The following is a 56,341-nucleotide window of genomic DNA, read 5'->3' as shown; positions in this document are numbered from 1 at the left end:
AGACAGTCCCCCTCCTCGCGGGTCACCACCCGCAGCGTGTCCTGGAGTTCCGCGTACGCGAGGTACGGCTCGTCGCGGCGCAGGTCGAAGTCGACGCCGGAGGCGCGGGCGATCGGCCCGGAGACGCCGTAACCGTGCACGGCCTCGCGGCTCAGTACGCCGATGCCGCGCGTCCGGCCGAGGAAGATCTCGTTGCCGAGGACCAGGCGGTCGAAGACGTCCATCCGGGAGCGGACCTCGGAGACGGCGTGCCGGGCGCGGCCGAGCCAGCCGGCCGGCAGGTCCTCCTTGAGGCCGCCGACGCGGTTGAACATGTAGTGCATCCGCCCGCCGGAGATCTCCTCCATCACGTTCTGCAGCTCTTCGCGCTCGCGGAAGGCGTGGAAGACGGGGGTGATGCCGCCCAGCTCCAGGGGGTAGGAACCGAGGAACATCAGGTGGTTGAGGACCCGGTTCAGCTCGGCGAGCAGCGTACGGGTCCACACGGCGCGCTCGGGGACCTCCATGCCGAGCATCCGCTCCACGCCCAGGACCACACCCAGCTCGTTGGAGAAGGCCGACAGCCAGTCGTGCCGGTTGGCGAGCATGATGATCTGGCGGTAGTCGCGCGCCTCGAAGAGCTTCTCGGCGCCGCGGTGCATGTAGCCGATCACGGGTTCGGCGTGCTGGATGCGCTCGCCGTCCAGGACGAGGCGCAGCCGCAGCACGCCGTGCGTGGAGGGATGCTGCGGGCCGATGTTCAGCACCATGTCGGTGCTCTCCGCCGCGCCGCCGATGCCGACCGTGGTCTCCGTCATGGGGACAGTCTCGCAGTTCGGTCCGGCGGGGTCCGGCGGGGCCGGGGGACTGCGGGGCGGTGGTCGGCGGACCAGCGGGCGGGGCCGGGCGGTGATCGGGCGGGGCCGGGCGGCGGACGGGCGGTGCAGGGGTGGCGGACGGGCTCTTGGCGGGCGGCGGGCGGGCTCCTCAGGAGGTGAGCAGTCCCGTACAGACGCCGCCGACCGGTTGCAGGAGCCAGCCGAAGGAGCCCAGGCCCGCCGGGTCGGTCAGCTCCGCCGCCGCGCCCGCCGAGCCCAGGGCCCGCACGTAGGCGGCCGGGTCGCTGGACGCGAGGGAGAGGGGCGGGCGGCTGCCGTCGACACCGAGGGCGTGCAGTGCCTGGCGCTGGGTGACGCGCTCGGCGCCGGGGCCCGCGCAGGCGTCCAGGGCGACGTGGGCGGTGATGTCGCAGGTGCCGTCGGGTACGGGGTGCACCTCGCGGCCCTCGCGGAAGCCGGTGAGGGTGCCGAAAGGCGGGCGGGTGGCGCGGGTGTGCGCGTAGTCGGCGGTGGCGGCGAGGCCGGCGCGCAGGGTGCCGACCGCGCGGGACCAGGCCGCGTCACGCGGGTGGCCGATCTCGGCACGCAGCCCGGGGTCCGCGGTCGGCAGGGGCCACCACCGGGCGAGCCACGCGGCGTCCTCGCCGGTGACCGGGCCGCCGAGCCGTTCGGTGCCGTCCGGGCGGACCAGTACGTACCGGGGCACGCCGTCCCCGTCGGTCTCGGCGACGTCGACCGGGACGTTGTCGAGCCACTCGTTGGCGAAGAGCAGGCCGGTCAGGGAGCCGGGTGCGGGCAGTTCCGGGAGCCAGGTGACGCGGTCGTCCAGCCCGACGGGCCGGGGGGCGCGTTCGACGGCGTAGGGGCGCACACGGGCGCACACCGGTTCCGGGAGCGCCGCCAGTACTCCGGTCAGCAGCTCGCCACGCCCGGCGCCCACATCGAGCAGCGCCAGTTCCGCCGGACGGCCCAAGGACCCGTCGACGCGGCACAGCAGGGTGGCGAGGGCTTCGGCGTACCGGAGCGAGACGTGTACGGAGGTACGGAAGTGGCCGGCGGGACCCGGCCCGTCGCCGCTGGTGTAGAAGCCGCCTGGGCCGTAGAGAGCCCGTTCCGTGGCGTCCCGCCAACCGCACCAGTCGTGTGTCACCGCACCACGGTACGCGGGGGCGGGGGAGAGCGCGGACGGGGGCGCGGACGGCGGCGGACCCCGGTGCCAGGCCCGTCTCCACCTTGCGGAGTACTCCCGTCCTCCAGGATCGCCCGTCCGGTTGACCCGTACACCTATACGGCCTGCCTACGCTGGGTGACGTGCAGCGTCTCTACGACTTCTTCCGCAGGCACCCGACAGGGGTGGACACCTTCTGGGCCGTCCTCCTGTTCGGTTTCAACTGTCTGATGCTGGTGGCGTCGGCGGATGTGCAGAGCGACACCCGGACGCTTCTGGAAGCTCTCGTCGTCGCCGCGATGTGCCTGACGGTCGCGCTGCGGCGCAAGGCGCCCGAGAAGATGCTGCTGCTGTCCATTCTGGTCGGTCTCTGCCAGATCGTGTTCGACGTAGATCCCAATCCGTCCAACTTCGCCATGCTGGCGACCATTTACACGGTCGCCTCGGGCACCACGCGCTGGGCCTCGCGCACTGCTCTGGGCGGGGCGCTGATCGGCCCGACGCTCTACGCCGTCCGCTCCGGCAACGGTGAGAGGCCGCCCGGCAGCCTGTGGCAAGGGCTGTTCGTCATGGGCCTGCTCACCGTCCCGTTCGTGCTGGCCTGGGTGCTCGGCGACTCGGTCCGTACCCGCCGCGCGTACTGGGCCCAGCTGGAGGAGAAGGCCGCCCGCCTGGAGAAGGAACGCGAGACGCAGTCGCGGATCGCGGTGGCCGCCGAGCGCGCCCGTATCGCCCGCGAGCTGCACGACGTCGTCGCGCACAACGTGTCCGTGATGGTGGTCCAGGCCGATGGCGCCGCCTACGTCCTGGACGCCGCGCCCGAGCAGGCCAAGCAGGCCCTGGAGACGATCTCCGGTACCGGCCGGCAGGCGCTCGCCGAGATGCGGCGGCTGCTCGGTGTGCTGCGCACCGGTGAGCAGCCCGAGAGCGGCGAGTACGTACCGCAGCCAGGCGTCGAGCAGCTCGCCGACCTGATCGACCAGGTGCGGGGTGCCGGACTGCCGGTCGACTTCCAGGTGGCGGGTGAACCGCGCCCGCTGCCCAGCAGCGTCGAGCTGACCGCGTACCGCATCGTGCAGGAAGCGCTGACGAACACCCGCAAACACGGCGGTCCGGACGTGGGCGCCACGGTCCGTCTCGCCTACCGGGACGCCGAGCTGGACCTGCTGGTCGAGGACGACGGGCGCGGCGCCCAGCACGAGCTGTACTCGGGGGGCGGGGCGGACGGCCTCGGCCACGGGCTCATCGGCATGCGCGAACGCGTCGGCATGGTCGGCGGCAGCCTCGACGCGGGGCCGCGGCCGGGAGGAGGCTTCCGGATCAGCGCGGTCCTGCCGCTCAAGCCGGGGCAGTGAGCCGGGGGCGATGCCCGCTCCCCCGCCCGTACGTACCCTGTTGCCGCGCCGACGCCGGCCGGCCCTCCCGGCGCCGGGACCACCGGCTCCGCCACCCGCACCGCCGTTGAAAGGGACCTCCTGCCATGACTGTCCGCGTGATGCTCGTCGACGACCAGATGCTGCTGCGCACCGGTTTCCGCATGGTGCTGGCCGCCCAGCCCGACATGGAGGTCGTCGCCGAGGCCGGTGACGGGGTGGAGGCCCTGGAGGTGCTCCGGTCCACCAAGGTCGACGTCATCCTGATGGACGTGCGGATGCCGCACCTGGACGGGGTGGAGACCACCCGCCGGATCTGCGCGGGCGGGCAGCAGGCGGACGCGCCGAAGGTGCTCATCCTGACCACCTTCGACCTGGACGAGTACGCCTTCTCCGCGCTCAAGGCCGGGGCCAGCGGCTTCATGCTGAAGGACGTGCCGCCGAGCGAACTGCTGGCCGCGATCCGCGCGGTGCGGAGCGGCGACGCGGTGGTCGCGCCCTCGACCACCCGCCGGCTGCTGGACCGGTTCACGCCGATGCTGCCGGCGTCCGCCGCCGAGCCGGTCCGCCCGGAGATCGGACGGCTCACCGAGCGCGAGCGGGAGGTGCTGCTGCTGGTGGCGCAGGGGCTCTCGAACGGTGAGATCGCGGCGCGGCTGGTGCTGTCGGAGGCCACGGTCAAGACGCATGTGGGCCGCATCCTCACGAAGTTGGAGCTGCGGGACCGGGTGCAGGCGGTGGTGCTCGCCTACGAGACGGGACTCGTACGGGCCGGGGGCGGCGCGGGGGCGTAACGGCGCCCGGGGGCGTAACAGTCGTCGGTGCTGGTGCTGGTGCTGGTGCTGGTGCTGGTGCACTGGTGCTGGTGCTGGTGCTGGTGCTGGTGCTGGTGCTGGTGCCGGTGTCTGTGGCGGTTGTGGCGGTCGAGTGGGGTGGGGTCCGGGCCGAACAGGGCTGGAGGGGAGGCGAGTTGCGGGTGGGGCGGGGTTGACGGGGGTGGGGGAGCGGAGGAGATTGGGCGCGCTCGGTAAGGAAACTTTCCTAACAGAGAGGCCCTCCTGTGCGCAGACGAACCTTCGCCCTGGCCACCGCCGCCGGAACCGCGCTGCTCGCCGCCGCCGCGCTGCCCGCCACCGCCCAGCCGGCCGCGACCTCCGCCCCCGCGGACGCCGTGAGCCGGCCGGGTGTGACCGAGGGCTCGGTCAGCGCCGCCGACCTGCTCGCCAAGGTCACCGACTGTTCGCAGATCTCCCACGGCAAGTACCGCACCGACGAGGAGACATCGGCGACCGTCCCGGTCTGCGGCAAGAAGAACGCCGTGTTCTGGAAGGCCGACATGGACATCGACTGCGACGGCCAGGTCACGGCCAAGTGCAACAAGGACACCGACCCCTGGTTCCAGCCGGACACCCGCTTCCACCAGTCGAACGGCAAGCCGCTGAACGCCGAGAAGCTGCCGTACGTCGTCGTCCCCTCGGTCAGCGGCATCTGGAACTACGAGTCGGCGGGCATCAAGGGCGGCGGCATCGTCGCCGTCGTTTACAAGAACAAGGTCGAGTACGCGGTCGTCGGCGACACCGGACCGGACAAGATCATCGGTGAGGCGTCGTACGCGGCCGCCAAGGGCCTCGGCATCGACCCCGACCCGGCCACCGGCGGCGCCGAGTCCGGCGTCACCTACATCCTGTTCAAGAACTCCCAGGCGTCCCCCATCGAGAGCCACAGCGACGCCGTCTCCCGCGGCGACGCCCTCGCCAAGAAGTTCCTCCAGGAGAACTGAGCGCCCGCGGCACCACCCCGCCGCCCGCCGGCTCAGCGCAGTACCCCCTCCAGGAAGTCGCTGCCCAGGCGCGCCACCACCCGGACGTCCAACTGGTTCAGGACGTACCGGCCGCGGCGGCGGGTCTGGAGCAGGCCGGCCTTCTTGAGGACGGCGAGGTGCCGGGAGACCTCCGGCGCGGATATGCCGAGCGCGGCGGCCAGTTCGCCGGTGGTGTAGGCGGTACGGGCGAGGTAGCGGCACATCCGTATCCGCATCGGGTGGGCGAGCGCTTCGAGCCGGGACTCGACCAGGGCGACCGACGTGGGGCCGGCCGGTTCCGGTGCGGCGACCGGGTAGTGGATCACCGGGCGCCAGCCCGCCGCGTGCAGCACGCTCAGGTGCGGCCAGCCGAACGAGGTCGGGAGGAGGGTGATCCCGACACCGACGGCCGGGTCCACGGCCGTGCCGTGACCGTGGAGCAGCTTGTCGACGACGATGCGGGACCGCGGCTCGTCCAGGGTCACCGCGGGCGACACCTCGGCCAGCGCCTCGGCCAGACCCTTGTGGCGCAGCACCTCGGCCTTGTGCCGTGCGTCCGCGGCGAGGTGGACGCGCACCCGCTGCCAGACGTCCGCGAAGAACGCCTGCTCGCAGTCCTCCAGCAGACGGCGGATCCAGGCCCGTACGGCGGACGGGTCGGCGAGCAGCCGCTGCGCGAAGTCGGCCTGCCGGGGGCCGCGCGCGGTGGCCCGCTCCAGCGCCAGCCGGCGAGCTTCGGCGTCCACCAGCGGTGACGGGCCGCCGCGGCAGTACGCGCTGGTGCAGTTGATCTCCAACGCGGCGTTCACGAACAGCTCGTCGTCGAGCCGGTCGAGCAGGTCCAGGTCCTCGGTGAGCGTGGCGCCGGGCTGCCCGCCGGTGTCCGCGAGCGCGGCGAACGGCATCGTCACGTCGGAGAACGTCGGCCCCCAGAGGAAGTCCGCGTCGCACAGCCGGTCGGCCAGGTCGGGTTCGAGCGCACCGGCCGTCGCGGTGGTCCAGCCGTGCAGACCGGGGTGGTGGCCGGGCTCGGCGAGCGCGTGCAGGGCGGCACCCAGCTCGGCGAGCGGCGACAGGCTGAACACCGTCCGCTCGGCGGGCAGCCCCGTGACATCGATCCACACACTCATGTGCCTCTCCCCGTTCCCCGTGCGCCGTTCCCCGCGCCCCGTCCATGCGCCGCAGCCGTACCGGCTCCGGTGCGCGTCCGGCCGCCCGGCCGTCCGGCATCCGGCCGTCCGGCATCCGGCCGCCCGGCGTCCGTTCCATCATGCGTGAGCCTGTGACCTGCGCCCGGCTCGTTTGACGGCTCCCGTCAATCGACGGGCCACCCGCCGCGGGGCGGCCCCAGTGTGGTGTCCATGAACGCATCCCAGCAGCACATGCTCGACGCCTACCGTGCCGCCCAGCGCGGTGAGAGCGCACCCGTCCTCCCCGGTGCCGGTGACGTCCAGGCCGTACGCGAGATACGCCGGTGGCTGCGCTTCCAGGCCGTGGTCACCGCACCCGCCGACCGCCCCCTGGCCCGCTTCCGCCGCGCCGTACGCCGCGCCCTCACCCGGCGGCCGGTACGCCCCGTACACCTCCGTCGGACCGCGCGCTCCGCCCAGGCCGGGCCGCTGCCGCACCCCCCTCTCGATCCGTCCTCCGCTTCCGTCTCCACCCCCACCATGACGGGTCACGCCCGCCTCTGCGACCCCTGTGGATAACCTGCGCGAACGCCTCCGTCGCCCCTGTGGAAAACAGCCCGGGGCACGGCGGACGAGGCAGCCGGGAACGCGGCCGCGACCGCGTCCGGAAGCCCTGCCGGAAACGCGCCCGGCGACGCGGTACGAGACACCCGTCTCAGCCTGCGTACGGCTCTGAGGAGCGCCGTAAACACTCGCGTAGCATGGCGAACGAATCGTCCGGTACCCCCCGCGGACTGGAACGGAAGGCCGTCGCCGCGTGAACACAATCCCACCCACCGAGGCCCAGGACCGCCCCGCCCGACTGACTGTCGGAGTCGTCGGCGCAGGTCGCGTCGGGCCCGCCCTCGCCGCGTCGTTGCAGCTCGCCGGACATCGGCCGGTCGCCGTGTCCGGTGTCTCCGACGCCTCCGTACGGCGCGCGGCGGCGCTCCTCCCCGACGTGCCGGTCGTCTCCCCGGCCGAGGTGCTGCAACGCGCCGAACTGGTGCTGCTCACGGTGCCCGACGACGCCCTTCCCGGACTCGTCGCGGGCCTCGCCGAGACCGGTTCCGTACGGCCGGGCCAACTGCTCGTCCACACGTCGGGGCGGTTCGGTACGGCCGTCCTCGACCCGGCCACCCGCGCCGGTGCCCTGCCGCTCGCCCTGCACCCCGCCATGACCTTCACCGGTACGCGCGTCGACGTGCAGCGGCTGGCCGGCTGCTCCTTCGGGGTCACGGCGCCCGAACCGCTGCGGATGGCCGCCGAGGCGCTGGTCATCGAGATGGGCGGGGAGCCGGAGTGGATCGAGGAGGAGGCCCGCCCGCTCTACCACGCGGCGCTCGCCATCGGGGCGAACCACCTGGTCACCCTGGTGGCACAAGCCATGGAGCTGCTGCGGGAGGCCGGTGTCGGCGCGCCCGACCGGATGCTCGGCCCGCTGCTGGGCGCCGCCCTGGACAACGCGCTGCGCTCCGGTGACGCCGCCCTGACCGGTCCGGTCGCCCGCGGGGACGCGGGCACCGTCGCCGCGCACGTCTCGGAGCTGCGCAAGCACGCGCCGCAGAGCGTCGCGGGGTACCTCGCCATGGCCCGTACGACGGCCGACCGCGCCCTGGCGCACGGTCTGCTGAAGCCGGAGCTGGCCGAGGACCTGCTGGACGTCCTGGCGAACGTCGGCAACGGCACCGGGGGCGCGCCGCCGTCGCCCGGCCGTGAAAGCCGTCCTGGCGGCAAGGGAGACCCGTCCGACGGGCACCGCGAAGATCCGCCCGGCGACCGTCCCGGAGAAGGCGACCGTCCCGGAGAAGGCGACCGTCCCGAAGAAGGCGACCGATGAACGCCTCGCGCACGCGTCTGGTGCACACCGCGGCCGAGCTGCGTGCCCTGCCGCGCTCCTCCGGCCAGCGGGCCGTCGTCATGACCATGGGGGCCCTGCACGAGGGGCACGCGACGCTGGTCCGCGCCGCCCGCGACCGGGTCGGCCCGGCGGGGCAGGTCGTCGTCACCGTCTTCGTCAACCCGCTCCAGTTCGGTGCCGGGGAGGACCTCGACCGCTACCCGCGCACCCTGGAGGCGGACGTCGCGCTCGCCGGCGCGGCCGGAGCGGACGCCGTCTTCGCGCCCGCCGCCGCTGAGGTCTACCCGGGCGGCGCGCCGCAGGTACGCATAGCCGCCGGTCCCATGGGGGACCTCTTGGAGGGGGCCAGCAGGCCCGGCCACTTCGACGGTGTGCTGACCGTCGTCGGCAAGCTGCTGCACCTCACCCGTCCCGACGTGGCCCTCTTCGGCCAGAAGGACGCGCAGCAACTGGCCGTGATCGAGCGCATGGTGGCCGACCTGAACTTCGACGTACGGATCGTCGGCGTCCCCACCGTCCGTGAGGACGACGGGCTGGCCCTGTCCAGCCGCAACCGCTATCTCTCCGAGGCGGACCGCCGGACCGCCCTGGCGCTGTCCCGGGCCCTGTTCGCGGCCCGTGACCGGCTCGCCGCCGAGGAGGCCCTGCGGGACCGCGCCTCGTACGGGGCGCACACGGCCCACCGGGCGCACGACCGTTCCGCGGCGCTCGCCGCCCTGGGGGAGGACCGCGCGGCGGCCGACGCGCACGCCCTCGCGCACGCCGCCGCGACCCCGCCGCGGGGCCCTTCGGTGGCGCGCGCGGCGGCCCGTATCGTCCTGGAGGACGCGGCCCGCCTGGACCCGCCGCTGACGCTCGACTACGTGGCGCTCGTCGACCCGTCCGACTTCACCGAGGTTCCGGACGCGTACGAGGGGGAGGCCGTGCTCGCGGTCGCCGCGAAGGTCGGCACCACCCGCCTCATCGACAACATCCGCCTCACGTTCGGAGCGCCCCGATGAACGGCACCACCCGCACCACTGACCCCGCCCCCACCCTCCGCCTCCAGGCCCCCGCCCCCGGCTGGTCCATCGAGGCCGACGTCGTCGTGGTCGGGTCCGGGGTCGCGGGCCTGACCGCCGCGCTGCGCTGCGCCGCCGCGGGCCGCCGTACCGTCGTGGTGACCAAGGCCCGCCTGGACGACGGCTCCACGCGCTGGGCCCAGGGCGGCGTCGCCGCGGCGCTCGGCGAGGGCGACACCCCCGAGCAGCACCTGGAGGACACCCTCGTCGCGGGCGCCGGGCTGTGCGACGAGGCCGCCGTACGGGCCCTGGTCACCGAAGGCCCGGGCGCCGTCCGCCGCCTCATCGCCACCGGCGCGCGCTTCGACACCGCGCCCGGCACCGACGAAATAGCCCTCGGCCGTGAGGGCGGGCACCACCGCCGCCGCATAGCGCACGCGGGCGGCGACGCGACCGGCGCCGAGATCTCCCGCGCCCTGGTCGACGCCGTCCGCTCCCAGGGCCTGCGCACCATCGAGAACGCCCTCGTCCTGGACCTGCTCACGGACGCCGAGGGCCGTACGGCAGGTGTCACCCTGCACGTGATGGGGCAGGGCCAGCACGACGGCGTGGGCGCCGTGCACGCCCCCGCGGTGGTCCTGGCCACCGGCGGCATGGGCCAGGTCTTCGCCGCGACCACCAACCCCGCGGTCTCCACCGGCGACGGCGTCGCCCTCGCGCTGCGCGCCGGCGCCGAGGTCTCCGACCTCGAATTCGTCCAGTTCCACCCGACGGTGCTCTACCTCGGCCCGGACGCGGAGGGCCAGCAGCCGCTGATCTCGGAGGCGGTACGGGGCGAGGGCGCCCACCTGGTGGACGCCGACGGCGTCCGCTTCATGATCGGGCAGCACGAACTCGCCGAACTGGCCCCGCGCGACATCGTCGCCAAGGCCATCCTGCGCCGCGCCCAGGAACAGGGCGCCGAACACATGTACCTGGACGCCCGGCACTTCGGCGCCACCCTGTGGGAGCAGCGTTTCCCGACCATCCTCGCCGCCTGCCGCGCGCACGGCATCGACCCGGTCACCGAGCCGGTCCCGGTCGCGCCCGCCGCGCACTACGCCTCCGGCGGCGTACGGACCGACCTGTCCGGCCGGACGACCGTGCCGGGCCTGTACGCGTGCGGCGAGGTCGCGTGCACCGGTGTGCACGGTGCCAACCGGCTGGCCTCCAACTCCCTCCTGGAGGGCCTGGTCTTCGCCGAGCGCATCGCGGACGACATCACGGCCGCGCCCGTCCGGCGGCCCGGACCTGTCGTCGAGCCCACCGCCGCCCCCGTACCGCTGCTCGCCCCCGAGGCGCGGCCCGTGATCCAGCGGATCATGACCGCGGGTGCCGGGGTGCTGCGCTCCGCCGCCAGTCTCTCCGAGGCCGCCACCGCGCTGGCCCGGCTGCTGCGCGACGCCGCCGACCCGTCCCCGTCCCACGGGCCCGAAGCCGCCCCGGCCCCGTCCGACGGCCCCAAGCCCGCCGAGCCCGGCGTCGAGGCGTGGGAGGCCACCAACCTGCTCCTGGTGTCCAGGGTGCTGGTCAGCAGCGCGCTGCGCCGCGAGGAGACCCGCGGCTGCCACTGGCGCGAGGACCACGCCGACCGGGACGACACCGCCTGGCAGCGGCACTTCCTGGTCACCCACCGCCCGCCGCACACCCTGCACAGCCGTACGACCGACACCGCCGCCTTCCCCGCGGCGACCGCCGCACCCGCGCCCGAAACGGAGCCGAACCAGTGAGCACCCCCGACGACCTCTCCCTGCACCAGATCGGCCGTCCGGGCCAGGACGCCGAGGCTCCGCAAGGCGGCTGCGGCGACTCCTGCGGCTGCGGCGCCGGTGACGGCGCGTACGAACTCGACCCGCTCGCCTGCGGGCTGGACCCCGACCTCGCGGCCCTCCTGGCCGAAGCCGGGCTGGACCCCGTCCAGGTCGAGGACATCGCCCACCTGGCCGTCGAGGAGGACCTCGACCAGGGGGTGGACGTCACCACCGTCGCGACCGTCCCCGAAGACGCCGTCGCCACCGGCGACTTCACGGCCCGTCAGGCGGGGACCGTGGCCGGGCTGCGGGTCGCCGAGGCGGTGCTGTCCATCGTGTGCACCGCGGAGTTCGAGGTCGAGCGGCACGTCGAGGACGGCGACCGCGTCGAGGCCGGACAGAAGCTGCTCAGCGTCACCACCCGCACCCGCGACCTGCTGACCGGCGAGCGCAGCGCCCTGAACCTGCTCTGCCGCCTGTCCGGCATCGCCACCGCCACCCGCGCCTGGGCCGACGCCCTGGAGGGCACCGGCGCCAAGGTCCGCGACACCCGCAAGACGACGCCCGGTCTACGCGCCCTGGAGAAGTTCGCGGTGCGCTGCGGCGGCGGCGTCAACCACCGGATGTCGCTGTCGGACGCGGCCCTGATCAAGGACAACCACGTCGTCGCGGCGGGCGGCGTGGCCGAGGCGTTCAAGGCCGTACGCGACGGCTTCCCCGGTGTGCCGATCGAGGTGGAGGTCGACCGGCTGGACCAGATCCCGCTGATCCTCACCGAAGGCGCCGACCTGATCCTTTTGGACAACTTCACCCCCGAGCAGACCCGCGAGGCGGTGGCGCTGGTGGCCGGCAAGGCGGTCCTGGAGTCCTCCGGGCGGCTCACCCTCGACAACGCCCGCGGCTACGCCGAGACCGGTGTGGACTACCTGGCCGTGGGCGCGCTCACCCACTCCTCCCCGATCCTCGACATCGGTCTCGACCTGCGCGAGGAGCGCTGACGCAGATGCTGCTCACCATCGACGTAGGCAACACCCACACCGTCCTCGGCCTGTTCGACGGCGAGGAGATCGTCGAGCACTGGCGCATCTCCACCGACGCCCGCCGCACCGCCGACGAACTCGCGGTCCTCCTCCAGGGGCTGATGGGCATGCACCCGCTGCTGGGCGAGGAACTGGGCGACGGCATCGAGGGCATCGCCATCTGCTCCACCGTCCCCTCGGTCCTGCACGAGCTGCGCGAGGTCACCCGGCGCTACTACGGGGACGTTCCGGCCATCCTGGTCGAGCCCGGCGTCAAGACCGGTGTGCCGATCCTGATGGACAACCCCAAGGAGGTCGGCGCCGACCGGATCATCAACGCGCTGGCTGCCGTGGAGCTGTACGGCGGGCCTGCCGTGGTGGTCGACTTCGGTACGGCCACGACGTTCGACGCGGTCAGCGCGCGCGGCGAGTACGTCGGCGGGGTGATCGCGCCGGGCATCGAGATCTCGGTGGACGCCCTCGGCGTGAAGGGTGCCCAGCTCCGCAAGATCGAACTGGCCCGGCCGCGCAGCGTGATCGGCAAGAACACCGTCGAGGCCATGCAGTCCGGCATCCTGTACGGCTTCGCCGGCCAGGTCGACGGCGTCGTCCAGCGCATGGCGCGGGAACTGGCGGACGATCCGGACGACGTGACGGTGATCGCCACCGGCGGGCTGGCGCCCATGGTGCTGGGCGAGTCCTCGGTCATCGACGAGCACGAGCCGTGGCTCACGCTGATCGGTCTGCGGCTGGTGTACGAGCGCAACGTGACCCGGGGCTGAGGGCCGTACGGGACGGCCGGACCGGCCGCCGGGCCCGGCGGGCGACCGGCGGTCCGGAGCCCTGGCCCGACCGGCCCGACCGGCCTCCACGGCGAATTGCCCACTTAGGCCCTATACATACCTGCTTCTAACTGAAGAGGCTTTTGTTGCCTGTCGTGCTTTCCGCGACACTTGCGTCGTTCTAATGGTGTTAAGCGGATTTTGTCCGGCGACGGCGTAAGGTCGGCCCATGCCTATGCCATACGGATCCCGCGGCGGTATGGCCTTCAGCGCCGACGAGTTGCGCGTCCTGCGGCGCGCGCTCGCCGCCGCCCTCCAGCCGACGCGCCGCACGACCGCCGCCGAGCCGGGCTACGACGCCGACGGCGCCCAGGAGGTCCAGGAGTACCTGCGGCTCGCCGAGGCGGTGGACGAGGCCGCGCGCGAGGGCGGGCGGCTGCGCGCCTTTCTCCTCGCCGACCTCGCCCGCTACCGGGACGCCCTCCCCGGCTCCGCCCGCGGCTACCTGGGGCAGCTCCAGGAGGCCCTGGCGGCCGGCTACGACCCCGTCCCCGCCGACCTCGCCGCCCTGCGCCTCCTGTGCGCGCGACAGCGGGGGACGGATGAACACGCGCGCCGTACCGCCCTGCTGCGCCACTGCGAGCGCCTGGCCGAGCGCTCCGTACGGGCCAGGCTGCGGGCCCTGCCCGGCGGTCGGGTGGCGGACGAGCCCGCGCCCGTTCCCGCTCCGGAACCGCGCCCGAAGGCGCCGCGCACCGGCCGCCCCGTCCCCACACCGGGCGAGGTCTTCCCGCCGCGCCGCAAGCCCGTGCGGCCCCCCGCGGCCCGGACCGCGTGAGCGCTGCGTACCCTGGAATCCTCACTCCCGAAGGAGGCCCCTGGTCATGGATTACGTCGCAGCGCTGGTACCGCCCGTGGTGATGGCCGTGGCGTTCGTCGCGCTCATCGTGACGATCGTGAAGAGCCAGGGTGGCGAGAACAAGTCCAAGGAGGACGCGGCGGTCGACGCCGCGCTGGCCCGCGCCGAGGGCACCCGCCAGGAGCCCAAGGCCCACGGCGCCTGACCGGCACCGGCCGGGCCACCCCCGGCCGGGCCCCCGGCCACCCGCACCCCGTACCCCGCCCCGGGCGCCGACGGAGTTCGTCCATCCGTTCGGCCCCTGGTCGGCCTTGCGCACCGCACACGTCCGTACGGCCCGAGATCGTGCATCTCGGGCCGTACTGCCTTTTTCCGGGGTAAATCAACCGGGTAAGAACCGGCATTCGCGACATCTCCCACTATTGTGCTGGTGTGCCACGACGCTTGGGTGATCTGGAAGACGCGGTCATGACGCGGGTGTGGGAGTGGAACCGCCCGGTCACCGTTCGGGAAGTCCTGGAAGATCTGCAGAAGGAACGGTCGATCGCCTACACAACGGTGATGACCGTATTGGACAACCTCCATCAGAAGGGCTGGGTGCGCCGCGAAGCCGAAGGACGCGCCTATCGATATGAGGCGGTCTCCACTCGTGCCGCCTACTCGGCCGCACTGATGAACGAAGCGTGGTCCGCGAGTGACAACCCCGCGGCGGCCCTGGTGGCCTTCTTCGGGATGATGTCGCCGGAACAGCGGCACGCTCTCAGGGATGCCGTACGCATGGTGCAGGGCGACGAACCGGCGGAACCCGCACCGGCCCCGCCGGGCCCCGGCCGCGCCGAACGCGAACCGCCCGTACCGGCGGAACGGCCGGACCATGAGGAACGCGCCGGTGAACCGGCCGCGGAACGTGCGCAGGAACCTTCCGCACCCCCCGAACAGACCGAAGAGGGGCGAGCGGATGCGGGAGAAGTACCCGCGGCGGGAACCGGCGACCCGGGGCGATAGCGTCGCGCCATGTCGCCCCTGACTAATGGACTCACCGTCCGCCGTGCCCGGACCAGCGATGTACCGGCCGTACGCCGGCTCATCGACGCCTACTCCCCGGACGGCATCCTCCTCGACAAAGCCACCGTGACGCTTTACGAGTCCATCCAGGAGTTCTGGGTCGCCGAGCGGGACCAGGACGCCGAGGTCGTCGGCTGCGGAGCGCTGCACGTCATGTGGGAAGATCTGGCCGAGGTGCGCACATTGGCGGTGGACCCGCGGCACAAGGGCACCGGGGTCGGCCACCAAGTCCTCGACAAGCTGCTGCGCACCGCGGGCTGGCTCGGAGTGCGGCGCATTTTCTGCCTCACCTTCGAAGTGGACTTCTTCGCCAAGCACGGCTTCGTGGAGATCGGTGAGACGCCCGTCGACGGCGATGTCTACAGCGAGCTGCTGCGTTCCTATGACGAGGGCGTTGCCGAGTTCCTCGGTCTCGAACGAGTGAAGCCCAACACCCTGGGCAACAGCCGGATGCTTCTGCACCTGTGATCAGCGTTCTATGTCCGAATCGCGCCCCTATCTCATAGCTGTGGAAGCAAGCGTTCCCCGGCCGTGGTGCAACTGAACCCTACCCAGGGGTTTGTGTTTTTCCCGGAAAAGCGGTTTGCTTTCCGTCGTAATCCGCATTCGATGAAAGGGAAACCGGTGGCACAGAAGGTTCAGGTTCTTCTTGTCGACGACCTCAACGGCGGCGAGGCCCATGAGACCGTGACGTTCGCCCTCGACGGCAAGTCCTACGAGATCGACCTGTCCGACGACAACGCGCACAAGCTGCGCGAGTCGCTGGCCGAGTTCGTGAAGGCGGGCCGCAAGACCGGTGGCCGTTCCGGTGGCCGCGGCAAGGCCCGCGCGTCTTCCGGTGGGAGCCCGGACACCGCGAAGATCCGCGCGTGGGCGAAGGAGAACGGCTACAACGTCAATGACCGCGGTCGTGTGCCCGCGGAGATCCGTGAGGCGTTCGAGAAGGCGAACGGCTGACCGCCGTACCCGCAATCCGTTTGTCTTCGAGCTTGACGGCCGCGCAGCAAACGGGCCCGGTGGCATTCCGTTGCCGCCGCGCTCACGAGTCGTACGAGGTCGGGGGCGCGCCCCTGGCGATCCGCGAGGGGAACACCGTGGCCCCCGCGCCCTGCCCCTGTCCCCGTGGTGGGCAGAGCCGCCTCGATCTCGCGTCCCGGCTCGGGAGGCCGCACCCACCCGGCGGCCTCCCGTGGGCCCGATCCGTACGGCCACCACGCCTGCGGTGACGGCGGCGGCGGGGACGGCGCGGGCATCCGGTCCCCGGTGCCGCGTGCGGTCAGATCCAGCCCCAGCGAGCCCCATTCCAGCCATTCCAGAAGCTCCGGCAACTCCTCCGCGGCACCCGCGGTCACGAGGACGAGCATCCTGGGACCGGCGGAGCCGCTGCGGTCGATCAGTACGGGCCCCGTGGGGCCCACCCGCCCCAGTACGGCCCGGCCCGCGTCGGCCGGCAGGTCGAGGGCGTCGAAGCGCACCCCGGTCAGCAGCTCCACCGGCTCCGTGCCGGTGGTCGGCCAGCGCAGCTCGTCCTCGTACCACTGCCGTACGGCGGCGAGGGCGGAGCGGGAGCGCGGGAGCGCGACGGGCATACCGGGAGCAACTCGCGAAACCCCGAGAAGTTACGCTGGGTTGACATGCGGGTACGTACTGTCGTCGCGGAAGGGGGTGCGCGGGGGCGTGACGGCGCAACGGACGGCGCTCGGGTGTTCGCCCATAGCGGATGGAACAGGCCCGCGCCGCATGGAGTGTCCGGGGCGGCGGGTAAGACAACCCCAGTGGGGAGAGACGGTGCAGCGGCGTGCGCAGCGCTTTTTCCGGAGTTGCGGCGGACTCCGGGCGGGCGTGTCGGTGAGGGGCGCGTTCGCCACGGGCGTACTGGCCCGGGGCGTATATGCCTGGCCTGCGGGAACATCGTCTCGCACCATCGGGTTGGAGCAGATGTCGGCTGTTCGGCAGCAGATTTCCCCGCCGTCGCGGGGGTGATCCGGACGGATGTCGGCAGTTGGAATGAGCTGTCCCGTCCCACGGGACTAGCATGCGGAAGGACAGGGAGGGGACCGACCCCTAACTGCCTGACCGCTCTGAGGAGCGATTAACGATGTTCGAGAGGTTCACCGACCGTGCGCGGCGGGTTGTCGTCCTGGCTCAGGAAGAAGCCCGGATGCTCAACCACAACTACATCGGCACCGAGCACATCCTCCTGGGCCTGATCCACGAGGGTGAGGGTGTCGCCGCTAAGGCCCTGGAGAGCCTCGGGATTTCGCTCGAGGCGGTCCGCCAGCAGGTGGAGGAGATCATCGGCCAGGGGCAGCAGGCCCCGTCCGGTCACATCCCCTTCACCCCCCGTGCGAAGAAGGTCCTGGAGCTGTCGCTCCGCGAGGCCCTTCAGCTCGGCCACAATTACATCGGTACGGAGCACATCCTGCTCGGCCTGATCCGCGAGGGCGAGGGCGTCGCCGCCCAGGTCCTGGTGAAGCTGGGCGCCGATCTGAACCGGGTGCGGCAGCAGGTCATCCAGCTGCTCTCCGGCTACCAGGGCAAGGAGGCCGCCACCGCCGGCGGCCCGGCCGAGGGCACCCCCTCGACCTCGCTCGTCCTGGACCAGTTCGGCCGCAACCTGACGCAGGCCGCCCGCGAGACCAAGCTCGACCCGGTGATCGGGCGCGAGAAGGAGATCGAGCGGGTCATGCAGGTGCTGTCCCGCCGTACCAAGAACAACCCGGTCCTCATCGGCGAGCCCGGCGTCGGCAAGACGGCGGTCGTCGAGGGCCTGGCCCAGGCCATCGTCAAGGGCGAGGTGCCCGAGACCCTCAAGGACAAGCACCTCTACACCCTGGACCTGGGCGCCCTGGTCGCCGGCTCCCGCTACCGCGGTGACTTCGAGGAGCGCCTGAAGAAGGTGCTCAAGGAGATCCGCACCCGCGGCGACATCATCCTGTTCATCGACGAGCTCCACACCCTGGTGGGTGCGGGCGCCGCCGAGGGCGCGATCGACGCCGCGAGCATCCTCAAGCCCATGCTGGCGCGAGGCGAGCTGCAGACCATCGGTGCGACCACGCTCGACGAGTACCGCAAGTACCTGGAGAAGGACGCGGCCCTGGAGCGCCGCTTCCAGCCCATCCAGGTCGCGGAGCCGTCGCTGCCGCACACCATCGAGATCCTCAAGGGCCTGCGCGACCGTTACGAGGCGCACCACCGCGTCTCGATCACGGACGAGGCCCTGGTCCAGGCCGCCCAGCTGGCCGACCGCTACATCTCCGACCGCTTCCTGCCGGACAAGGCGATCGACCTGATCGACGAGGCCGGCTCCCGGATGCGCATCCGCCGGATGACCGCGCCGCCGGACCTCCGCGAGTTCGACGAGAAGATCGCCGACGTGCGCCGGGAGAAGGAGTCCGCGATCGACTCGCAGGACTTCGAGATGGCCGCGGGCCTGCGCGACAAGGAGAAGCAGCTCCTGGCCGCGAAGGCGAAGCGGGAGAAGGAGTGGAAGGCCGGCGACATGGACGTCGTCGCCGAGGTCGACGGCGAGCTGATCGCCGAGGTCCTGGCCACGGCCACCGGCATCCCGGTCTTCAAGCTCACCGAGGAGGAGTCCTCGCGGCTGCTGCGGATGGAGGACGAGCTCCACAAGCGCGTCATCGGCCAGAAGGACGCCATCAAGGCGCTCTCGCAGGCCATCCGCCGTACCCGGGCCGGTCTGAAGGACCCCAAGCGCCCCGGTGGCTCGTTCATCTTCGCCGGTCCGTCCGGTGTCGGTAAGACCGAGCTGTCCAAGACGCTCGCCGAATTCCTGTTCGGCGACGAGGACGCGATGATCTCCCTCGACATGTCGGAGTTCAGCGAGAAGCACACGGTCTCCCGGCTCTTCGGCTCGCCTCCCGGCTACGTCGGCTACGAAGAGGGCGGCCAGCTCACCGAGAAGGTGCGCCGCAAGCCGTTCTCGGTCGTGCTGTTCGACGAGGTGGAGAAGGCCCACCCCGACATCTTCAACTCCCTGCTGCAGATCCTGGAGGACGGTCGCCTGACCGACTCCCAGGGCCGGGTGGTGGACTTCAAGAACACGGTCATCATCATGACGACCAACCTCGGGACCCGGGACATCTCCAAGGGCTTCAACCTGGGCTTCGCCGCCCAGGGCGACACCAAAAGCAGCTACGAGCGGATGAAGAACAAGGTCAACGAAGAGCTCAAGCAGCACTTCCGGCCCGAGTTCCTCAACCGTGTCGACGACACGGTGGTCTTCCACCAGCTCACCGAGGAAGACATCATCCAGATCGTCGACCTCATGATCGCCAAGGTGGACGAGCGCCTGAAGGACCGCGACATGGGCATCGAGCTCAGCGGTGAGGCCAAGAAGCTGCTCGCCAAGCGCGGCTACGACCCGGTGCTGGGCGCCCGCCCGCTGCGCCGGACCATCCAGCGCGAGATCGAGGACGCTCTCTCGGAGAAGATCCTCTTCAGCGAGCTGCGCTCCGGTCACATCGTGGTCGTCGACATCGAGGGCGAGGGGGAGAACGCCAAGTTCACCTTCCGCGGCGAGGAGAAGGCGGCCCTGCCGGACGCTCCGCCCGTCGAGTCCGCGGCCGGTGGCCCGGACCTGTCGAAGGACGCGTGACGGCCGGCGGTACGGACCGGGCGCCCAGCGCCTGACCGGCACGGCCTGTGACGCCGCGGCCCGGGACCTGTTCCAGGTTCCGGGCCGCGGCGTTGTCGTAGGAGTCGTGAGCGGGGGAGCCGTACGGGCGCTGCTGTGCGGGGTGTGGAGTGCGGAGTACGGGCGCGAGGCGTCCGGGCCGTGCGCGGAAGTGTTTTTCCGTACTCGGGTACGGGCGGATATCCGTAACCGCCGGGATGCGGTGCCTTCCGCTCCGGTACGGCAGCGGCGCCGGCTATTGCCCGGCCCACCCGGACGTAAAGGGAAAACGTCATTCCGGATTGCTCCGGCGACATTGCGCGGGCGGCCCCGGCCCGAATAGGCGCCGGGTTATTCCGGAGAACCGGGTACTCGAAGGCCGAACGCCGCGCCCGGCCCCGGTAAGGCAGGCCCATAGCCCCGCAAGACCGTGATGTCACAGCTCGACGACGCGGATTCCCTCCGGAACACCGGTGACCCGCGGCAGCCGGCGGCTGACCCGCAGCTCCTCCAGCCGGGGGAACGCGGCCAGCCACTCCATCGAGGCCCCGAGGTCGTACGCCAGCCAGAGGCGGCGCAGACCGTCCGCCGGGACGATGCCGTCGATCAGCTCGGCCACCGTGAACTCCCCGGCGACCTGGAGGTACGGCCGACCGCCGAGCCCGCGCAGCGCGGACAGCTCCTCCACGTCCGCCGCGGGGAAGAACAACTGGTCCGGGTCCAGGTGGGCGATGATCTCCCGGGCGTAGCGGGCGGTGTCGTACCGCCGCCAGGCTCCGGCGAGCTGCGCCCGTACCGCGTGGTACCTCCGCTTGCGCAGCCCGGTCAGGTAGTCGATCGCCATGTCGTCGGTGATGGAGGTGGCCGTGACGGCGAGCAGATATGCCTCGCCGTCCGAGACCTCGGCCGGCTCCGGCAGCATCTCCAGGACGATCGGGCCGATCCAGCCCAGCGCGCGGGCTCCGGCCACGGTGCTGGGGCGGACCATGTCCCGGGTGAAGCGCCGCACCCGGTGGCGGACCTCCGGGTCGAGTTCGGCGGCGTGCTCCACGCAGGCCGCGGCGAGCAGCTTGCGGTGCCGGGCCTCCGCGGCCCGGATGCCCGGACGCGGGGTCAGCAGGCCGTTCAGCAGCGCCGCGCACTCGTCGGGGCGGGCCAGGGCCACGGCCATCCTGATGACGTCCTCCCACTCGGAGAGGTGGGCGTGGTTGAGCAGCAGTCCGAAGTCGTGGCGCTGGACGGTGGCGCGGGCGGCCAGGAAGTCCTGGAAGGTGCGGTGCACGAAGTCGACCGTGCCCGGGGCCGGTTCGCGCAGCAGCCCGGTGCGGTTGAGCAGGTGGCGGTAGATCTCCTCGGCGCCGCCCTGGCGTGCGGCGTCGGGGATGGCCGCCAGGTGCTGCGCGAGCGTGTCGACGGCGATCTCGCGGTCCATCTCCGAGCGCCCGTTGACCAGCATCCAGTGCGCCAGCTTCTGCAGTAGCTGGATCTTGGGCTGGCGGGGCAGGTCGATGCCGTCCGTGGTGCCCATCGCCCGTTCCCGGTCCCGCCGTTCCAGCAGCATCGACAGGGCGGCCTCGTACAGCTCCTTGCGGCCGTTGGGGAGGTAGCCGCGGCGGTCGCGGTGCAGGGCGCAGAGCATTCCGCACATCAGCGGGTTGGTGGCGAGCCGCCCGAGGTCGCGGGTGATGCGTACGGCGTTGAGCAGGGTGCGTTCGTAGTGGTCGAGGCGGTCCAGGTCGTCCGGCTCCTGCTGGGCGGCGGCGCGGTGCCAGCGCTGGATGAACGCGGCGATGTCCTCGCGGCTCATCGGGGCCAGCGACAGTTCGGCGAAGCCGTCGGCCGTCAGCCAGTCGGCGCGCACCGCGGAGGGGCGGGAGGTGACGATCCAGATGTTGCCCGGGTACAGGGCGGTCCAGTCCCGGAGTTTGCGCCGCAGCCGCTCGCGCTCGTCCTCGGGGGCCTCGTCCACGCCGTCGATCAGCAGCAGTCCCCGGCCGGCCCGCAGCACGCGGTCGGCCCAGCCCGGCGGCTGGGCCTCGGCGCCCGGATAGCCGACCGCCGCGAGGAAGCCGCCGGGGGACGGCAGGCCGTGCCGGGCGAAGCGGCGCACCGGAAGGAGGAAGGGCACCCGGCCGTACAGGGCGCGGTGCAGCGGGGTGGGCAGCTCGCCGCGGGCGGTGGCGACGGCCAGCCACTGGAGCAGGGTGGTCTTGCCGGATCCGGCCACGCCCCGTACGAGAATCCGGCACCGGCCGGACAGGGCGTGCTCGGCGGGGACGGCGGGCTCCGGAGGGCCGTCGCTGTCCACGGCGGCCGGTTCGGCCTCGCAGCGCAGGCCCAGGTAGGCGGCGTCCAGCGGCCAGCTGTCCGGGGAGTGCGCGAGGTCGATGCCGAAGATGGTCAGGTGGTTGTGGAGGACGGCGGTGTCGTGGGCGTACCGCGTCTCGAAGTCGGCGTCCTCGGCGGAGCGGGACGGCAGCCGGGCGGCCAGCGCGCCGACGGCGTCGTCGAGCCTGCCGAGGGCGCGCCGGTTCTCGACGAGGGTGCGGGCACCGAAGCCGGACAGCCGGGTGAAGAACTCCAGCATGTGCAGGGCCGCGGTGTGCAGCACGATGCCGTGCAGCTGGGCGCCGTCGCCGGTCAGGTGGCGGGTGGCGTCGGGGGCGGCGCGGTGCAGTTGCCGGGTGAGCGTGTCGGCTTCCAGCCGGGCGTCCTGCACGATCTCCAGGTCGATGTCGCCGAGGGCGCAGAGCGTACGGGCGAGGGCGTCCGCCACGGCCCGGTCCTCGTCGGGGGCGACGGGCCGCTCCAGTGCCGCGCCGGTGGCGCCGGGCAGCGGGGTCACGGCCCGGTCGACGAGCTTGGCGGCGATGCGCCGTACATCGCGCTCCCCGAGGGTGCGCTTCTCGCCGCGGAAGGAGACCAGGCCGCTGATCCGTAACGGGCGGTCCACCAGGAAGGCGCCGGGGCCGGGGCGGACGAGGAGCTTTCTGACGAGCGGGGCGACGACTTTCGGAAGGAGCCGGGCCATGATGATCATCGGGTCCATGCGGTGATCCCCCATCACCTGGTCGACGCCGGCCGGGCCGGGCGCCGTGGACTTCAAGCCTAGAGGAGACGGGGTCTCCGGGAGGTTGCTCAGCCGGGTGACGCCGTACGGGGGGCGAGCTTTCCTCGTACGGGGGCTTTGGTCCCGATACGGACAGGCAAAAGACCCGGCGGAAGGCGGGGGAAAGCCGGGGCCCGGTGACATGACGCACAGGCCCTCGGGCGCCTACTACGCGGAATAGCGGGCGCTTTCCGAGGTGCGGCGGGCGGGTACGGGCGCGGGGGCCGCCACGGCGCGGCGAGGGGGTTCACGGGGTGTTCGGCAACGTCGTACGCCGGGGTGAAGCCGCAGCTCAGAGGCTTGGCGCCGGGTGTGGCCGGCGTCCGTGAGAGGGCGGTGGCCGCAGGGTTTGATGTCGGGTGGTGCGGGTAGTGGCGGGGGTTCATTCCCCCGGCTTTTGCTACGGGATGGGATAGTAGAAGGGGGTATTGGCAGCATGTCGGATTCGGGTTACCAAGGTGGGGCGTTCCCGGTCGACGGCCGGGGCGCGGCCTTTTCCCTTTCCCGGAGGTAGTCCCCGCATGTCGAAGCACCACCCCCTGCACCGCCTGACGAAGAAGTCCACTCTCCGTACCCGCGCCTCCGTGCTCGCGGCGGGCCTGGGCGTCTCCGCGGCCATGGGCGCCGGGGTGGCCGTGGCGGCCGGGAGCGACGCGCACGCGATCGCGCTGGACGGCCTGGCGTCCGACGTCCGCTCCTCGGTGGCCGCGCAGGCCGACGCCCAGAAGAAGGCGGCCGAGGCGGAGAAGCAGGAGGCCGAGAAGGCCAAGAAGGCCGCCGAGGAGAAGGCCCGCTCCTGGGTGAAGCCGGTGGACGACTACAAGCTGGGCATGACCTTCGGGCTGGCGGGCAAGCACTGGTCCCACAACCACAGCGGTCAGGACTTCGTGGTGCCCAGCGGCACGGCCGTGCACGCCGTGCACGGCGGCACCGTCGTCAAGGCCGGCCCGAACGGCGGCGGCGACGGTCCCGCGTACGGCAACGCGATCGTGATCAAGCACGACAGCGGCACGTACACCCAGTACGCGCACCTGACCAGCACCGAGGTCAAGCCGGGCCAGAAGGTGGAGACCGGCCAGGAGATCGCCAAGTCCGGCAGCACCGGCAACTCGACCGGCCCGCACCTGCACTTCGAGGTCCGTACCGGCCCGAACTACGGCTCCGGCGTCGAGCCGACCGCCTTCCTGAAGGCGCGCGGCGACGGCGTGTGATCCCGCCCGCGGCACCCCCCGGTGCCGCGGTGCCGTCAGCCGAGACTCGGCGGCTGGGCGGCGGTGACCAGTTCGGTGGCGACCTCCAGGACGGCCTTGCGCTTGTCCTCGGGGTCGCCTTCGAAGTTCTGCATGGCGAACAGGCCCGCGTGCATCGAGAAGATCGCGGTGATGCACCGCACCTGGTCCGTCAGCTGCGCCTCGGGTTCCCTGAGCAGTCCGGTGAGCCGGAGCATCCGCTGCTTGAAGGTCTCGCCGATGCTCAGGTCCCGTACGGCCGCCTGATTCTCCTGCATGAAGCGGAACAGCGGCTCGGCGGAGCGCAGCGCCTCGCTGTAGCGGCGCAGGATCTCCTGCTTGGTCTCCAGGGTGCGCGGCTGCGCGCCGGCCCACTCGATCAGGTCGTCGATCGGCCGCGTCAGGTCCTGGAAGAGGCTGATGACGATGTCTTCCTTGGTCTTGAAGTGGTAGTACAGCGCCGCCTTCGTGACGTCGAGCCGCTCGGCGATCTCGCGCAGCGAGGTCTTCTCGTACCCCTGCTCGGCGAACAGCTCCAAGGCGACGTCCTGGATGCGCTGGCGGGTGTTGCCCCTGCGCGCGTGCGGTGTGCCCATGCTGCTGTTCTCCTGCGTCGGTCGTCCGGGCCGGGGCCACGGGGGCCCACGCACAAACTTACTTGACGCCCGGCTAGTTGGTAGCTACCTTACTGCACTGTACTGAACTAGCCGGGCGGCAAGTAAGTGGGAGAAGCGAAAATGGGGATGTCGCAGACGAAAGCGACCCCGACGGGGGAGATACCGAAACCGGCGGAATCCGGGGGGAAGCAGCCGGCCAGCGTCCGCGTGGTGCTGTTCGCGCTGATGATCGCGATGCTGCTCGCGATGCTGGACAACATGATCGTGGGCACCGCGATGCCCACGATCGTCGGCGAACTGGGCGGGCTGAGCCACCTGTCCTGGGTGGTGACCGCGTACACACTCGCGACCGCCGCCTCCACCCCGATCTGGGGCAAGCTGGGTGACCTGTACGGCCGTAAGGGCGTCTTCCTGACGTCCATCGTGATCTTCCTGATCGGCTCCGCGCTCTCCGGCATGGCCCAGGACATGGGTCAGCTGATCGGCTTCCGGGCCGTGCAGGGCCTGGGCGCGGGCGGTCTGATGGTCGGCGTCATGGCGATCATCGGCGACCTGATCCCGCCGCGCGAGCGCGGCAAGTACCAGGGCATGATGGCCGGCGTCATGGCCGTCGCGATGATCGGCGGACCGCTGGTCGGCGGCACCATCACCGACCACCTCGGCTGGCGCTGGAGCTTCTACATCAACTTGCCGCTGGGTGCGATCGCCCTGGTCATGGTGACCGCGGTGCTGCACCTGCCGAAGAAGCGGTCGCAGGCGCGCATCGACTACGTGGGCGCCGTACTGCTCACCGTCGGCATCACCTCGCTGGTCCTGATCACCACCTGGGGCGGTACGGAGTACGCCTGGCTGTCGGCCCAGATCATCGGGCTCGGCGCGGTCGGCGTGGCGGCCCTGCTCGCCTTCGTCTTCACCGAGACCAAGGTCCGCGAGCCGGTGCTGCCGCTGCACATCTTCCGCAACAGCAACTTCAGCCTGGTCACGCTCATCGGCTTCCTGGTCGGCTTCGTGATGTTCGGGTCGATGACCTTCCTGCCGCTGTTCCAGCAGACCGTGCAGGGCGCCTCGGCCACCAACTCCGGGCTGCTGCTCCTGCCGATGCTGCTCGCGATGATGGCGGTCTCGCTGGTCGCGGGCCGGGTCACCACCAACACCGGCAAGTACAAGATCTTCGTGGTGGGCGGCGGCGCGCTGATCACCGCGGGGCTGGCGCTGCTGTCCCTGATGGACACCGGGACCACCCGCTTCACCTCGGGTGTGTACATGGCGGTGCTCGGCGCCGGTATGGGCTTCCTGATGCAGACCACGATGCTGATCGCGCAGAACAGCGTCGAGATGAAGGACATGGGCGTCGGCTCCTCGTCCGCCACCCTGTTCCGTACGATCGGCGGCTCCTTCGGTGTCGCGATCTTCGGAGCGATCTTCAACAACCGGGTGACGGACGTGATGACCGAGCGGCTCGGCGCCGCGGGGGCGGGCGCGTCCGCGGGCGGCGCGCAGATGGACCCGAAGGCCCTGGCCAAGCTGCCGGCGGCGGTCAAGGACGCGTACATGCACGCGGTCTCCGGCGGCACCCACCAGGTCTTCGTGTGGGGCGCGCTGATCAGCGTCATCGGCTTCGCCGCGGCCTGGTTCCTCAAGGAGGTGCCGCTGCGCGGCGGCCCCGCCAAGCCGGCCGAGGGCCCGCAGGACGGCGGCGACGCTCCGGCGGCCAAGGCTCCCCTGGTGGACGCCGTCTGATCCGGCACTGAGAACTCCTGGCCAGCGGCCCCCGGCGAACATGCCGGGGGCCGTCGGCGTATCCGCGCGCCGGTCGGCGAAGGGCCGTTGTCAGTGGTGCGTGTCAGCATCGGAACATGAACGGCGACGGGGTGCGGGACGAGCGGGCGGACGGGCGCGCGGGCGGCGATGGCGCGGCGCCGGCGCCGCCGGTGGCCCCGGTGCCGTCCGCGCGGCTGCGGCAGCTTCGGCTGGCCAAGGACGCCATGGACCGGGACTGGGCCTCGCCGCTGGACCTGGGCGCGGTGGCGGCCCACGCCGGGTATTCACGCTTCCACTTCATCCGGGCCTTCAAGCAGGTGTACGGCCTGACCCCCGGCCAGTACCTGAGCCGGCGCCGGATCGAGCGGGCTGAGGAACTGCTGCGTACGGCCGATCTCTCCGTCACGGAGATCTGCTGGCTGGTCGGCTTCGGCAGCCTGGGCACCTTCTCCGCCCGTTTCAAGGAGCAGACGGGGCTGACGCCGAGCGCGTACCGCCGGCGGCATGTGGGACAGGGCGCCGGGCTGATACCGGGCTGCTACGCCCTGCTGTGGTCCGGTGGCTTCAAGTCGTTCGAGAGCCGGGACGGGACGGCCCCGGCGGACCGCAATTTCCGAGAAGGCGGGTAGCGGACGCGCTGCCTACGGTGAAGAGGACCGCGCAAGGCAACGGAAGGCACATCATGATCAAGGGACTCGCCATCACCACCGTCTGGGTCCTCGACCAGGACCGGGCGAAGGAGTTCTACACGCGAAAGCTCGGACTGGAGGTCCGCACGGACCTGCGGATGGGCGGCGAGGACGGTATGCGGTGGCTGACCGTCGGCGCCAAGGACCAGCCCGAGGTGGAGCTGACGCTGATGGTCCCCGGCCCGCCCGGTATGGACCCGGAGTCCGGCGAGCAGCTCAGGCAACTGGTGAGCAAGGGGCTGATGGGCGCCGGGGTGCTGGCCACGGACGACGTGAAGGCCGACTACGCGGCGCTGAAGGCCAGAGGCGTGGAGTTCCTCCAGGAGCCGCAGGAGCGCCCGTACGGCATCGAGGCGATATTCCGCGACGACTCCGGCAACTGGTTCTCGCTGACCCAGCGCAGCGAACAGCTCGACCTGGGCAAGGACTGGGGGGAGTGCGTGGAGTAGCCATCAGGCTGCGGACGGGCGGGCCGGGCAGCGCGCGCGGCGGACCGCGCGCGGCGGACTCGGCCGGAAGGGCGGGCGCCGCCCCTCACCGGTCCGGCGGTCGTCCCTACCGGTCCGGCGGTCGCCCGCACCGGTCCGGCGGTCGTCCCGACCGGTCCGGCAGTTGCCCGCACCGCTCCGGCGGTTGCCCCTACCGGTCCGGTAGCTGGATGACCGGGAAGCTGCCCGTGTTCGTCGGGGCGTTCTCCGGCAGCCACAGGACGGAGACCGCGCCGGTGGAGCCGTCCGTCAGCGCGTCCGCGTTGCGGAAGGTCAGCCGGGCGCCCAGGACGCGGGCCTGGCCCGCCGCGATGGTCAGGCCGAGGCCGTGGCCGCGCCCGGCCCGGTCGCTGCTGCCGGTACGGAAGCGGCTCGGGCCCTCGCGCAGCAGGGCCTCGGGGAACCCCGTGCCGTGGTCGCGTACGCGCACGACCCGGCCCTCGACGGTCACCTCGATCGGCGGCTTGCCGTGCCGGGCCGCGTTCGCGATGAGGTTGCCCAGGATGCGCTCCAGGCGCCGCGGGTCGGTGGAGACCTCGGCGTCCCGCAGGATCTCGATCTTGATGTCGCCGTTCAGGGCCCGCACCCGCCGGGTGACGAACTCGCCGAGCGCCACGTCCTGGAGTTCGGCCCGCTCCGCGTAGCCGTCCAGCCGGGCCACCTCCAGCACGTCCTCGACGAGGGTGCGCATCGCCTGCGCCCGGTCCCGTACCAGCTCCGAGGGGCGGCCGGGCGGCAGCAGCTCGGCCGCGGTGAGCAGCCCGGTGACCGGGGTGCGCAACTCGTGGGCGATGTCGGCGGTCACCCGGCGCTCCGCCTCGATGCGCTTCTGGAGCGCGTCGGACATCGCGTCCACCGCCCAGGCCAGATCGTCCGTCTCGTCCCGGATGCGGCCGCCGACCTCGTCGCGGATGCGGACGGAGGTGTCGCCGTCGGCCAGCTTGCCGGCCGCCGCCGCGGCCTTGCGCAGCCGCTGGGACAGCCGTCCGCCGATCAGCACGCCGAGCGCGCAGCCGCCGACCACGACCGCGGTCGAGCCGATCAGCAGCGCCTGGTCGAGGTCGTCGAGGACGGCGAACCGGTCGGGGAAGTAGCCTTGGACGGACAGCACCCGGCCGCCCGCGGCCGGCGCCGCGGCCCACACCTTGGGCGTGGTCTGGCCGGTGTCCTCCAGGTAGGTCGCCCGCTTGCCCTTGGTGACCTCGTCCCGCAGCTCCTTCGGCAGCGCCGGGTCGTCCAGCTTGGCGCCGAAGCGGAGCTGGTGCGTGGATTCGTAGATCTTCTGCGTGAAGTTGAGGCGTTCGGTCTGCACGTCGCGGCTGTTGTCCAGCATCGAGCCGCGGGCCGCGTTGTGCACGACCAGGCTCAGCGCGATCGCGACCAGCGCTCCGACGAGCGCGATCGCGGCGCTGAGCTTCCACCTCAGTCCGGTACGCAGGGCGAGCCTGACCACCGCAGGAGTCAGCCTCTCAGCTTGTAACCGAAGCCGCGGACCGTCTCGATGCGGTCCTGGCCGATCTTGCCGCGCAGTCGCTGCACGTGGACGTCCACGACCCGGGTGTCACCGCCCCAGCCGTAGTCCCAGACCCGCTCCAGCAGCCGGTCGCGGGAGAGGACCGTGCCGGGCGAGTCGGAGAACTCCAGCAGCAGGCGCATCTCGGTGGGCGTCAGCGCGACCGGCTGACCGCCTTTGCGCACCTCCATGCCCTCCGTGTCGACCTCCAGGTCACCGAAGCGCAGGACGGCCTCGGCGGGCGCGGCCGTGTCCGAGCCGGCGGCGCCCGAGCCGTCCGGCCCAGAAGCGTGCCCGAAGCGGCGCAGCACCGCGCGGATCCGGGCGACCAGCACGGCGCCGTCGAACGGCTTGGTCACATAGTCGTCGGCGCCGGCTTCCAGGCCCAGCACCACGTCGATGGAGTCGGCCCGCGCGGACAGCATGATCACCGGCACGGTGGACTCGTCCCGGATGCGCCGGCACAGGCTGACGCCGTCCAGGCCCGGCACCATCACGTCCAGCAGGGCGATGTCCGGCCGGTCGGCGCGGAACGCCTCCAGCCCCGCCAGGCCGTCGGGCATGGCGGTGACCACGAAGCCGTCCCGCTCCAGCGCGAGCTGGGTCGCCTCGCGGATGACGTCGTCGTCCTCGACGAAGAGCACATGGGTATCGGCCATGCGGTGTTCTCAATCCTCCGGTGCCGGTTCCGGGGTCGCGGTCTTCGTGCCCCCGTTGTTGCTGTAGTCGGTGTGGTACCGGGCGTACTCGACGAAGCGGCTGCCCGTCCAGCGGTAGGTCATCACATCCTCGCCGGAAGCGCAGCAGACCTTGTCGCCGGTGTCGTAGGTCTGCTTGGAGACCTCCAGTTCACCCTTGTTGACGCCCGCGTACACCGAAGGCTGCTCGTCGGCGAAGACATTCTCGTACGTCCCGCCCTTCTTACGGTAGACGTACGAGCCGATGCCGACCGAGTCCGCACAGGTCAGCACGTTCACCACGACATCGGGGTCCTTGCCGTGGGTGAGCGCGGCGTAGGTGACCTCGACCGGGTACTCCTCGGCGGCGCACGGCTTCCCGAGCGACTTCTTGACGTCCTCGCCGACCTTCGGGTCGTTCTTCACCAGCTCCACGGCGTCGACCTTCTCGTACGGGGACGGCACCGAGGGGGACGGGGACGGCACGTGGGCCGACCGGCCCGTGCTCGCCGGCGGGCTGCTGGCCGTGCCTTCGGTCCGCACCCCCTCGCCGCCGGGATTGCACCCGGCCAGCAACAGCGAAAGGGCGGCCACTCCCGCGAGGGCCGCTCCACCGCTGGTCCGCCGGACGGCGCTCCGTCCTCCGGCCGGCCTGTTCCTGGTCAAACCGCTCCCGCTCACAGTCCCTCTGGCTAAGCCACCGGTACCGCAGCCGGTCAGGCCGCGCACCGCTCCCGCTCCTGCTCGCCGCGCTCCAGCATCCGCGCGTCGATGTCGCGATTCTCCAGCTCCTGGCGCAGCCGGGCCAGGGCCCGGTGCAGCGTGCTCTTGACCGTACCGGTGGACATGCCCAGCGCCGCCGCGGTCTCCTCCGTGCTCATCTGCTCCCAGTGTCGCAGCACGACGACGCTGCGCTGCTTGGGCGCGAGCACCCCGAGGATGTCCATCAGCAGCGCCCGGTCGGCGCGCTGCTCGGTGCCGTCGTCGACGCTGGCGTCCGGGAGCTGCTCGGTGGGCACCTCCTCCAGCTTGCGGGCGCGCCACCACTCCGTCCGCGTGTTGATCATGACGCGGCGGAGGTAGGCGTCGGCCAGCGACTTGTCGGCGATGCCGTCCCAGCGCCCGTACGTACGGACCAGGGCCGTCTGGAGCAGGTCCTGGGCGTCGACCGGGTCGGGTACCAGGCGCCGGGCGCTGCGCAGCAGGGCCTCCTGCCGCGTCCGCACGTACTCTTCGAAGTCCAGTACCTTGCCGCCGCTGGTCGCCATCCCGACGCCTCCGATCCGCTTGCGATTCCCCACGTTGACCGCGCTGGTGGTCATCTCCAGCACGAGGAAGACGCTACGGAGGGGGTGTTGCGGCGTAATGTGCGAGGGCCCCACAGGGAGTGCACGGAAAACCGTCGGTTGTGTAACAGCCCCCTGGGGGTCATACCTCCGACTGACGGGGGCCCGGACCGGGTCATCCTCCTGGGGGACTGCGGGGGCGGCCGGAAGAGCTAGGAGCAGGCCCGGTAAGCGGTGACGCGGACCGCGCCATCACTCAACTGTCACAGAGCGGTCAGCACGGCCCGCACGTCACGACGTGCTCCGGCCGAGCGGCAGGCGGTACATGCCGCCCGGCAGCGGCTCCACCAGGCCGTCCGAGACGAGACCGTCCAGCGCCCGCGCGCGCTGCACCGGTTCGTCCCACACCGTGTCCAGCACCGCCTGCGGAACGGACCCGACGGCTTCCCGCAGTACGGCGAGGAGCTTGCCGCGCACCTGGCGGTCCGTACCGGCGTACGTCTGGCCGCGCCGCGGCGGGCCGTCGTGCGCGGGCGAACCCGCCAGCCGCCAGGCGCACTGCGCGGAGATCGGGCAGCGCACACACTCCGGGCCGCGGGCGGTGCACACCAGCGCGCCCAGCTCCATCGTCGCGGCAGCCCACTTGGCGGCGGTCTCCTCGTCCTGCGGCAGCAGCGCGCGGGCCAGCTTCCGCTCGGCGGCCGTGGTGGCGTTCGGCGGGTACTGCTGCCCGGTGACGGCGCGCGCGAACACCCGGCGGACGTTGGTGTCCAGTACGGCGTGCCGCTGTCCGTACGCGAAGGACGCCACGGCCGCGGCCGTGTACTCGCCGACGCCCGGCAGCGCGAGGAGCTGCGCGTGATCGCGCGGTACGTCGCCACCGTGACGCTCCTGTATGGCGGAGGCGGCGGCGTGCAGGCGCAGCGCGCGCCGCGGATAGCCGAGGCGGCCCCAGGCGCGCACCGCCTCACCGGGCGGCTCGGCGGCCAGGTCGGCGGGGCGCGGCCAGCGCGCCAGCCACTGCTCGTACACCGGCAGCACTCTGCTGACCGGCGTCTGCTGCAGCATGAACTCGCTCACCATCACGCCCCAGGCGCCCGCCTCGGGGCGGCGCCAGGGCAGATCGCGGGCGTGCTCGTCGAACCAGTCGGTGACGGGGCCGTGCAGCCGGGCCCCTTCGGCGGCTTCGTAGGCGGCGGTGACAGCGGCGGCGCCGGTGGCGGCAGGAGTGGAAGTCATGGCACTGCCGATCCTGGCACGGCGGCGCTCCGCCGTGAAACGCACCGGGCGCGCGCCACGTTGCGCCCACCCGCTCGCGGGAACGCCGGGCCGGTCCCACCGGGGCCGGCAGAGGCTCGCGGTACGGAGGGGACGAGGATGTCCCCATGATGTGGACAACGACGGGACCGGCGGGAGAACGGCGATGACCACCAGCACGACCACCACGGGCGACTGCCCGGACACGCTCCGCCGGGCCCTGGCCGCCCATACGACGCTGACCCTCGCGTACACCGACGACGAGGGGCCGCAGGCGTGCGCCGTGCTCTACGCCACCACGGACGGGCCGGTGCCCTCCCTCGTCCTCGTCACCGCCGAGTCGACGCGGCACGGCCGGGCCTTCGCGCGGGCCGCCGACGCCGGTGCCGGGGCCCGCGTCGCCTTCACGGCCCAGCGCGACGGCCAGGAGTGGACCGCGCTGACCGGGGTGCAGGGCCGGGGCTGCTGCCACCGGCTGGCGGGCGCGGACCGCGCGGCCGGGTGGCGTACGTACAAGGAGCGTTTCCCGTTCGTCGCGGCCGACGAACGGCTCGGTTCGGCACTGGAACGGACCGCACTCTGGGAAGTCCGCCCGGACTGGCTGCGGTTGATCGACAACGGCCGCGGCTTCGGGCACAAGGAGGAATGGCACGCGCCGTGACGCCACGGACACGGTACGGGCCGGAGGGCGCGGTGCGGGCGAGGACGGCACGGTACCGGCGGGGCGCGACGGCACGGTACGGGCGCGATGCCCGCCGGCGTACGGGCGCGGCGCCCGCCGAGGGGCACCCCGAGGGGCGCCCCCGTCCCGGGGCCGGTCAGGCCCGTACCAGGATCTTCCAGCGTCCCGTCCCCAGGCGCACGACCAGGGAGGTCAGCGGCCCGGCGAGCAGCGTCACGCACAGCGTGGCGGTCAGGGTGCCCAGCGCCAGGCCGGCCACCACGTCGTGCGGGTAGTGCGCGCCGACGAACACCCGCGAGAAGCCGGTCAGCAGCGCGATCGGCAGGACCAGCCAGGTCAGCGCGCGCCAGGCGAACACGATGCCGACGGCCAGCGCCGCCGCGATCGTGGAGTGGTTGCTCGGGAAGGACCAGTCGCCCTGTGGCGGGCACGGGACTATGGAGGCGGCGGCGCCCGCCACGGCCCGGCAGGGCCGCTCCTCGTGCACGAAGCTCTTGACGACCTCACTCACCAGATACGCGACCGCCGTGGCGACCGGCACCAGGACCGCGAGCGCGACCAGCCGCTCCTCCCCCTTCCGGGACCGCCACCAGCCCAGTACGGCCAGGGCCATGAGCAGCAGGATGCCGCCTTCGGTGCCTCCCGCGGCCAGTGAGTGGACCCAGCCGGGAGTGTCGTGCGCGAAGTCGGTGACGTCGCGATAGAGATCGGTGCTGTACATGAACGCATACGGTACGGACTGTTACGGGAAAGCCGCACCTGACCGTCGTCGGGGGAAACCACTGACGAAAGCGGGCGGCCGGTGCGGGCGCGGGCCGGGCGGCGGCCCGCCGTGGATCACTTCGGGACCTCCGTGCGGATCATCTCGGGACCGCCGTACGGAACATGTTGGGACCGCCGTACGGAACATGCCGGGACCGTCGTGCCGGAGCCGGGGCGGCCCGCTCCGGAAAGATGATGTGAAAAGTTGCTGCTTCCTGCGGCGGGTACTGGCCGGTGTGACACCTGATCTCTCGTAGAGTTTCCGCGTGGGATCTCTGCGCAATCCGATCGGGCCGCTCCCCTCCTCCATCTACTGGCGGCGGAGGGCCGTTGCGCTGGCCGTCCTCGTCGTGCTCGTCCTGTTGGTGGTGTGGGCCGTCAACTGGACCGGCAACGACGGGAAGACCGGCGACGAGGGCAAGGGGCCGGGCGGGCCGGGGCCCGCGACGTCCATCACACCGGGCCCGAACGCGACGGATTCCGGGACCGATCAAAAACCGGGCGGCCGCGACGAGTCGGGCAGCGGCGGCGCCGCCACCGGCTCCGGCGGCGCGGTCGGCAGCGGCGGCGCGGGCGGCTCCGGCGGCGGTACGGGCGGAGGCGGCGGTGCCTCGGGCGCCGGCGGCCCCATAGGGAAGGGCGACGGCGCCGTGGCGGCCGGGACGGCGCTCGCGAACTGCGCGCCCGCCAGCACCGAGTTGACGCTGCGCAGCCTGAAGGAGACCTACGCGCCCGGCGAGACGCCCACGTTCGAGGTCACGATCGAGAACTCGGCCGACAGCGCCTGCAAGGTGGACCTGGGGCGCGGATACGCCGCCCTCACCATCAGCGGGCCCACCGACGACGAACGGGTGTGGTCCTCCGGCGACTGCCCGCCGGGCGGCGGCGGCACCGCGCCCGTACAGGTGCCGGCGGGCGGCTCGGTCAAGCGGACCGTGGAATGGGACCGCAAGCCCAGCAACTCCGAGTGCGCGACGGCCGCCGCCAAGGCCGTCGGGCCCGGTACGTACCAGGTCGAGGCCAAGGTGGGCGGACTGGACGCGGTACGCGCGGAATTCACCCTGGCCAAGGACTGACCCCTCGCCAAGAAGCGTGCCCGGCCCGGCGGCCCGGCCCGGGCGGTACCGATTGCGCTGTGAGCGTGAGCCGTTCCACTGCCGCCCTTGATCGGGGACAGTCGGCTCCATGAAGCTACTGATACTGGGCGGGACGGAGTTCGTGGGGCGCGCGGTCACCGAAGCGGCGCTGGCCCGCGGCTGGCAGGTGACGGTCTTCCACCGTGGACAGCACGAAGCGCCACCGGGAGCGTCCGTCGTACGGGGTGACCGCACCGACCCGGCCACCCTCACCGCGCTCGCCGACGGCACCTGGGACGCCGTGGTGGACACCTGGGCCTGGGCACCGACCGCGGTGCGCGACGCCGCCCGGCTGCTGGCCGGCCGGGCCGGACGGTACGTGTACGTGTCCACCGGCTCGGTGTACCGGCACCCGGCCGGGCCCGGGCACACCGAGGCGAGCCCGCTGGTGGACGGCTCCCCGGACGCGGACGCGGTGGCGTACGCGGAGGACAAGCGCGGCGGTGAACTGGCCGCACTGGCGGCCTTCGGCGACGACCGTACGGTGCTGGCCCGCGCCGGACTGATCCTCGGCCCCTGGGAGAACATCGGCCGGCTTCCCTGGTGGCTGACGCGCATCGCCCGCGGCGGACCGGTGCTCGCGCCCGGTCCGCGCGACCTCGGCCTGCAGTACATCGACGTCCGCGACCTGGCCGAGTGGGTCCTGCACGCCGCGGAGACCGGGCTGTCCGGCCCGTACAACCTCATCAGCGAGCCGGGCCACACCACGATGGGCGAACTGCTCGCGGCCTGCGTGGAGGTCACCGGCTCCGACGCCGAACTGCGCTGGACCGGGCCGGAGGAGCTTCTCGCGGCCGGCCTGGCGCCCTGGACCGAGCTGCCCCTCTGGCTGCCGCCGGGCGAGCTGTACGACGCCATCCACCGCGGCGACGCGACCAAGGCGCACGCGGCGGGGCTGCGCTGCCGGCCGGCCGCGGAAACGGTCGCCGACACCTGGACGTGGCTCCGGAAGCTGGACGGCCCGCCCCCGCTGCGGCCCCGGCAGCCGGTCGGACTGGCGCCGGAGAAGGAGGAAGCCTTCCTGCGGGGGTGAGCCGAGGCCCGGCGGCGTGCGGGCGTCCGGACGCCCGCACGCCGTACGGCGCCGCGCGCCCTACACGTACCGTTCGAGGATCGACGACTCCGCCAGCCGGGACAGTCCCTCGCGTACGGACCGGGCGCGGGCCTCGCCGACCCCGTCCACCGCCTGGAGGTCGTCCACGCTCGCCGCGAGCAGCTTCTGCAACCCGCCGAAGTGGTCGACCAACCGGTCGATGACGGCGCCCGGCAGCCGTGGCACCTTCGCCAGCAGCCGGAAGCCGCGCGGCGAGACCGCCGAGTCCAGCGTCTCGGGCGAGCCGCTGTACCCCAGCGCGCGGGCCACGATGGGCAGTTCCAGCAGCTCGGCGTGGCTGAGCGCGTCCAGCTCGGACAGCGCCTCCGGCACCGTGCGGGAGCGCTTGGCCGTCGGCTCGGGCACATAGTCGCGGGCGACCAGCTCGCGCTCCGGCTCGACGCCCGCGATCAGCTCGTCCAGCTGGAGGGAGAGCAGCCGGCCGTCCGTGCCCAGCTCGACCACGTACTCGGCGATCTCGGTCGCGATCCGCCGCACCATCTCCAGCCGCTGGGCGACCGCGGTGACGTCCCGGACCGTGACCAGGTCCTCGATCTCCAGCGCCGACAGCGTGCCGGCGACCTCGTCCAGCCGGAGCTTGTAGCGCTCCAGCGTCGCCAGGGCCTGGTTGGCGCGGGACAGGATCGCCGCCGACTCCTCCAGGACGCGGCGCTCACCGTCCACGTACAGCGCGATCAGCCGCATCGACTGGCTCACCGAGACGACCGGGAAACCGGCCTGTATCGAGACGCGCTGCGCGGTGCGGTGCCGGGTGCCGGTCTCCTCGGTGGGGATGGAGGCGTCCGGGACGAGCTGCACCCCGGCCCGCAGGATCTTGGTGATGTCCTTGTCCAGGACCAGCGCGCCGTCCAGCTTGCACAGCTCGCGCAGCCGGGTCGCCGAGAACTCCACGTCCAGCACGAAGCCGCCGGTGCACATCGACTCGACGGTCTTGTCGAAACCGAGGACGATCAGACCGCCCGTGTTGCCGCGCAGGATGCGCTCCAGGCCGTCCCGCAGCGCGGTGCCGGGCGCCACGGCGCTCAGCGAGGCGCGCATCAGGCCCTCCGTGCCGCCGCTGTCGCCCGACCTGCGGGCGGGCGGCCCCCAACCGGACCTGCCACCAGACGACGATGCCCGGTCGTTGGCTGCCACTGCACTCCTCCGTCGCAAGGTCTGTCGGTGCCGCAGGCCGCCCGGCAGATGCCTTGGTCACGCAGCTCACGGGCTGCGCGGGCCGACGGCATGACTTCCTTGACAGGCGAGACCGGGGCAAAGTCTACCGGCGCCCAGGCTAGAGGCTGTCTGCAAAGTCACGCCGACCGCCCGCGCGGCGGCCGTGTCCCCGCGCGTCCCCCGCACGCGAACGCCTGCTCAGCGGGGCGAACGGCGCGTTCGCCGCTCCGTGAGGAGCGTCCGCATCCGGTGGCGGTCCGGCGGCTATTCGGCCGCGGCCTTCTCGCGCGGCGGCTCCCGGCGCGGCCGCTTGGGCAGGACCCGCAGCGCCTCGCCGACATCGGCCACCTCCAGCACCCGCATCCCCGCCGGGATCTTGCCCGGGTCGGCCGGCACCAGGGCGTGGGTGAAGCCGAGCCGGGCCGCCTCGGCCAGCCGGCGTTGCACCCCCGTCACCCGCCTGACCTCGCCCGCCAGGCCCACCTCGCCGATCGCGACCAGGTTCTTCGGCAGCGGGCTGTCGCTGGCGGCGCTGGCCAGCGCGAGCGCCACGGCGAGGTCGGCGGCCGGTTCGGTCAGCTTCACACCGCCGACCGTGGCGCTGTAGATGTCGCGCTTGCCGAGGGCCGCGATGCGCCCGCGCTGCTCCAGGACGGCCAGCATCATCGAGACGCGGGAGGTCTCCAGGCCGGAGGTGGTGCGGCGGGGGGAGGGGATCTGCGTGTCGACGGTCAACGCCTGCACCTCGGCGACCAGCGGGCGGCGGCCCTCCAGGGTGACCGTCAGGCACGTGCCGGGCACCGGCTCGTCGCGGCGGGTCAGGAAGAGGCCGGACGGGTCGGCGAGTCCGGTGATGCCTTCGTCGTGCAGCTCGAAGCAGCCGACCTCGTCGGTGGTGCCGTAGCGGTTCTTCACACCGCGCACCAGGCGCAGCCGGGCGTGCCGGTCCCCTTCGAAGTTCAGTACGACATCGACGAGGTGCTCCAGCAGACGGGGGCCCGCGATGGCGCCGTCCTTGGTCACATGGCCCACCAGCAGGGTCGCCATGCCGCGCTCCTTGGACGCCCGGATCAGGGCGCCGGCGACCTCGCGGACCTGCGCCATGCCGCCGGGCGCGCCGTCGATCTCGGGCGAGGCCACGGTCTGGACGGAGTCCACGATCAGCAGTGACGGCTTGACCGAGTCCAGATGGCCCAGGACGGCGGACAGGTCGGTCTCGGCGGCGAGGTACAGGTGGTCGTCGATGGCGCCGATGCGGTCGGCGCGCAGCCGCACCTGGCTCGCGGACTCCTCACCCGTCACGTACAGGGTGCGGTGGTCGGCGTCGGCCGCCTTGGCGGCCACGTCCAGCAGCAGCGTGGACTTGCCGACGCCGGGCTCGCCGGCCAGCAGCACCACGGCGCCCGGCACCAGGCCGCCGCCCAGTACGCGGTCCAGTTCGTCGATGCCGGTCGGGCGGGCGGTGGCCTGGCGGCCGTCGACCTGGCCGATGGGCAGGGCCGCCGTCGTGACGCGGCCGGGCGCGGTCGTACGGACGGCGGGGGCGCCGCCGAACTCCTCGACCGTGCCCCACGCCTGGCACTCCGGGCAGCGGCCGAGCCACTTCGCGGTGGTCCAGCCGCATTCGGTGCAGCGGTACGAGGGCCGCTCCTTGGCCGAGGATTTACGAGTCGCCATGGGGTTCACCGTAGCCGCGGGGTGTGACAAGGCAGGGGGCGGGCGGCGGCGGGCGCGGGCGTGCCGTGGCGCGGGTGGGGCCCGCGACCGGGGTAGGTAACCCCGCAACGCATGTGAAACCCGGCTCTGGTGTCCCCCTTTGAGGGAGAACGTCACCCGTATGGATTAAAAGTGTCCGTGCGGCGCGATAGTGCCTGCATCATCCGCCTACCGTCGCCGGGTGATGAGCAGCAGGTCCGATCACCCCACGCACGCCACCGGCGCACACCGGGCGCACGACGGCGCTCAGCGCCCTGACCGGCCGCCGCTTCCCGAGCGGTTCGAGCCCCACCTCGACGGGCTGTTCACCTACTGTCTGTCCGTCCTGTGCGAGCACGACGCGGCGACCGCCGTCCTGGGCGAGGTGCTCGCCGTCGCCGACCGGCACCACGGCCGGCGGCCGCCCGACCCCGGTCTGTACCGGTCCTGGCTGTACGCGCTGGCCCGGTGGGCCTGCCTGCGGCGGCTGGCCGACCGGGTGCAGGGCGGCGGCCCGGCCCACGAGAGCGGCACGACGGCCGGCGCGGGCCCGGCACCCGGCACCCCCGCCACGTACACCCCCTCCGGCACGGGCACGACGTACGGCACCGGAGCGTCGTCCGGCCTGGGCGCCACGCCCGGCGTCAGCGGGTCGTCCGGCCCGTCCGGCCCGTCCGCCGACACCGCCCGGCAGCGGCGCGAACTGGCCCGCCTGGCCTGGCCCGAAGCCGCCGGGACGACCCCCGAACAGCGCGAGGCGCTGGAGCTGTCCGTACGCCACCGCCTGTCCGCCGAGGAGGTGGCGGCGGTCCTCGGCGGCGACACCGACGCCACCCGTACCCTCCTGGCCACCGCCACCTGCGAGGTCGAGCGCACCCGAGCCGCGCTCGCCGTCGTCGAGTTCGGCCGCTGCCCGGACGTCGCGCAACTGGCCGCCGACACCCAGATGCTGCTCGGCGTCGCCCTGCGCCGGGAGCTGGTCCGGCACGTGGACGACTGTGCGGAGTGCCGCCGTACGGCCGAGCGGGCCACCGCCCACGGGCCCTGGCCCGGCACCGCGCCCGTCGACCACGGCGCGCTGCCGTTGGTCACCGCTCCGCGTACGGCCGTGCACACCGCGATGGCGGCGGCGCGGAGTTCGCGTTCGGGGCGTGCCGAAGGGGTGGCGGGCGCGGGCGTCTCCGTTCGCTCCGGGCGTGCGGGGCGCGCGGGTGGCGCAAACGGTTCTCCACGCTACGACCGGCGCGGATTCCCCGTCCGGCCCAAGGACCCGGCGGCCCGCAGACGCCGGCTGCGCACCCGGGCCGTGACCACGACCGTCATCGCCACCGTCCTCGCGGCGCCGGTGCTCGCCCTGTGGGCCGCCTACCGGGGCGCGCCCCTGACCGGCGAGAGCGACGGCCCGTCGGTGTCGGCCGGCGACCCGGGCAACGGCCCGTTCGACGGCCATCCGTACGAGAACGCGGGCAGCGCCCGCACACCCGCACCGCACCTGTTGTCGGCGAGCAACTGGCCGGACGTCCCCGACGTCTCGGTGCAGGTCGTGGGCGCGGACGGCACGCTGCTGCGGCCCGGCGAACCGGACCGTTCCGGCACCGGCCCAGGACGGCTGACCGTCACCGCCGCACCCCGGGACGGCGGTACGGCCGTCACCCTCGCCGCGTCCGGCGGGGAGCCGGTCCACTGGTCGGCACGGACGAGCGCGCCGTGGCTCCGGCTGAGCGCCTCGGCAGGCGTGCTGCGGCCGGGGGAGTCCACCACGCTCCTGGTGTCCGTGGACCACGGCCGGGAACCGGACGGCTACTGGAACGCGCGGGTCACCCTGGCGCCCGGCGGCACGACGGTGACGTTGGAGGGGTGGGGCCAGGGGAGCGGCGGCCCCTGGCCCGGGCACCCGAGGCCGACGGGGCCCGGCCCCCGGCCCGAGCCGGAACCGACGGCACCGGCAACACCGACGCGGGAGCCGACCGGCGAGCCGCCGACGTCCCCCACACCCACACCCACACCCACACCGACGCCCACCACACAGGAACCGACGCCGGGCCCGAGCCCGTCCCCCACCCCGTCCGCGCCGGCAGGGTGACGGGACACAGCCGCACGCGGTACGGGCCCTTCCCGGGCAGCCGCACGCGGTACGCGCCCCCTACTTGGGGTCCGCCGGATGCGGCGCCATCGGGAGCGTCGCCGCCAGGCGCTCCTCGCAGAGCTCGACGAGGCGGTCGTACCCCTCCTTGCCCATCAGCTCGGTCAGCTCGGGCCCGTAGGACACGTACACCGGCTCGCCCGCGCCGTGTGCGGACGTCGCCGACGTGCACCACCAGTGCAGGTCGTGACCGCCGGGGCCCCAGCCGCGGCGGTCGTACTCGCCGATGGAGACCTCCAGGATGCGGGTGTCGTCGGGGCGGTCGATCCATTCGTACGTACGGCGGACCGGCAGCTGCCAGCAGACGTCCGGCTTGGTCTCCAGGGGCTCGCGGCCCTCGCGCAGCGCGAGGATGTGCAGCGAGCAGCCGGCCCCGGCCGGGAAGCCGGGGCGGTTCTGGAAGATGCACGAGCCCTTCCAGCGCCGGGTCTGGCGGTCGCCGTCCTCGTCCTCCTGGGTCCAGCCGGTGGACGTGCCGACGTCGTGGAACTGCCACAGCTCGGGTGTGAGGCGCGCCACGTGCTCCGCGACCCGCTGCTCGTCCTCCTCGTCGGAGAAGTGCGCGCCGAGCGTGCAGCAGCCGTCGTCCGCGCGGCCCGCCTCGATGCCCTTGCAGCCGCTGCCGAAGACACACGTCCATCGGGAGGTGAGCCAGGTCAGGTCGCAGCGGAAGACCTGCTCGTCGTCGGCGGGGTCGGGGAAGGTGACCCAGGCGCGGGCGAAGTCCAGACCGCCGACCTCGTCGGCCCGAGCCCCTTGCGCCTGCGCCGCCGCCCGCGCGGCGCGCTGCTTTTCCGCCTTCTTCAGGGCTTTTTCCTGCTTCGCCTTGTTCGTCTTAGCCACTACTCCAGCCTAAGGCGACCGGCTGCCGCCGAAGTCTCTCCGCGGACGGGGGCTCGCCGTCGGTTCCCGGCCGCCCGCAGTAGGTTCGACGGTATGAGACTCGGAGTCCTCGATGTGGGGTCGAACACGGTCCATCTGCTGGTGATGGACGCGCACCCGGGAGCGCGCCCGCTGCCCGCCTACTCGCACAAGGCGGAGCTGCGGCTGGCCGAACTCCTCGACGAGGACGGCGCGATCGGCGACGCGGGCGTGGACCGGCTCGTGGCGACGGTACGGGTGGCGGTCGAGGTCGCGGAGGACAAGGGCGTCGAGGACGTCCTGCCGTTCGCCACCTCCGCGATCCGCGAGGCGTCCAACGGCGAGGAGGTGCTGCGCCGGGTCGCCCGGGAGACCGGCGTGGAGCTGCGGGTGCTGTCCGGCGAGGACGAGGCCCGGCTGACGTTCCTCGCGGCCCGCCGCTGGTTCGGCTGGTCGGCGGGCCGGCTGCTGGTGCTGGACATCGGCGGCGGCTCGCTGGAGATCGCGTACGGGCTGGACGAGGAGCCGGACGCGGCGGTGTCGCTGCCGCTGGGCGCGGGCCGGCTCACCGCGGCCGATCTGCCGGGCGATCCGCCGGAGGCGGAGGACATACGGGCGCTGCGCAAGCGCGTACGGGCCGAAATAGCCCGGGTGGTGAGCGATTTCACGCGCTTCGGCACGCCCGATCACGTGGTCGGCACCTCCAAGACCTTCAAACAGCTCGCCCGTATCGCCGGTGCCGCCCGGTCCGCCGACGGGCTCGGCACCCAGCGTGAGCTGGACCGGAAGGCGCTGGAGGAGTGGGTGCCGAAGCTGGCCGGGATGACCGTCCCGGAGCGCGCCAGGCTGCCCGGCGTCTCCGAGGGCCGCTCGCGCCAGTTGCTCGCCGGGGCGCTGGTGGCGGAGGCCGGGATGGACCTGTTCGGCGTGCGCACACTGGAGATCTGCCCGTGGGCACTGCGCGAGGGCGTGATCCTGCGCCACCTCGACCACCTGCCCGCGGGGTAGGGGCGCGGCCGACACCCGTCGGCGGCGGCCCGTACCCTGTCCCTCGTGACGGAGCCAGTGGTGCGCATCCCGGATGCGAAGGTCGCCCTGTCCACGGCCTCGGTGTATCCGGAGTCGACGGCGACGGCCTTCGAGATCGCCGCGCGCCTGGGCTACGACGGCGTCGAGGTCATGGTGTGGACCGACCCGGTCAGCCAGGACATCGAGGCGCTGCGGCGGCTCTCCGACTACCACGGGGTGCCGATCCTGGCCGTGCACGCGCCGTGCCTGCTGATCACGCAGCGGGTGTGGTCCACGGACCCCTGGGTGAAGCTGCAGCGCGCTCGGAACGCCGCGGAGAAGCTCGGGGCCTCGACGGTGGTCGTCCATCCGCCCTTCCGGTGGCAGCGCAACTACGCCCGCGAGTTCGTACGCGGAGTGTGGCGGATGGAGAGCGAGACGGACGTACGGTTCGCCGTCGAGAACATGTACCCGTGGCGCTACCGGGACCGCGAGATGCTGGCGTACGCGCCGGACTGGGACCCGACCAAGGACGACTACCGGCACTTCACCGTCGATCTCTCGCACACCGCCACCTCGCGCAGTGACGCCCTGCGCATGGTCGACCGGATGGGCGAGCGCCTCGCGCACATCCACCTCGCCGACGGCAACGGCTCCAACAAGGACGAGCACCTGGTGCCGGGCCGCGGCTCGCAGCCCTGCGCCGAGCTGCTGGAGCGGCTCGCCGCCACCGGCTTCGACGGGCACGTCGTCGTGGAGGTCAACACGCGGCGCGCGATGTCCGCGGCCGAGCGGGAGGCGGATCTCGCGGAGGCGCTGGCCTTCACCCGGCTGCACCTGGCGTCGCCGACGTGGGTGCCGGGGTCGTGACGAGCGGCGGTACCGGCGCCGGCGGTACGAGCGGCGGCGTCGGCGCCGGGGGTACGGTCCCGGCCCGCAGGCGCGGCCGCCCGTCCCGTACGGACGCCGGGGACGGGCCCGGCGCCCGCGAGCGCATCCTCACCGCGGCCCGCGCCGGGTTCCCCGCCCGCGGGCACGAGAAGACCCCGGTCCGCGACATCGCCGAGGCCGCGGCCGTGGACCCGGCCCTGCCTGTGGCGCACGTCCGCCCAGCGGTCACCCGTCTCACATCGCGGATTCGCTGTCCAGATCTTGGAGCCGGGGCGTAGTCTCGACTGATTCGCTTACGTACGCGCACTGGGCGTACGGGAGACGCACACGCACCCGAGGGAGTGGATCCACGTGCCCGAGCTGAGGTCCCGCACCGTCACCCATGGCCGCAACATGGCCGGCGCCCGCGCGCTCATGCAGGCGTCGGGCGTAGCGCGCGAGGACTTCGGCAAGCCCGTCATCGCGGTGGCCAACAGCTTCACCGAGTTCGTGCCGGGCCACACCCACCTCCAGCCGGTCGGCCGGATCGTCAGCGAGGCGATCAAGGAGGCCGGCGGCATCGCCCGCGAGTTCAACACCATCGCGGTCGACGACGGCATCGCCATGGGCCACGGCGGGATGCTGTACTCCCTGCCGTCCCGCGACCTGATCGCCGACTCCGTCGAGTACATGGTCGAGGCGCACTGCGCGGACGCGTTGATCTGCATCTCCAACTGCGACAAGATCACCCCGGGCATGCTGATGGCCGCGATGCGGCTGAACATCCCCACCGTCTTCGTCTCCGGCGGCCCCATGGAGGCCGGCCGCGCCACCCTCGTCGACGGCACGGTCCGCAAACTCGACCTGGTCAACGCGATCACCGACGCGGTCGACGAGAACGTCTCGGACGAGGACATCCTCCGTATCGAGGAGAACGCCTGCCCGACCTGCGGCTCCTGTTCCGGCATGTTCACCGCCAACTCGATGAACTGCCTGACCGAGGCCATCGGCCTGTCGCTGCCCGGCAATGGCTCGGTGCTGGCCACCCACACCGCCCGCAAGGCGCTGTACGAGAACGCCGGCCGTACGGTCGTGGAGATCACCCAGCGGTACTACGACCAGGACGACGCGACCGTCCTGCCGCGCAGCATCGGCTCCCGCGCCTCCTTCGAGAACGCCATGGCCCTGGACATCGCCATGGGCGGCTCCACGAACACGATCCTGCACCTGCTGGCCGCCGCCCAGGAAGCCGGTCTCGGTTTCGACCTGGACGACATCAACGCCGTCTCGCGCCGGGTGCCCTGCCTGGCCAAGGTGGCGCCGAACGTCGCCCCCGGCGGCACGTACTACATGGAGGACGTGCACCGGGCCGGCGGCATCCCCGCCATCCTGGGCGAGCTGTACCGGGCCGGAATGCTCAACGAGGACGTGCACACCGTGCACAGCTCCTCGATGGCGGACTGGCTCAAGACCTGGGACGTGCGGGGCGGGTCCCCGTCCCCGGAGGCCGTCGAGCTGTGGCACGCGGCCCCCGGCTGCAAGCGCTCCGCCACCGCCTTCTCCCAGTCCGAGCGCTGGGACAGCCTCGACACGGACGCCGCGAACGGCTGCATCCGCGACCTCGCCCACGCCTACTCCGCCGACGGCGGCCTGGCCGTCCTCAAGGGCAACATCGCCGAAGACGGCTGCGTGGTGAAGACCGCGGGCGTCGACGAGTCGATCTGGACGTTCGAGGGCCCGGCCGTGGTCTGCGAGTCGCAGGAGGAGGCCGTCGAGAAGATCCTCGGCAAGCAGGTCGAGGAGGGCGACGTCGTCGTCATCCGCTACGAGGGCCCCAAGGGCGGCCCCGGCATGCAGGAGATGCTCTACCCGACGTCCTTCCTCAAGGGCCGCGGCCTGGGCAAGGCGTGCGCGCTGGTCACCGACGGCCGCTTCTCCGGCGGCACCTCCGGCCTGTCCATCGGCCACGCCTCGCCCGAGGCGGCGTCCGGCGGCACCATCGCCCTGGTCGAGGACGGCGACCGCATCCGTATCGACATCCCGAACCGCTCGATCGAACTCCTGGTGCCCGAGGCGGAGCTGACGGCCCGCCGGGAGGCGCTGGGTGGCGTGTACGCGCCGAAGAAGCGCGAGCGCAAGGTCTCGCAGGCCCTGCGCGCGTACGCGGCGATGGCCACCAGCGCCGACAAGGGCGCGGTGCGGGACGTGAGCAAGCTCGGCTGAGCCACGTAACGGAGCGACGGCTGGCCGGGAACCCCGTCCGCCTCACCGGCGGGCGGGGTGCTGCACGTCACCAGCGGGCCGGGCCCACGTCACCAGCGGGCGGGGCTCCGCGTGTCCGCGGCGAACACCGAACCGTCCGGCCCCGCCGCGTAGATCCGGCCGCCCCGCGGGTCCGGCAGCGGCGCGGGCAGCTTCTCCAGATAGCCGCTGCGGCCGGTGGCCAGCCGGGGCGGCGTCTGGCCGAGCAGCGCGCCGCGCCGGGTGTCCACGGCCAGCAGCCGGCCGTCGGCACCGGTGAAGTACAGCCGCTCGCCCTTCGGGTCGAGCACCGGCACCGACCCCCGGCTCACCGAGGTCTCCACGCTCCACCGCCGCTCACCGACGGCCTGGAGCGTGCCGCCGGTGGTGGCGAGCACGTAGACCGTCTCGCCGCGCACCACGCCCGCCGCGTCGTCGACCGGCGCGTCCAGCGGGAGGCGCCGCACCCGGTGAGTCGCCGGGTCGTACCGGACGACGGCCGACGTACGGGTGACGAGCAGCGGGTCGGCGGCGGTCAGATAGAGCGAGCCGGACGCGCCCGTTCCGGCCGGGGTGAGCGAGCCGGGCAGCCGCCGTTCCCAGCGCAGGGAGCCGTGCACCGGGTCGATCGCGGTGACGACGGTGGAGGTGCCGTCGGCCGAGACGGTGGCCGCGTACGCCGTACGGCCGTCCCCGTACGCGGTGAACTGGCCCAGCGGCTGGGCCGGGAACCGCTGGTGCCAGCGTTCCTGGTGGGTGGCGCTGTCCAGAGCGGTGATCATGCCGTCCGGCGCGGTCAGCAGAATCGTCCCGCCCACGAACCGGACCTCGGCGTCGTACCCGCTCAGGTCCTTGCTCCAGCGCACCGCGCCCTTCCCGGCGGCCGACGGGTCCAGTGCCTCCAGCCGCTTGCCGTCCGGCGACCGTACGTGGAGCAGCCCGCCGGAGAACACTGGCGCACCGGGCGGAATGTCACTCTTGCGGACCGGCCCGCTCGGCCGCCGCCATGTCACCGCGCCGTGCTCCCCGTCCACCCGCGCGGCCTTAAGCCCCCGCTCGACGCAGAACAGGGCGGAAGCGCCGTACGCACAGAACGGCATCTCGGCCGGGTGGCCGGCGGGCCGCCGCACGAGCTGGGTGTGCCACGGGCGGAAGAGCGCGGCGGTGCTGCCGGTGGCGCTGCCGGCGGTGTGCGTCTGCAGGGCCGGCGCGTCCTCGGCACCCAGGACCCGTACGCCCGCGAAGACGCCCGCCCCGGCGAGCACGGCGGCCACGGCGGACCAGGCGGCCCAGCGACGGCGGCGCGGGGCGGGAGCGGTTTCCGGGGGCGCGGCGGCGTCCCCCTTCGGGGGCTCTCCGATCGCCGCCTTGCCTTCCGAGTCCCGCCCAGCCTCCGATTCCGGTTCCGCTTGCGGTCCTGCTCCCGGTTCAGCTTCTCCCCGACGGGCCCGTACGTGCGTGTCCGCTGCCGCGGCCTCAGCGGCCCCGCCTCCGGCCCTGGCCCCGTCCCCTGTGCCTGCCGTTCCGGCTCCGGCCGGCGCGGCGGACCGGGCGGGCGCGGAGACGACACGCGCGGGCTGCCGTTGTGCCGGCACCCGCGCCTCCTCGGGAGCGGACCCGTCCGCGAGTACGCCGTCGTGGGCCTCCACGGGCCCTTCGGTGTGCAGCATCCGCATCAGCACGTCCGGAGTCGGCCGGTCGGACGGCCGCTTCGCCAGGCACGTACGGATCAGCGGCTCCAGTTCCGCCGGGACACCCGTCAGGTCCGCCTCGTCGTGCACCACCTGGTACGCGACGATGTACGGGCTCTCCGAGTCGAACGGCCCCCGCCCGGTCGCCGCGTGCACCAGCACCGACCCCAGCGCGAACACGTCCGCCGCCGGCCCCACCTCGCGCGGGCGCTGGAACTGTTCGGGCGCCATGAACGGCGGCGTACCGATCAGCTTGCCGGTCTCGGTCCGCATCTCGCTGTCCGCGGGCCGCGAGATACCGAAGTCGATGACCTTGGGCCCGTCGGCGGCGAGCAGCACGTTGCCGGGCTTGAGGTCGCGGTGCACCACGCCGGCCCGATGGATGTCGCGCAGCGCCTCGGCCAGCCCGGCGGCCAGCCTGCGGACCTCGGCGGGCGCGAGCGGCCCGGTGCGCTTCACATGGTCGCCGAGGGTCGGCCCGGGAATGTAGAGGGTGGCCATCCAGGGCCGGTCGGCGTCCGGGTCGGCGTCCACGACCGGCGCGGTGAACGCGCCGCTCACCCGCCGCGCCGCGGCCACCTCCTGCCGGAACCGGCCGCGGAACTCGGGGTCCTGGGCGAACTCGGCGTGCACGACCTTCACCGCCAGGCGCAGCCCCGACGACGACCGCGCGAGGTGCACCACACCCATCCCGCCCGCGCCCAGGCGTGCGTCCAGGCGGTACCGGCCCGCGTACAGCGGACGTTCCGCTTCCGGGTCCGTTCCGGAACCGCGCAGCGGCGGCATCTCCCCACCCCCGTGTCCATGGGCCGCAGATGCGACGCACGGAGCCTAGTCGATGGTGCGTACGGGACAGGTGAGGCTTGCTAGCGTCTGCGGTGAACCGGCCGCAACCATCACGTACCGGCCGGTCCCACACAGACCACTCGCGGGGGAGCAGGCATGACCAGCACACCGGAGAACACCGTCGGCACAGCGACAAGCACCGACGCGGAGGCGGCCGAGACGACCGCGGTGGTCGCGGAGGCGGAGGCCGTCACCGAGGCCGAGGGCGTAGCCGCCCAGGCGATGGCGGCGACCGCGGCCACCTACCCGGTCGCACCGGGCTACCGCCTCAACGTCCGCAGCGGCCCGAGCAGCCGCAGCTCCCTCGTACGGCAGCTCCCGTACGGCGCGCGGGTCGCCATCCGCTGCCAGCGCCACGGCGAGCGGGTCGACGGCCCGTACGGCACCAACGACATCTGGGACTGCATCGCCCCCGGCCAGTACGTCTCGGACACCTACGTCCGCACCGGCAGCGACGGCTTCGTGGCCCCGCGCTGCGCGAACTGACCGCCCGGACCGGCCGGACCGCCCGGGCGCCTCACCGGGCACCCCGGCCCACCGGGGATAATCGACCCCATGAGCGACGAGACACGGCCCGCCCCGGACCGGTCCGGCCCCGAGCCGGCCGAGATCCGTTTCTTCGGGACGACCTGGGTGCACCACGACGGTGGCTACGGCCTGCGCCGGGCCGGCGTCGCGATCGGCTCCCTGGCGCTCGCCGCGGCCGGCGCGGTGGTGCTGCGCTTCGCCTTCCAGGGCCTGGAGATCGCCGAGGTCGGCTCGTTCCTCAACGCCCTGATCGTGGCCTGCTTCGCCGTCTGCAGCGCGGTCGCCTTCCGCCGCACCTGGGACCGCCTGACCCGCCCCGCCGACGCGCAGGACCGCCCGTCCGACCGCTCCACCCAGAGCCTGCTGCTCATCGGCTTCATCGGCTCACTCCTCGCCTACTTCTGCCGCAGCCTCGTAGAGGCACCGGGCGAAGGCGTACAGCGCGCCGAGTACGACGCGGCACGCGAACGCTACGACCGCCGCCGGAACGCCCGTACGGGCAACCCGGCAACCAAGAAGCCAACAAAGCCGAAGAAGAAGCGGGGCTAGAACCCCGTCCGGCCCAACGCGCGACCAGCCAGGCAGCCACCGGGACTACCCCTGCGGGCGCGGATTTCCCCGGCTCTGGGCTTCCTCACGCCGGGAGCAAGGGCTATCCCCGCAGCCACGAGACCACAGTCGAATCGTGCGGCTGGCGGGGTCGCCCCGAACATGCGGGGACCACAAGGTCTCCCGGCCGTAGTCCGCGCGTACGGCGGGACCACCCCCGCACACGCGGGGACCACAGGCCCTGACCTGGCCGTTCACCGCGCCGAGTGCAGGTTTTTACTCACTTTCGGGAAAGCCGGCGAATCGGGAGTTTCAGGGCGCCGGAGTGAGTAGCGCACGCCGATGGTTCTGCTCATCACGCTCCTCCCGCCCCCGCCCCCGAGTGCGCCTCGCCGACGGAGGCCCCTGACATCTTCACACTCCGCCGGGCCTGTCGGACGCCTAACCTCTGAACGTGCGCGAGAAACGCCTCGCCGACTCGGTGCCCCCGCGCGCCCCCCCCCGCCACGTACACCGACACCAGACGCGCCCACACCGCCCACCCTCCGAACGGCACGCAACACCGCCCCTCAGTACTCCCAATCCGGCTTCCCGTCCCCGTACAGCCAGTCGTCGAAGAGATCCGTCAGATCGACCTCCGTACGGTCCTGGCAGAAGTCGATGAACTGCTGGGTGTCGGCGTTGCCGTGGCGGTGTTCGGTGGGCCAGTCCTTGAGGATTGCGAAGAAGTCCTTGTCGCCGACGGCCTTCCGGAGCTGTTGGAGGACCATGCCGCCGCGCTTGTAGACGGGCTCGCCGGTCACGTTCTCCGCGCTGCCCGGGTCGCCGGGCGGGAAGCTCCAGATGTTCTCGTCGTCCTCGTCGTCCTCGGCGGTCTTGTACAGCTCGTCGAACTGCTGCTGCGCCGTACGGCCGCCCTTGTCCTCCTCCCACAGCCACTCGGCGTACTGCGCGAATCCCTCGTTGAGCCAGATGTCCTGCCACGTCTTCGGCGTCACCGAATTGCCGAACCACTGGTGCGCGGTCTCGTGCACGACCGTGCCCTCGTCCGGCGCCCCGGCGTAGATCGGCTTGGTCTGCGTCTCCAGCGCGCCCCAGTCGACCCGCTCGGGCGTGTGGTCGACGATCGCCCCGGCGGAGGAGAACGGATACGGGCCGAACCGTTTCACCGACCAGTCGAGGATCGCGTCCAGCTTGCCCAGCGGCCCGGCGCTCTCCCTGGCCTCCGCCGGGTCCACGGCCGTGTAGACGGGCAGCCCGCCCTTCGTGCGCGACTCCTCGACGGTGAACTTCCCGATCGTCGCGGTGGCGAGGTAGGAGGCCATCGGCTCGGCGTTGTGCCACTCGAAGGTGGTCCGGCCCTTGGCGCTCTTCCTGCCGCGCAGCTCGCCGTTGGCGACGGCGGTGTACCCGTCCGGCACGGTGATCCTGAAGTCGTACGCGGCCTTGTCGCCGGGGTGGTTGTTGCCGGGGAACCACGTCATGGACCCGGCCGGCTGCCCCGCGACGAACGCCCCGTCCTCCGTACGGACCCAGCCCTCGGTCGCACCGTCCTCGTCCGTCATCTCCTCGGGCTCGCCGTCGTACTCGACCGTCGTACGGAACGTGGCGCCCTTCTCGACCGTCGCGGGCGGGCGGACCGTCAGCTTGTGGCCCTTGCGGGAGAACTCGGCGGTCTTGCCGTCCACCCGCACGCCGTGCACCTTCATCCCCTGGAGGTCCAGCTGGAAGGAGGCGAGGTCGGCCTGCGCGGTGGCGTTGATGTCGGCGGTGGCGTCCAGCGTGCCGCCGCGTACGTCGTAGTCGAGGGTGAGGCCGTAGTGCCCGACCTGGTACCCGCCGTTGCCGAGGGCGGGAAAGAGCGGGTCGTGCACACTGCCCGCGCCCTGCGTGCCGTCCAGCCGCGTCGCGCTCGTACAGGAGGACAGCAGCAGGGCGACGGAGAGCGCGGCGGTCGCACCGCAGGAGCGGAGAGGCCGGCGGATCACGGGGCTCCTAGGGTCGTAGGGCGGGTGGATCAAGCTCCCCGACCCTACGGCCCTTTGGCCCCGCAACGCCGTTCCCTTCCGTTTAATGGCGTTTATCGCCCCTTATGTCCAGGTTGGGGGAGCGGGGTGGCGGCGGGAGTGACCGTGGCGGCAACCGGATCGGGTCCGGCCGGCCGCCGCCGCTCCGCCCAGTTGCCCAGCGCCGCCGCGCAGGCGCGGTCGAGGTGCCGCAGCCCGGAGAGGTCCAGGATCACGTCACGGTCGTGCGGCAGCGCTTCGAGCTGGTCCAGCAGCTTGGGCAGCCGCAGGAAGGTGGCGTTCCCCAGTGCGCGTACGCGAACGGGCGCGGCCTCGGGCCCGCAGTCCTCCAGCCCCGACACCTCCAGATGCGCGTGCGAGGTCTCCCACGCGGACTTCGCGACCGCCATCAGCAACCCGATGAGCACCCCCTCGAACATGTTGGTCACCACGATCGCCACCGCCGTCCCCATGAGCACCACGGCCTCCCCCCGATGCTCACGCCACAGCGGCACCATGTCCTGTACGGGAATGAGCTTGCAGCCCGCGTGCACCAGCACCCCCGCCAGCGCCGCCAGCGGCACGACGCCCAGCGCCGCCGGGAACGCCGCCGCGAACAGCAGCAGCCACGCGCCGTGCAGCACCCGCGACGCCTTCGTACGGGCCCCTGCCCGCACGTTCGCGGAGCTGCGCACGATCACCGCGGTCATCGGCAGCGCGCCGAGCAGCCCGCACACCGCGTTGCCCGCCCCCTGCGCCATCAGCTCCTTGTCGTAATCCGTACGCGGTCCGTCGTGCAGCCGGTCCACGGCGGCCGCGCTGAACAGCGACTCGGCCGACGCGATCAGCGTGAACGCGAGCACGGTGCCGACCGCGCCGACCCCCGCCAGTCGTCCGAAGTCCGCCCCGCCCGGCGGCTGCACGGCCGACAGCAACCCCGTGACCTCCACCCGGGCCACCGGCAGACCGAGGACGGCGACGGTGACGGTGGCCAGCGCCACGGCCGCGAGCGGCGCCGGCAGCACCCGCGCCGCGCGCTTCCACCGGGGCCACAGCACCAGTACGGCGATGGTGCCGACACCGACCGCCGACGCCGTCAGCGCCTGGTCCGACCAGATCGTGTCGGACGCCAGCTCCGGCAGACCGCCGAGATTGGCGAGCCCGGTGCCCGGCGGCCGGGTGTCGGTGAGCGCGTACAACTGCCCGGCGATCAGGACGAGTCCGATACCCGCCAGCATGCCTTGCACGACGGCCACGGAGATGGCCCGGAACCAGCGCCCCAGCCGCAGCGCCCCCATGGCCACTTGCAGCACACCGGCCACCAGCACCAGCGCACCGAGCGTGCTCAGCCCGAACTCCTCGACCGCCTCGTACACGAGGACGGTCAGCCCGGCGGCCGGTCCGCTGACCTGGAGACTGCTGCCCGGCAGGAAGCCGGTGAGCAGGCCGCCGACGATGCCGGTGACGAGCCCGAGCTCGGCCGGGACGCCGGAGGCGACGGCCACGCCGACGCACAGCGGCACGGCGACCAGGAAGACGACGAGGGACGCGGTGAAGTCCGCGCGTATGTCCGTTGATTTCCGCATGAGGATGCCTCCAGCGCGTTGCGACGGACCGCACGGCGCGGATGTGCGCCGTGCGGGGTAAAGGGGGGAAAGAGGGGAGAGGGGACGGAGAGGGCGGAGAGGACGGATGTCCGGGCGCAGGGGCTCGCGGGCATGCGTCGGGGTGCTGCGATGTCCGGGTACCGGGACATCACCGGAAACGCCTCGCCGGGCGATGGACGCCAGGTAGCTGTCGACGCCGATCAGGAGTCAGTGTTCAGTGATCACTGAACGCGGATCGCCGATCGCCGAACGTCAAACCTCGATCAGCAGCGGAACACGCGATGACTGATGGGAAGCTGGCCCGAACGCCTCGGAGGCACGGCGCTGCGACCGGTGGCGGGGGCTGCCGGGCCCGGTCCGGTGACCGGCGGGACGGTGCGGTCGTTCGCGCCCCTGGCCTGGTCGCCGGGGTGGAAGGCCGGTACGCCGGTCGCGGACCGCGCGGCGCGGCCGGTGGGGCAGCGTTCGCCCGCGGATTCCGCCGGGCCGCCGTCCTCGTACGCGTACGGTGCGGCCAGGCCGACGGCCTGTGTCCCCGCCCTGCCACCGGCCCCGGCACCCGCCGCCCGCCCGTACGCGCCCTCGGCGCCGACCGGGAACGCCAGCAGTGCCGCCATGAGGAACAGCAGCACGCGGCGCATGGCGTCGGCCCCCTCCTCCGGCTGGTTGGACACTCACCTTCAGTGTGTCCAAATCAGCATCACTTCGATCGAGTCGTTGTGTAACCGTCGTGTAAACGCTGAGTTATCGAACAGGAGTGGTCGATTCCGTGCACTCCGGCGGCCGCCGGAGTGCGCCTCCCCCCTCGACGCGCCGTGGCGTCGGCGCACTGTCCGACCCGACCCCGGCCAGATCCAGCCCGTCCGGCGTTCGAGGACGAGCCCGTCGGGCGATCACGGCGTCCAACAACCGCACAGTCCGTACCCACCCCACCCCAACCCCCACCACCTCCGCCCGCAACGTGGACGCCCCCGCCCCCCGACCCCGCACGATGCGAGGATGACCAGGGCAGGGCGGGGTCGGGCAGCGCCGCCCCCCGCACACCGCCCGACCACCAGGGCCAAAGCCAAGGCCAAAGCCAAGGCCAAGCCCACCCCCGTACCCCCATCAGCCCCACCGGCGAGGTGAACCGCAACATGACCCAGAAGGTCGCCGTACTCGGCACCGGAAAAATCGGCGAAGCCCTCCTCAGCGGCATGATCCGAGGCGGCTGGGCCCCCGCCGACCTCATGGTCACCGCCCGCCGCCCCGAACGCGCCGACCAGCTCCGCACCCGCTACGGCGTCACCCCCGTCTCCAACGCGGAGGCCGCCCGGTCCGCGGACACGCTGATCCTCACCGTCAAGCCGCAGGACATGGGCACCCTCCTCACGGAGCTGGCCCCGCACACCCCCGCCGACCGCTTGGTGATCAGCGGCGCCGCCGGTGTGCCCACCGCCTTCTTCGAAGAGCGGCTGCCCGACGCCACCCCCGTCGTACGGGTCATGACGAACACTCCCGCCCTGGTGGACGAGGCGATGTCCGTCATCTCGGCCGGCACTCACGCCACCGCCGCCCACCTCACCCGCGCCGAGGAAATCTTCGCCACGGTCGGCAAGACGCTGCGTGTCCCGGAGTCCCAGCAGGACGCCGCGACCGCCCTTTCCGGCTCCGGCCCGGCGTATTTCTACTTTCTCGTCGAGGCGATGACCGACGCCGGCATTCTGCTCGGCCTGCCGCGCGACAAGGCGCACGACCTGATCGTGCAGGCGGCGATCGGCGCGGCGACCATGCTCAGGGACAGCGGCGAGCACCCGGTCACCCTCCGCGAGAACGTGACCTCACCCGCCGGCACCACCATCAACGCCATCCGCGAGCTGGAGAACCACGGTGTGCGCGCGGCCTTGATCGCCGCCCTCGAAGCGGCCCGCGACCGCAGCCGCGAACTCGCCTCGGGCAACGGCTGACCCACCAGCCCCGCCGCCTCCGCCCCCGGGTCCGGAAACCCGGGGGCCGTGGCCACCGCCGCACACAACACCCGCAACGGCGGCCACCCCACCCCCTTCTCACACCGCCGGCATCATCCCCACCGCCCGATACGCCGCATCCACCCGCGGCCGCGCGATCGCCCGGGCCCGCTCGGCCCCGTCCCGCAGGACGGAGTCCACGTACTCCGGGTCCTTCACCAGCTCCGCGTGCCGTTCCCGCACCGGCCGCAGCAGTTCCACCACCGCCTCCGCCGTGTCCTTCTTGAGCGCGCCGTACGAGTCGTACTCGTCCGCCAGCTCCGCGGGATCCCCCGCACCGCACGCGGCCAGGACATCCAGCAGGTTGGCCACCCCGGGCCGCTCGGCCCGGTCGTACACGACGTCCGTCCCGGTGTCCGTGACGGCCCGCATCACTTTCTTGCGCACCACGTCCGGCTCGTCGAGCAGATAGACGATCCCGGAGGTACGGGCGTGCGACTTCCCCATCTTCGACGTCGGCTCCTGGAGGTCCATCACCCGCGCGGCCACCTTCGGCACCGTCGCCTTCGGCACCACGAACGTCTGCCCGTACCGCTGGTTGAACCGCACCGCCAGGTCCCGCGTCAGCTCCACGTGCTGCGCCTGGTCCTCACCCACCGGCACCTCACCGGTCCCGTACGCGAGGATGTCGGCGGCCATCAGGGCCGGATACGTCAGCAGCGACAGTCGTACGCTGCCGCCCCGGGCCCGCTCCCGCTCGGCCTTCTCCTTGTACTGGATCATGCGCCGCATCTCGCCGTCGGACGCCGTGCACTCCATCAGGTACGCCAGCCGCGTGTGCTCGTCGACATGGCTCTGCACGAACACCGTGCAGAGCCGCGGGTCGAGCCCCACCGCCAACAGCAGCGTGGCGGCCTGCCGACTGAGCCTTCGCACCCGCGCCGGGTCGTGTTCCACGGTCAGCGCGTGCAGGTCCACGACGCAGAACAGCGCGTCCGCACGGTGCTGGTCCTCGTCCGCCCAGCCGCGCAGCGCGCCGAGGTAATTCCCCAGGGTCAGGTGCCCCGTCGGCTTCACACCACTGAAGATCCGTGTCCGCGTCATCTCTCTCGTCTCCCGAACCACTGGTTACTGTCCCGGGACCGCCGAGCCCACCGGCCGGCTGCGAGGAGATACGCGAAACGGCCGCCGGGTCCGGCGGCCGTTGTCTGCATGCACTGGGGGGCGGCCGCCGTCAGGCGGGCCACCACTGCTGTACGAGTGCACGCGTCGTCATGGGGACCACGGTACGCCCGGATCGGCCTCCTGGCACGGGTTTGAAGCGCCCCAACCCCTCGTGTAGTGTTCTCCGAGTTGCCACGGAGCCGACAGGCCCCTACGGCAGCCCCTCACGCCGGACGGCGGCACCACCACTACTGCACGACTCCCGAACGGGACCAATTTCGGCATGCCGAAATTCCGACCAGTGACTCGATTATGCGTCACCGGGAAAAGGCACTAAAGTAGTGATCACGCCGGAAGGCGCGAACAACC

50 protein-coding genes (1 of these 50 cut by a window edge) are annotated in these 56,341 nt (G+C 72.5%); 30 read left to right on the top strand and 20 right to left on the bottom strand.

The genetic code is table 11. The features are described from left to right. Both ACZ4QV_RS36025 and ACZ4QV_RS36020 read right to left on the bottom strand, forming a co-directional pair. A protein-coding gene (locus tag ACZ4QV_RS36025; RefSeq protein ID WP_361584588.1) for an NADH-quinone oxidoreductase subunit D crosses the window boundary here: on the bottom strand, positions 1-797 show its 5' portion. Its footprint begins 346 nt before the window's first position; the window shows 797 of its 1,143 coding nt (coding positions 1-797); the start codon lies at positions 795-797; its stop codon lies off the left edge, out of view. Between the two features lie 169 nt (positions 798-966). Beyond that, a complete protein-coding gene (locus ACZ4QV_RS36020; protein WP_467764013.1) occupies positions 967-1,968 on the bottom strand; it encodes an SAM-dependent methyltransferase in 1,002 nt (333 codons plus the stop codon). Between the two features lie 161 nt (positions 1,969-2,129). Here ACZ4QV_RS36020 and ACZ4QV_RS36015 point away from each other — a divergent pair, with 161 nt between their 5' ends. The 3 genes from ACZ4QV_RS36015 to ACZ4QV_RS36005 all read left to right on the top strand — a co-directional run bounded on the left by ACZ4QV_RS36015 (position 2,130) and on the right by ACZ4QV_RS36005 (position 5,139). Then, a complete protein-coding gene (locus tag ACZ4QV_RS36015) occupies positions 2,130-3,341 on the top strand; it encodes a sensor histidine kinase (RefSeq protein ID WP_361159777.1) in 1,212 nt (403 codons plus the stop codon). A 125-nt stretch (positions 3,342-3,466) separates the two neighbouring features. Beyond that, positions 3,467-4,153: a response regulator transcription factor gene (locus ACZ4QV_RS36010; RefSeq protein WP_361159774.1), complete on the top strand. Its 687-nt coding sequence runs from the start codon at positions 3,467-3,469 to the stop codon at positions 4,151-4,153. A gap of 266 nt (positions 4,154-4,419) precedes the next feature. After that, a complete protein-coding gene (locus ACZ4QV_RS36005; protein ID WP_361617520.1) occupies positions 4,420-5,139 on the top strand; it encodes a glycoside hydrolase family 75 protein in 720 nt (239 codons plus the stop codon). Positions 5,140-5,171: 32 nt separating this feature from the next. Here the strand turns inward: ACZ4QV_RS36005 and ACZ4QV_RS36000 are convergent, their stop codons facing one another. Further along, positions 5,172-6,284, bottom strand: coding sequence for a DUF5937 family protein (locus tag ACZ4QV_RS36000; protein ID WP_361159850.1), 1,113 nt, complete (start codon positions 6,282-6,284; stop codon positions 5,172-5,174). Positions 6,285-6,521: 237 nt separating this feature from the next. On the opposite strand from ACZ4QV_RS36000, the gene ACZ4QV_RS35995 reads away from it, so the two are divergent. The 11 genes from ACZ4QV_RS35995 to ACZ4QV_RS35945 all read left to right on the top strand — a co-directional run bounded on the left by ACZ4QV_RS35995 (position 6,522) and on the right by ACZ4QV_RS35945 (position 15,663). Continuing rightward, positions 6,522-6,869: a hypothetical protein gene (locus ACZ4QV_RS35995; RefSeq protein ID WP_361584577.1), complete on the top strand. Its 348-nt coding sequence runs from the start codon at positions 6,522-6,524 to the stop codon at positions 6,867-6,869. Positions 6,870-7,107: 238 nt separating this feature from the next. Then, positions 7,108-8,169, top strand: coding sequence for a Rossmann-like and DUF2520 domain-containing protein (locus ACZ4QV_RS35990; protein WP_467764012.1), 1,062 nt, complete (start codon positions 7,108-7,110; stop codon positions 8,167-8,169). Beyond that, positions 8,166-9,191 carry a pantoate--beta-alanine ligase gene (gene panC, locus ACZ4QV_RS35985; RefSeq protein ID WP_361584571.1) on the top strand — a complete coding sequence of 342 codons (1,026 nt, stop codon included), beginning with the start codon at positions 8,166-8,168 and terminating at the stop codon, positions 9,189-9,191. Before ACZ4QV_RS35990 ends, panC begins: the two co-directional genes overlap by 4 nt. After that, entirely contained in the window at positions 9,188-10,960 is a 1,773-nt protein-coding gene (locus ACZ4QV_RS35980) for an L-aspartate oxidase (RefSeq protein ID WP_361159759.1), read from the top strand. The genes panC and ACZ4QV_RS35980 overlap by 4 nt, the downstream gene beginning before the upstream one ends. Beyond that, a complete protein-coding gene (gene nadC, locus ACZ4QV_RS35975) occupies positions 10,957-11,979 on the top strand; it encodes a carboxylating nicotinate-nucleotide diphosphorylase (protein WP_467764011.1) in 1,023 nt (340 codons plus the stop codon). The genes ACZ4QV_RS35980 and nadC overlap by 4 nt, the downstream gene beginning before the upstream one ends. 5 nt (positions 11,980-11,984) lie before the next feature. Further along, positions 11,985-12,782, top strand: a complete 798-nt coding sequence (locus ACZ4QV_RS35970) for a type III pantothenate kinase (protein ID WP_125045714.1) — start codon at positions 11,985-11,987, stop codon at positions 12,780-12,782. A 229-nt stretch (positions 12,783-13,011) separates the two neighbouring features. Continuing rightward, the gene (locus ACZ4QV_RS35965) at positions 13,012-13,620 is read left to right on the top strand and encodes a hypothetical protein (protein ID WP_361584566.1); all 609 of its coding nucleotides are present in this window, start codon (positions 13,012-13,014) and stop codon (positions 13,618-13,620) included. 46 nt (positions 13,621-13,666) lie between these two features. After that, positions 13,667-13,846, top strand: coding sequence for a hypothetical protein (locus ACZ4QV_RS35960; protein WP_361159750.1), 180 nt, complete (start codon positions 13,667-13,669; stop codon positions 13,844-13,846). 263 nt (positions 13,847-14,109) lie between these two features. Next, positions 14,110-14,646, top strand: coding sequence for a BlaI/MecI/CopY family transcriptional regulator (locus ACZ4QV_RS35955; protein ID WP_467764020.1), 537 nt, complete (start codon positions 14,110-14,112; stop codon positions 14,644-14,646). A gap of 9 nt (positions 14,647-14,655) precedes the next feature. Next, positions 14,656-15,174 carry an amino-acid N-acetyltransferase gene (locus ACZ4QV_RS35950; protein WP_361584562.1) on the top strand — a complete coding sequence of 173 codons (519 nt, stop codon included), beginning with the start codon at positions 14,656-14,658 and terminating at the stop codon, positions 15,172-15,174. Between the two features lie 156 nt (positions 15,175-15,330). Beyond that, positions 15,331-15,663: a histone-like nucleoid-structuring protein Lsr2 gene (locus ACZ4QV_RS35945; protein ID WP_030025331.1), complete on the top strand. Its 333-nt coding sequence runs from the start codon at positions 15,331-15,333 to the stop codon at positions 15,661-15,663. On the opposite strand, the gene ACZ4QV_RS35940 is transcribed toward ACZ4QV_RS35945, so the two are convergent. Continuing rightward, positions 15,594-16,295 (bottom strand): SCO3374 family protein, encoded by a 702-nt coding sequence (locus tag ACZ4QV_RS35940; RefSeq protein ID WP_361159743.1) that lies wholly within the window; start codon positions 16,293-16,295, stop codon positions 15,594-15,596. The two genes, ACZ4QV_RS35945 and ACZ4QV_RS35940, sit on opposite strands and share 70 nt — an antisense overlap. Before the next feature lie 509 nt (positions 16,296-16,804). On the opposite strand from ACZ4QV_RS35940, the gene ACZ4QV_RS35935 reads away from it, so the two are divergent. Then, positions 16,805-19,324 carry an ATP-dependent Clp protease ATP-binding subunit gene (locus tag ACZ4QV_RS35935; protein ID WP_031005653.1) on the top strand — a complete coding sequence of 840 codons (2,520 nt, stop codon included), beginning with the start codon at positions 16,805-16,807 and terminating at the stop codon, positions 19,322-19,324. A 454-nt stretch (positions 19,325-19,778) separates the two neighbouring features. On the opposite strand, the gene ACZ4QV_RS35930 is transcribed toward ACZ4QV_RS35935, so the two are convergent. Continuing rightward, on the bottom strand, positions 19,779-22,448 hold the full coding sequence (locus tag ACZ4QV_RS35930; protein ID WP_361159739.1) for an NACHT domain-containing protein: 2,670 nt from the start codon (positions 22,446-22,448) through the stop codon (positions 19,779-19,781). A gap of 524 nt (positions 22,449-22,972) precedes the next feature. Between ACZ4QV_RS35930 and ACZ4QV_RS35925 the strand changes: the two genes are divergently transcribed. Beyond that, the gene (locus tag ACZ4QV_RS35925) at positions 22,973-23,662 is read left to right on the top strand and encodes a M23 family metallopeptidase (RefSeq protein WP_361159736.1); all 690 of its coding nucleotides are present in this window, start codon (positions 22,973-22,975) and stop codon (positions 23,660-23,662) included. A 35-nt stretch (positions 23,663-23,697) separates the two neighbouring features. Here the strand turns inward: ACZ4QV_RS35925 and ACZ4QV_RS35920 are convergent, their stop codons facing one another. Beyond that, a complete protein-coding gene (locus tag ACZ4QV_RS35920) occupies positions 23,698-24,276 on the bottom strand; it encodes a TetR/AcrR family transcriptional regulator (protein WP_361159733.1) in 579 nt (192 codons plus the stop codon). A 147-nt stretch (positions 24,277-24,423) separates the two neighbouring features. Here ACZ4QV_RS35920 and ACZ4QV_RS35915 point away from each other — a divergent pair, with 147 nt between their 5' ends. The 3 genes from ACZ4QV_RS35915 (at position 24,424) to ACZ4QV_RS35905 (ending at position 27,196) form a co-directional block, all read left to right on the top strand. Continuing rightward, entirely contained in the window at positions 24,424-26,037 is a 1,614-nt protein-coding gene (locus ACZ4QV_RS35915; RefSeq protein ID WP_467764010.1) for an MDR family MFS transporter, read from the top strand. Positions 26,038-26,282: 245 nt separating this feature from the next. Further along, positions 26,283-26,687, top strand: a complete 405-nt coding sequence (locus tag ACZ4QV_RS35910; protein WP_361159845.1) for a helix-turn-helix transcriptional regulator — start codon at positions 26,283-26,285, stop codon at positions 26,685-26,687. Between the two features lie 53 nt (positions 26,688-26,740). Then, positions 26,741-27,196 (top strand): VOC family protein, encoded by a 456-nt coding sequence (locus tag ACZ4QV_RS35905; protein WP_361159727.1) that lies wholly within the window; start codon positions 26,741-26,743, stop codon positions 27,194-27,196. 190 nt (positions 27,197-27,386) lie between these two features. Here ACZ4QV_RS35905 and cseC read toward each other — a convergent pair whose 3' ends face one another. The 5 genes from cseC to ACZ4QV_RS35880 all read right to left on the bottom strand — a co-directional run bounded on the left by cseC (position 27,387) and on the right by ACZ4QV_RS35880 (position 31,950). Continuing rightward, positions 27,387-28,688 (bottom strand): two-component system sensor histidine kinase CseC, encoded by a 1,302-nt coding sequence (gene cseC, locus ACZ4QV_RS35900; protein WP_361159724.1) that lies wholly within the window; start codon positions 28,686-28,688, stop codon positions 27,387-27,389. An 8-nt stretch (positions 28,689-28,696) separates the two neighbouring features. Beyond that, positions 28,697-29,407, bottom strand: a complete 711-nt coding sequence (gene cseB / locus ACZ4QV_RS35895) for a two-component system response regulator CseB (protein ID WP_361159721.1) — start codon at positions 29,405-29,407, stop codon at positions 28,697-28,699. A 9-nt stretch (positions 29,408-29,416) separates the two neighbouring features. Beyond that, complete coding sequence (locus ACZ4QV_RS35890) at positions 29,417-30,019, bottom strand: hypothetical protein (protein WP_361159718.1); 603 nt, start codon at positions 30,017-30,019, stop codon at positions 29,417-29,419. Positions 30,020-30,141: 122 nt separating this feature from the next. After that, complete coding sequence (locus tag ACZ4QV_RS35885) at positions 30,142-30,693, bottom strand: SigE family RNA polymerase sigma factor (protein WP_030023568.1); 552 nt, start codon at positions 30,691-30,693, stop codon at positions 30,142-30,144. A gap of 309 nt (positions 30,694-31,002) precedes the next feature. Continuing rightward, positions 31,003-31,950, bottom strand: coding sequence for an HhH-GPD family protein (locus tag ACZ4QV_RS35880; protein ID WP_361584553.1), 948 nt, complete (start codon positions 31,948-31,950; stop codon positions 31,003-31,005). A gap of 184 nt (positions 31,951-32,134) precedes the next feature. Between ACZ4QV_RS35880 and ACZ4QV_RS35875 the strand changes: the two genes are divergently transcribed. Beyond that, on the top strand, positions 32,135-32,629 hold the full coding sequence (locus tag ACZ4QV_RS35875) for a pyridoxamine 5'-phosphate oxidase (protein WP_361584550.1): 495 nt from the start codon (positions 32,135-32,137) through the stop codon (positions 32,627-32,629). Between the two features lie 157 nt (positions 32,630-32,786). On the opposite strand, the gene ACZ4QV_RS35870 is transcribed toward ACZ4QV_RS35875, so the two are convergent. Then, on the bottom strand, positions 32,787-33,371 hold the full coding sequence (locus ACZ4QV_RS35870) for a phosphatase PAP2 family protein (RefSeq protein ID WP_361159709.1): 585 nt from the start codon (positions 33,369-33,371) through the stop codon (positions 32,787-32,789). Between the two features lie 307 nt (positions 33,372-33,678). Between ACZ4QV_RS35870 and ACZ4QV_RS35865 the strand changes: the two genes are divergently transcribed. Together ACZ4QV_RS35865 and ACZ4QV_RS35860 are read left to right on the top strand one after the other, a co-directional pair. Continuing rightward, positions 33,679-34,488: a hypothetical protein gene (locus ACZ4QV_RS35865; RefSeq protein ID WP_361159706.1), complete on the top strand. Its 810-nt coding sequence runs from the start codon at positions 33,679-33,681 to the stop codon at positions 34,486-34,488. A gap of 109 nt (positions 34,489-34,597) precedes the next feature. Beyond that, the gene (locus ACZ4QV_RS35860) at positions 34,598-35,581 is read left to right on the top strand and encodes an NAD-dependent epimerase/dehydratase family protein (RefSeq protein ID WP_361159703.1); all 984 of its coding nucleotides are present in this window, start codon (positions 34,598-34,600) and stop codon (positions 35,579-35,581) included. 60 nt (positions 35,582-35,641) lie between these two features. Here ACZ4QV_RS35860 and disA read toward each other — a convergent pair whose 3' ends face one another. Both disA and radA read right to left on the bottom strand, forming a co-directional pair. Beyond that, complete coding sequence (gene disA, locus ACZ4QV_RS35855) at positions 35,642-36,796, bottom strand: DNA integrity scanning diadenylate cyclase DisA (protein WP_031005685.1); 1,155 nt, start codon at positions 36,794-36,796, stop codon at positions 35,642-35,644. Between the two features lie 285 nt (positions 36,797-37,081). After that, positions 37,082-38,494, bottom strand: a complete 1,413-nt coding sequence (gene radA, locus ACZ4QV_RS35850) for a DNA repair protein RadA (protein WP_361159699.1) — start codon at positions 38,492-38,494, stop codon at positions 37,082-37,084. A 223-nt stretch (positions 38,495-38,717) separates the two neighbouring features. Between radA and ACZ4QV_RS35845 the strand changes: the two genes are divergently transcribed. Then, positions 38,718-40,595: a BACON domain-containing protein gene (locus ACZ4QV_RS35845; protein ID WP_361584544.1), complete on the top strand. Its 1,878-nt coding sequence runs from the start codon at positions 38,718-38,720 to the stop codon at positions 40,593-40,595. A gap of 60 nt (positions 40,596-40,655) precedes the next feature. Here ACZ4QV_RS35845 and ACZ4QV_RS35840 read toward each other — a convergent pair whose 3' ends face one another. Then, a complete protein-coding gene (locus ACZ4QV_RS35840) occupies positions 40,656-41,498 on the bottom strand; it encodes a DUF3109 family protein (RefSeq protein ID WP_361159693.1) in 843 nt (280 codons plus the stop codon). A 93-nt stretch (positions 41,499-41,591) separates the two neighbouring features. Between ACZ4QV_RS35840 and ACZ4QV_RS35835 the strand changes: the two genes are divergently transcribed. The 4 genes from ACZ4QV_RS35835 to ilvD all read left to right on the top strand — a co-directional run bounded on the left by ACZ4QV_RS35835 (position 41,592) and on the right by ilvD (position 45,617). Then, on the top strand, positions 41,592-42,524 hold the full coding sequence (locus ACZ4QV_RS35835) for a Ppx/GppA family phosphatase (RefSeq protein WP_361584541.1): 933 nt from the start codon (positions 41,592-41,594) through the stop codon (positions 42,522-42,524). A gap of 57 nt (positions 42,525-42,581) precedes the next feature. Further along, positions 42,582-43,394 carry a sugar phosphate isomerase/epimerase family protein gene (locus ACZ4QV_RS35830; protein WP_361159842.1) on the top strand — a complete coding sequence of 271 codons (813 nt, stop codon included), beginning with the start codon at positions 42,582-42,584 and terminating at the stop codon, positions 43,392-43,394. After that, positions 43,391-43,693, top strand: coding sequence for a hypothetical protein (locus ACZ4QV_RS35825; RefSeq protein ID WP_467764009.1), 303 nt, complete (start codon positions 43,391-43,393; stop codon positions 43,691-43,693). The genes ACZ4QV_RS35830 and ACZ4QV_RS35825 overlap by 4 nt, the downstream gene beginning before the upstream one ends. A gap of 73 nt (positions 43,694-43,766) precedes the next feature. After that, positions 43,767-45,617 carry a dihydroxy-acid dehydratase gene (ilvD, locus tag ACZ4QV_RS35820; protein WP_361584538.1) on the top strand — a complete coding sequence of 617 codons (1,851 nt, stop codon included), beginning with the start codon at positions 43,767-43,769 and terminating at the stop codon, positions 45,615-45,617. An 89-nt stretch (positions 45,618-45,706) separates the two neighbouring features. Here ilvD and ACZ4QV_RS35815 read toward each other — a convergent pair whose 3' ends face one another. After that, positions 45,707-48,112, bottom strand: coding sequence for a serine/threonine-protein kinase (locus ACZ4QV_RS35815; RefSeq protein WP_361619380.1), 2,406 nt, complete (start codon positions 48,110-48,112; stop codon positions 45,707-45,709). Positions 48,113-48,268: 156 nt separating this feature from the next. Here ACZ4QV_RS35815 and ACZ4QV_RS35810 point away from each other — a divergent pair, with 156 nt between their 5' ends. After that, positions 48,269-48,658 carry an SH3 domain-containing protein gene (locus ACZ4QV_RS35810; protein ID WP_467764008.1) on the top strand — a complete coding sequence of 130 codons (390 nt, stop codon included), beginning with the start codon at positions 48,269-48,271 and terminating at the stop codon, positions 48,656-48,658. Between the two features lie 69 nt (positions 48,659-48,727). Continuing rightward, complete coding sequence (locus tag ACZ4QV_RS35805; protein ID WP_361159682.1) at positions 48,728-49,249, top strand: hypothetical protein; 522 nt, start codon at positions 48,728-48,730, stop codon at positions 49,247-49,249. 569 nt (positions 49,250-49,818) lie between these two features. Here ACZ4QV_RS35805 and ACZ4QV_RS35800 read toward each other — a convergent pair. The 3 genes from ACZ4QV_RS35800 to ACZ4QV_RS35790 form a co-directional block, all read right to left on the bottom strand. Further along, positions 49,819-51,237 (bottom strand): M1 family metallopeptidase, encoded by a 1,419-nt coding sequence (locus ACZ4QV_RS35800; protein ID WP_361637787.1) that lies wholly within the window; start codon positions 51,235-51,237, stop codon positions 49,819-49,821. A gap of 92 nt (positions 51,238-51,329) precedes the next feature. Next, positions 51,330-52,841, bottom strand: a complete 1,512-nt coding sequence (locus tag ACZ4QV_RS35795) for a SulP family inorganic anion transporter (RefSeq protein WP_467764007.1) — start codon at positions 52,839-52,841, stop codon at positions 51,330-51,332. A 284-nt stretch (positions 52,842-53,125) separates the two neighbouring features. Beyond that, on the bottom strand, positions 53,126-53,536 hold the full coding sequence (locus tag ACZ4QV_RS35790) for a hypothetical protein (protein WP_467764006.1): 411 nt from the start codon (positions 53,534-53,536) through the stop codon (positions 53,126-53,128). Positions 53,537-53,998: 462 nt separating this feature from the next. Here ACZ4QV_RS35790 and proC point away from each other — a divergent pair, with 462 nt between their 5' ends. Next, positions 53,999-54,808 carry a pyrroline-5-carboxylate reductase gene (gene proC / locus ACZ4QV_RS35785; RefSeq protein ID WP_361159670.1) on the top strand — a complete coding sequence of 270 codons (810 nt, stop codon included), beginning with the start codon at positions 53,999-54,001 and terminating at the stop codon, positions 54,806-54,808. Positions 54,809-54,907: 99 nt separating this feature from the next. On the opposite strand, the gene trpS is transcribed toward proC, so the two are convergent. Then, the gene (gene trpS, locus ACZ4QV_RS35780; RefSeq protein ID WP_361159667.1) at positions 54,908-55,912 is read right to left on the bottom strand and encodes a tryptophan--tRNA ligase; all 1,005 of its coding nucleotides are present in this window, start codon (positions 55,910-55,912) and stop codon (positions 54,908-54,910) included. Positions 55,913-56,341 lie beyond the last annotated feature (429 nt).

Source organism: Streptomyces sp. NPDC026394 (genome assembly GCF_055567735.1).
Note: the sequence above shows the minus strand (reverse complement) of the source record. Positions and strands in the feature narration are given on the sequence as shown.

What these genes read in the sequence shown, in the direction of transcription:
- trpS (WP_361159667.1), bottom strand. Translation starts at nt 55,912, where the DNA reads ATGACGCGGACACGGATCTTCAGTGGTGTGAAGCCGACGGGGCACCTG.
- radA (WP_361159699.1), bottom strand. Translation starts at nt 38,494, where the DNA reads ATGGCGACTCGTAAATCCTCGGCCAAGGAGCGGCCCTCGTACCGCTGC.
- ACZ4QV_RS35995 (WP_361584577.1), top strand. Translation starts at nt 6,522, where the DNA reads ATGAACGCATCCCAGCAGCACATGCTCGACGCCTACCGTGCCGCCCAG.
- proC (WP_361159670.1), top strand. Translation starts at nt 53,999, where the DNA reads ATGACCCAGAAGGTCGCCGTACTCGGCACCGGAAAAATCGGCGAAGCC.
- ACZ4QV_RS35915 (WP_467764010.1), top strand. Translation starts at nt 24,424, where the DNA reads ATGTCGCAGACGAAAGCGACCCCGACGGGGGAGATACCGAAACCGGCG.
- panC (WP_361584571.1), top strand. Translation starts at nt 8,166, where the DNA reads ATGAACGCCTCGCGCACGCGTCTGGTGCACACCGCGGCCGAGCTGCGT.
- ACZ4QV_RS35940 (WP_361159743.1), bottom strand. Translation starts at nt 16,295, where the DNA reads ATGCCCGTCGCGCTCCCGCGCTCCCGCTCCGCCCTCGCCGCCGTACGG.
- ACZ4QV_RS35960 (WP_361159750.1), top strand. Translation starts at nt 13,667, where the DNA reads ATGGATTACGTCGCAGCGCTGGTACCGCCCGTGGTGATGGCCGTGGCG.
- ACZ4QV_RS35870 (WP_361159709.1), bottom strand. Translation starts at nt 33,371, where the DNA reads ATGTACAGCACCGATCTCTATCGCGACGTCACCGACTTCGCGCACGAC.
- ACZ4QV_RS35935 (WP_031005653.1), top strand. Translation starts at nt 16,805, where the DNA reads ATGTTCGAGAGGTTCACCGACCGTGCGCGGCGGGTTGTCGTCCTGGCT.
- ACZ4QV_RS35925 (WP_361159736.1), top strand. Translation starts at nt 22,973, where the DNA reads ATGTCGAAGCACCACCCCCTGCACCGCCTGACGAAGAAGTCCACTCTC.
- ACZ4QV_RS36010 (WP_361159774.1), top strand. Translation starts at nt 3,467, where the DNA reads ATGACTGTCCGCGTGATGCTCGTCGACGACCAGATGCTGCTGCGCACC.
- ACZ4QV_RS35845 (WP_361584544.1), top strand. Translation starts at nt 38,718, where the DNA reads ATGAGCAGCAGGTCCGATCACCCCACGCACGCCACCGGCGCACACCGG.
- cseB (WP_361159721.1), bottom strand. Translation starts at nt 29,407, where the DNA reads ATGGCCGATACCCATGTGCTCTTCGTCGAGGACGACGACGTCATCCGC.
- ACZ4QV_RS35810 (WP_467764008.1), top strand. Translation starts at nt 48,269, where the DNA reads ATGACCAGCACACCGGAGAACACCGTCGGCACAGCGACAAGCACCGAC.
- ACZ4QV_RS35955 (WP_467764020.1), top strand. Translation starts at nt 14,110, where the DNA reads ATGACGCGGGTGTGGGAGTGGAACCGCCCGGTCACCGTTCGGGAAGTC.
- ACZ4QV_RS35795 (WP_467764007.1), bottom strand. Translation starts at nt 52,841, where the DNA reads ATGCGGAAATCAACGGACATACGCGCGGACTTCACCGCGTCCCTCGTC.
- ACZ4QV_RS35805 (WP_361159682.1), top strand. Translation starts at nt 48,728, where the DNA reads ATGAGCGACGAGACACGGCCCGCCCCGGACCGGTCCGGCCCCGAGCCG.
- ACZ4QV_RS35910 (WP_361159845.1), top strand. Translation starts at nt 26,283, where the DNA reads ATGGACCGGGACTGGGCCTCGCCGCTGGACCTGGGCGCGGTGGCGGCC.
- ACZ4QV_RS35980 (WP_361159759.1), top strand. Translation starts at nt 9,188, where the DNA reads ATGAACGGCACCACCCGCACCACTGACCCCGCCCCCACCCTCCGCCTC.
- ACZ4QV_RS35860 (WP_361159703.1), top strand. Translation starts at nt 34,598, where the DNA reads ATGAAGCTACTGATACTGGGCGGGACGGAGTTCGTGGGGCGCGCGGTC.
- ACZ4QV_RS35880 (WP_361584553.1), bottom strand. Translation starts at nt 31,950, where the DNA reads ATGACTTCCACTCCTGCCGCCACCGGCGCCGCCGCTGTCACCGCCGCC.
- ACZ4QV_RS35970 (WP_125045714.1), top strand. Translation starts at nt 11,985, where the DNA reads ATGCTGCTCACCATCGACGTAGGCAACACCCACACCGTCCTCGGCCTG.
- ACZ4QV_RS35950 (WP_361584562.1), top strand. Translation starts at nt 14,656, where the DNA reads ATGTCGCCCCTGACTAATGGACTCACCGTCCGCCGTGCCCGGACCAGC.
- ACZ4QV_RS35815 (WP_361619380.1), bottom strand. Translation starts at nt 48,112, where the DNA reads ATGCCGCCGCTGCGCGGTTCCGGAACGGACCCGGAAGCGGAACGTCCG.
- ACZ4QV_RS35905 (WP_361159727.1), top strand. Translation starts at nt 26,741, where the DNA reads ATGATCAAGGGACTCGCCATCACCACCGTCTGGGTCCTCGACCAGGAC.
- ACZ4QV_RS35920 (WP_361159733.1), bottom strand. Translation starts at nt 24,276, where the DNA reads ATGGGCACACCGCACGCGCGCAGGGGCAACACCCGCCAGCGCATCCAG.
- ACZ4QV_RS35835 (WP_361584541.1), top strand. Translation starts at nt 41,592, where the DNA reads ATGAGACTCGGAGTCCTCGATGTGGGGTCGAACACGGTCCATCTGCTG.
- ACZ4QV_RS35875 (WP_361584550.1), top strand. Translation starts at nt 32,135, where the DNA reads ATGACCACCAGCACGACCACCACGGGCGACTGCCCGGACACGCTCCGC.
- ACZ4QV_RS35965 (WP_361584566.1), top strand. Translation starts at nt 13,012, where the DNA reads ATGCCTATGCCATACGGATCCCGCGGCGGTATGGCCTTCAGCGCCGAC.
- ACZ4QV_RS35885 (WP_030023568.1), bottom strand. Translation starts at nt 30,693, where the DNA reads ATGGCGACCAGCGGCGGCAAGGTACTGGACTTCGAAGAGTACGTGCGG.